The sequence below is a fragment of the Pedobacter fastidiosus genome, assembly GCF_014306625.1.
GTDB classification, from domain to species: Bacteria; Bacteroidota; Bacteroidia; order Sphingobacteriales; family Sphingobacteriaceae; genus Pedobacter; species Pedobacter fastidiosus.
The window spans coordinates 60,376-118,046 of the sequence record NZ_JACRYL010000015.1; the positions used below are offsets into that span (position 1 = coordinate 60,376).

The 57,671-nt window shown below is 34.5% G+C and carries 55 protein-coding genes (2 of these 55 only partly in view); 24 read left to right on the forward strand and 31 right to left on the reverse strand.

Features of this window, described 5'->3' with window-relative positions:
• The 8 genes from H7U22_RS16445 to H7U22_RS16480 form a co-directional block, all read left to right on the forward strand.
• Positions 1–70, forward strand: the end of a protein-coding gene (locus H7U22_RS16445) for an IscS subfamily cysteine desulfurase (protein WP_187072434.1). The gene continues 1,142 nt to the left of window position 1, outside the view; 70 of the gene's 1,212 nt are visible here — the last part of the coding sequence; its start codon lies beyond the left edge, outside the window; its stop codon occupies positions 68–70.
• A gap of 148 nt (positions 71–218) precedes the next feature.
• Positions 219–632: a Fe-S cluster assembly scaffold IscU gene (gene iscU / locus H7U22_RS16450; RefSeq protein ID WP_187072435.1), complete on the forward strand. Its 414-nt coding sequence runs from the start codon at positions 219–221 to the stop codon at positions 630–632.
• Between the two features lie 82 nt (positions 633–714).
• Complete coding sequence (locus tag H7U22_RS16455; protein ID WP_131559228.1) at positions 715–1,041, forward strand: HesB/IscA family protein; 327 nt, start codon at positions 715–717, stop codon at positions 1,039–1,041.
• A 322-nt stretch (positions 1,042–1,363) separates the two neighbouring features.
• Positions 1,364–3,280, forward strand: a complete 1,917-nt coding sequence (locus tag H7U22_RS16460) for an AMP-dependent synthetase/ligase (RefSeq protein WP_187072436.1) — start codon at positions 1,364–1,366, stop codon at positions 3,278–3,280.
• Between the two features lie 58 nt (positions 3,281–3,338).
• On the forward strand, positions 3,339–3,632 hold the full coding sequence (locus H7U22_RS23140) for a type II toxin-antitoxin system HigB family toxin (protein ID WP_187072437.1): 294 nt from the start codon (positions 3,339–3,341) through the stop codon (positions 3,630–3,632).
• A gap of 4 nt (positions 3,633–3,636) precedes the next feature.
• Positions 3,637–3,993, forward strand: a complete 357-nt coding sequence (locus tag H7U22_RS16470) for a helix-turn-helix domain-containing protein (RefSeq protein ID WP_187072438.1) — start codon at positions 3,637–3,639, stop codon at positions 3,991–3,993.
• Positions 3,994–4,055: 62 nt separating this feature from the next.
• Positions 4,056–5,765: a lysine--tRNA ligase gene (gene lysS / locus H7U22_RS16475; RefSeq protein ID WP_187072439.1), complete on the forward strand. Its 1,710-nt coding sequence runs from the start codon at positions 4,056–4,058 to the stop codon at positions 5,763–5,765.
• A gap of 129 nt (positions 5,766–5,894) precedes the next feature.
• Positions 5,895–6,107, forward strand: coding sequence for a hypothetical protein (locus H7U22_RS16480; protein ID WP_187072440.1), 213 nt, complete (start codon positions 5,895–5,897; stop codon positions 6,105–6,107).
• Positions 6,108–6,187: 80 nt separating this feature from the next.
• On the opposite strand, the gene H7U22_RS16485 is transcribed toward H7U22_RS16480, so the two are convergent.
• Complete coding sequence (locus H7U22_RS16485) at positions 6,188–6,742, reverse strand: pyridoxamine 5'-phosphate oxidase family protein (RefSeq protein ID WP_187072441.1); 555 nt, start codon at positions 6,740–6,742, stop codon at positions 6,188–6,190.
• Between the two features lie 132 nt (positions 6,743–6,874).
• On the opposite strand from H7U22_RS16485, the gene H7U22_RS16490 reads away from it, so the two are divergent.
• Complete coding sequence (locus tag H7U22_RS16490) at positions 6,875–7,087, forward strand: hypothetical protein (protein WP_187072442.1); 213 nt, start codon at positions 6,875–6,877, stop codon at positions 7,085–7,087.
• A 56-nt stretch (positions 7,088–7,143) separates the two neighbouring features.
• Here the strand turns inward: H7U22_RS16490 and H7U22_RS16495 are convergent, their stop codons facing one another.
• Positions 7,144–7,683 carry a DUF2892 domain-containing protein gene (locus H7U22_RS16495; protein ID WP_187072443.1) on the reverse strand — a complete coding sequence of 180 codons (540 nt, stop codon included), beginning with the start codon at positions 7,681–7,683 and terminating at the stop codon, positions 7,144–7,146.
• Positions 7,684–7,798: 115 nt separating this feature from the next.
• Between H7U22_RS16495 and H7U22_RS16500 the strand changes: the two genes are divergently transcribed.
• The 3 genes from H7U22_RS16500 to H7U22_RS16510 are packed head-to-tail and all read left to right on the forward strand — an operon-like array spanning position 7,799 to position 9,692.
• Positions 7,799–8,317: a TlpA family protein disulfide reductase gene (locus H7U22_RS16500; protein ID WP_187072444.1), complete on the forward strand. Its 519-nt coding sequence runs from the start codon at positions 7,799–7,801 to the stop codon at positions 8,315–8,317.
• Positions 8,318–8,319: 2 nt separating this feature from the next.
• Positions 8,320–9,000: a uracil-DNA glycosylase gene (gene ung, locus H7U22_RS16505; RefSeq protein WP_187072445.1), complete on the forward strand. Its 681-nt coding sequence runs from the start codon at positions 8,320–8,322 to the stop codon at positions 8,998–9,000.
• Complete coding sequence (locus H7U22_RS16510; protein WP_187072446.1) at positions 9,000–9,692, forward strand: alpha/beta fold hydrolase; 693 nt, start codon at positions 9,000–9,002, stop codon at positions 9,690–9,692. Before ung ends, H7U22_RS16510 begins: the two co-directional genes overlap by 1 nt.
• A 34-nt stretch (positions 9,693–9,726) precedes the next feature.
• Here H7U22_RS16510 and H7U22_RS16515 read toward each other — a convergent pair whose 3' ends face one another.
• Positions 9,727–10,197: an Lrp/AsnC family transcriptional regulator gene (locus H7U22_RS16515; protein ID WP_187072447.1), complete on the reverse strand. Its 471-nt coding sequence runs from the start codon at positions 10,195–10,197 to the stop codon at positions 9,727–9,729.
• A 126-nt stretch (positions 10,198–10,323) separates the two neighbouring features.
• On the opposite strand from H7U22_RS16515, the gene H7U22_RS16520 reads away from it, so the two are divergent.
• Positions 10,324–10,986 carry a metal-dependent transcriptional regulator gene (locus tag H7U22_RS16520; RefSeq protein WP_187072448.1) on the forward strand — a complete coding sequence of 221 codons (663 nt, stop codon included), beginning with the start codon at positions 10,324–10,326 and terminating at the stop codon, positions 10,984–10,986.
• Positions 10,973–12,835 (forward strand): Nramp family divalent metal transporter, encoded by a 1,863-nt coding sequence (locus H7U22_RS16525; RefSeq protein ID WP_187072449.1) that lies wholly within the window; start codon positions 10,973–10,975, stop codon positions 12,833–12,835. Before H7U22_RS16520 ends, H7U22_RS16525 begins: the two co-directional genes overlap by 14 nt.
• Before the next feature lie 159 nt (positions 12,836–12,994).
• Here the strand turns inward: H7U22_RS16525 and H7U22_RS16530 are convergent, their stop codons facing one another.
• On the reverse strand, positions 12,995–13,474 hold the full coding sequence (locus tag H7U22_RS16530; protein ID WP_187072450.1) for a TlpA family protein disulfide reductase: 480 nt from the start codon (positions 13,472–13,474) through the stop codon (positions 12,995–12,997).
• A 221-nt stretch (positions 13,475–13,695) separates the two neighbouring features.
• Between H7U22_RS16530 and smpB the strand changes: the two genes are divergently transcribed.
• A complete protein-coding gene (gene smpB / locus H7U22_RS16535) occupies positions 13,696–14,145 on the forward strand; it encodes an SsrA-binding protein SmpB (protein WP_187072451.1) in 450 nt (149 codons plus the stop codon).
• A 61-nt stretch (positions 14,146–14,206) separates the two neighbouring features.
• Here smpB and H7U22_RS16540 read toward each other — a convergent pair whose 3' ends face one another.
• Positions 14,207–14,863 carry a protein-L-isoaspartate(D-aspartate) O-methyltransferase gene (locus H7U22_RS16540; RefSeq protein ID WP_187072452.1) on the reverse strand — a complete coding sequence of 219 codons (657 nt, stop codon included), beginning with the start codon at positions 14,861–14,863 and terminating at the stop codon, positions 14,207–14,209.
• A gap of 188 nt (positions 14,864–15,051) precedes the next feature.
• On the opposite strand from H7U22_RS16540, the gene H7U22_RS16545 reads away from it, so the two are divergent.
• The gene (locus H7U22_RS16545) at positions 15,052–15,729 is read left to right on the forward strand and encodes a hypothetical protein (RefSeq protein WP_187072453.1); all 678 of its coding nucleotides are present in this window, start codon (positions 15,052–15,054) and stop codon (positions 15,727–15,729) included.
• On the opposite strand, the gene priA is transcribed toward H7U22_RS16545, so the two are convergent.
• Together priA and H7U22_RS16555 are read right to left on the reverse strand one after the other, a co-directional pair.
• Positions 15,726–18,206, reverse strand: coding sequence for a replication restart helicase PriA (gene priA / locus H7U22_RS16550; RefSeq protein WP_187072454.1), 2,481 nt, complete (start codon positions 18,204–18,206; stop codon positions 15,726–15,728). The two genes, H7U22_RS16545 and priA, sit on opposite strands and share 4 nt — an antisense overlap.
• Entirely contained in the window at positions 18,206–18,592 is a 387-nt protein-coding gene (locus H7U22_RS16555) for a DUF423 domain-containing protein (RefSeq protein ID WP_187072455.1), read from the reverse strand. Before H7U22_RS16555 ends, priA begins: the two co-directional genes overlap by 1 nt.
• A 91-nt stretch (positions 18,593–18,683) precedes the next feature.
• Between H7U22_RS16555 and H7U22_RS16560 the strand changes: the two genes are divergently transcribed.
• Both H7U22_RS16560 and H7U22_RS16565 read left to right on the forward strand, forming a co-directional pair.
• Complete coding sequence (locus tag H7U22_RS16560) at positions 18,684–20,252, forward strand: hypothetical protein (RefSeq protein ID WP_187072456.1); 1,569 nt, start codon at positions 18,684–18,686, stop codon at positions 20,250–20,252.
• A 29-nt stretch (positions 20,253–20,281) separates the two neighbouring features.
• Complete coding sequence (locus tag H7U22_RS16565; RefSeq protein ID WP_187072457.1) at positions 20,282–21,688, forward strand: DUF5723 family protein; 1,407 nt, start codon at positions 20,282–20,284, stop codon at positions 21,686–21,688.
• A gap of 13 nt (positions 21,689–21,701) precedes the next feature.
• Here the strand turns inward: H7U22_RS16565 and tsaB are convergent, their stop codons facing one another.
• From tsaB to H7U22_RS16605, 8 genes are all read right to left on the reverse strand, one after another.
• Complete coding sequence (gene tsaB / locus H7U22_RS16570; protein WP_187072458.1) at positions 21,702–22,391, reverse strand: tRNA (adenosine(37)-N6)-threonylcarbamoyltransferase complex dimerization subunit type 1 TsaB; 690 nt, start codon at positions 22,389–22,391, stop codon at positions 21,702–21,704.
• Positions 22,392–22,450: 59 nt separating this feature from the next.
• Positions 22,451–22,681, reverse strand: coding sequence for a membrane protein insertion efficiency factor YidD (yidD, locus tag H7U22_RS16575; protein WP_187072459.1), 231 nt, complete (start codon positions 22,679–22,681; stop codon positions 22,451–22,453).
• Entirely contained in the window at positions 22,665–23,063 is a 399-nt protein-coding gene (locus H7U22_RS16580; protein WP_187072460.1) for a ribonuclease P protein component, read from the reverse strand. Before H7U22_RS16580 ends, yidD begins: the two co-directional genes overlap by 17 nt.
• Positions 23,064–23,130: 67 nt before the next feature.
• Positions 23,131–23,289: a 50S ribosomal protein L34 gene (gene rpmH, locus H7U22_RS16585; RefSeq protein ID WP_010601723.1), complete on the reverse strand. Its 159-nt coding sequence runs from the start codon at positions 23,287–23,289 to the stop codon at positions 23,131–23,133.
• Between the two features lie 1,537 nt (positions 23,290–24,826).
• Positions 24,827–25,561 carry a LytR/AlgR family response regulator transcription factor gene (locus H7U22_RS16590; protein WP_187072461.1) on the reverse strand — a complete coding sequence of 245 codons (735 nt, stop codon included), beginning with the start codon at positions 25,559–25,561 and terminating at the stop codon, positions 24,827–24,829.
• Entirely contained in the window at positions 25,539–26,600 is a 1,062-nt protein-coding gene (locus tag H7U22_RS16595; RefSeq protein WP_222621884.1) for a sensor histidine kinase, read from the reverse strand. The genes H7U22_RS16590 and H7U22_RS16595 overlap by 23 nt, the downstream gene beginning before the upstream one ends.
• Positions 26,601–26,607: 7 nt before the next feature.
• Entirely contained in the window at positions 26,608–26,943 is a 336-nt protein-coding gene (locus tag H7U22_RS16600) for a DUF4288 domain-containing protein (protein WP_187072462.1), read from the reverse strand.
• Between the two features lie 11 nt (positions 26,944–26,954).
• Positions 26,955–27,719, reverse strand: a complete 765-nt coding sequence (locus H7U22_RS16605) for a LiaF transmembrane domain-containing protein (protein ID WP_187072463.1) — start codon at positions 27,717–27,719, stop codon at positions 26,955–26,957.
• Positions 27,720–27,849: 130 nt separating this feature from the next.
• On the opposite strand from H7U22_RS16605, the gene H7U22_RS16610 reads away from it, so the two are divergent.
• On the forward strand, positions 27,850–28,719 hold the full coding sequence (locus H7U22_RS16610; protein ID WP_187072464.1) for a ChaN family lipoprotein: 870 nt from the start codon (positions 27,850–27,852) through the stop codon (positions 28,717–28,719).
• 130 nt (positions 28,720–28,849) lie between these two features.
• On the opposite strand, the gene mscL is transcribed toward H7U22_RS16610, so the two are convergent.
• A complete protein-coding gene (mscL, locus tag H7U22_RS16615) occupies positions 28,850–29,239 on the reverse strand; it encodes a large-conductance mechanosensitive channel protein MscL (RefSeq protein ID WP_187072465.1) in 390 nt (129 codons plus the stop codon).
• 165 nt (positions 29,240–29,404) lie between these two features.
• Between mscL and rpoN the strand changes: the two genes are divergently transcribed.
• The gene (rpoN, locus tag H7U22_RS16620; RefSeq protein WP_187072466.1) at positions 29,405–30,877 is read left to right on the forward strand and encodes an RNA polymerase factor sigma-54; all 1,473 of its coding nucleotides are present in this window, start codon (positions 29,405–29,407) and stop codon (positions 30,875–30,877) included.
• 291 nt (positions 30,878–31,168) lie between these two features.
• On the opposite strand, the gene H7U22_RS16625 is transcribed toward rpoN, so the two are convergent.
• From H7U22_RS16625 to H7U22_RS16645, 5 genes are all read right to left on the reverse strand, one after another.
• On the reverse strand, positions 31,169–32,182 hold the full coding sequence (locus H7U22_RS16625) for a PorP/SprF family type IX secretion system membrane protein (RefSeq protein WP_187072467.1): 1,014 nt from the start codon (positions 32,180–32,182) through the stop codon (positions 31,169–31,171).
• A gap of 2 nt (positions 32,183–32,184) precedes the next feature.
• Complete coding sequence (locus H7U22_RS16630; protein ID WP_187072468.1) at positions 32,185–35,679, reverse strand: PKD domain-containing protein; 3,495 nt, start codon at positions 35,677–35,679, stop codon at positions 32,185–32,187.
• Between the two features lie 263 nt (positions 35,680–35,942).
• The gene (locus H7U22_RS16635; RefSeq protein ID WP_222621885.1) at positions 35,943–36,197 is read right to left on the reverse strand and encodes a hypothetical protein; all 255 of its coding nucleotides are present in this window, start codon (positions 36,195–36,197) and stop codon (positions 35,943–35,945) included.
• Between the two features lie 6 nt (positions 36,198–36,203).
• The gene (locus H7U22_RS16640; protein ID WP_187072469.1) at positions 36,204–36,344 is read right to left on the reverse strand and encodes a twin-arginine translocase TatA/TatE family subunit; all 141 of its coding nucleotides are present in this window, start codon (positions 36,342–36,344) and stop codon (positions 36,204–36,206) included.
• A gap of 54 nt (positions 36,345–36,398) precedes the next feature.
• Complete coding sequence (locus H7U22_RS16645) at positions 36,399–37,253, reverse strand: HD domain-containing protein (protein WP_187072470.1); 855 nt, start codon at positions 37,251–37,253, stop codon at positions 36,399–36,401.
• 221 nt (positions 37,254–37,474) lie between these two features.
• Between H7U22_RS16645 and H7U22_RS16650 the strand changes: the two genes are divergently transcribed.
• A complete protein-coding gene (locus H7U22_RS16650; protein ID WP_187072471.1) occupies positions 37,475–38,128 on the forward strand; it encodes a TetR family transcriptional regulator C-terminal domain-containing protein in 654 nt (217 codons plus the stop codon).
• Positions 38,129–38,134: 6 nt separating this feature from the next.
• Entirely contained in the window at positions 38,135–39,445 is a 1,311-nt protein-coding gene (locus H7U22_RS16655; protein WP_187072472.1) for an ABC1 kinase family protein, read from the forward strand.
• Here the strand turns inward: H7U22_RS16655 and H7U22_RS16660 are convergent.
• Positions 39,442–39,798: a response regulator gene (locus tag H7U22_RS16660; RefSeq protein ID WP_187072473.1), complete on the reverse strand. Its 357-nt coding sequence runs from the start codon at positions 39,796–39,798 to the stop codon at positions 39,442–39,444. The genes H7U22_RS16655 and H7U22_RS16660 overlap by 4 nt on opposite strands.
• Positions 39,799–40,036: 238 nt before the next feature.
• Between H7U22_RS16660 and H7U22_RS16665 the strand changes: the two genes are divergently transcribed.
• On the forward strand, positions 40,037–40,639 hold the full coding sequence (locus H7U22_RS16665) for a GIN domain-containing protein (protein WP_187072474.1): 603 nt from the start codon (positions 40,037–40,039) through the stop codon (positions 40,637–40,639).
• Between the two features lie 70 nt (positions 40,640–40,709).
• Here the strand turns inward: H7U22_RS16665 and H7U22_RS16670 are convergent, their stop codons facing one another.
• The 8 genes from H7U22_RS16670 to H7U22_RS16705 form a co-directional block, all read right to left on the reverse strand.
• On the reverse strand, positions 40,710–42,245 hold the full coding sequence (locus H7U22_RS16670; RefSeq protein WP_187072475.1) for an aspartyl protease family protein: 1,536 nt from the start codon (positions 42,243–42,245) through the stop codon (positions 40,710–40,712).
• 5 nt (positions 42,246–42,250) lie between these two features.
• Entirely contained in the window at positions 42,251–43,876 is a 1,626-nt protein-coding gene (locus tag H7U22_RS16675) for a S8 family serine peptidase (protein ID WP_187072476.1), read from the reverse strand.
• Between the two features lie 33 nt (positions 43,877–43,909).
• Positions 43,910–45,334, reverse strand: coding sequence for a TlpA family protein disulfide reductase (locus H7U22_RS16680; RefSeq protein ID WP_187072477.1), 1,425 nt, complete (start codon positions 45,332–45,334; stop codon positions 43,910–43,912).
• Positions 45,335–45,336: 2 nt separating this feature from the next.
• Positions 45,337–46,200 carry a putative zinc-binding metallopeptidase gene (locus H7U22_RS16685; RefSeq protein ID WP_187072478.1) on the reverse strand — a complete coding sequence of 288 codons (864 nt, stop codon included), beginning with the start codon at positions 46,198–46,200 and terminating at the stop codon, positions 45,337–45,339.
• 11 nt (positions 46,201–46,211) lie between these two features.
• Positions 46,212–47,681, reverse strand: a complete 1,470-nt coding sequence (locus H7U22_RS16690; protein WP_187072479.1) for a RagB/SusD family nutrient uptake outer membrane protein — start codon at positions 47,679–47,681, stop codon at positions 46,212–46,214.
• Positions 47,682–47,691: 10 nt separating this feature from the next.
• Complete coding sequence (locus H7U22_RS16695; protein ID WP_187072480.1) at positions 47,692–51,321, reverse strand: SusC/RagA family TonB-linked outer membrane protein; 3,630 nt, start codon at positions 51,319–51,321, stop codon at positions 47,692–47,694.
• Between the two features lie 58 nt (positions 51,322–51,379).
• Positions 51,380–52,540 carry a FecR family protein gene (locus H7U22_RS16700; RefSeq protein ID WP_187072481.1) on the reverse strand — a complete coding sequence of 387 codons (1,161 nt, stop codon included), beginning with the start codon at positions 52,538–52,540 and terminating at the stop codon, positions 51,380–51,382.
• Between the two features lie 108 nt (positions 52,541–52,648).
• On the reverse strand, positions 52,649–53,212 hold the full coding sequence (locus tag H7U22_RS16705) for a sigma-70 family RNA polymerase sigma factor (RefSeq protein WP_187072482.1): 564 nt from the start codon (positions 53,210–53,212) through the stop codon (positions 52,649–52,651).
• Positions 53,213–53,426: 214 nt separating this feature from the next.
• Between H7U22_RS16705 and H7U22_RS16710 the strand changes: the two genes are divergently transcribed.
• Positions 53,427–55,373, forward strand: a complete 1,947-nt coding sequence (locus H7U22_RS16710) for an LTA synthase family protein (protein WP_187072483.1) — start codon at positions 53,427–53,429, stop codon at positions 55,371–55,373.
• A 60-nt stretch (positions 55,374–55,433) separates the two neighbouring features.
• On the opposite strand, the gene H7U22_RS16715 is transcribed toward H7U22_RS16710, so the two are convergent.
• Positions 55,434–57,671 carry the 3' portion of a GAF domain-containing protein gene (locus H7U22_RS16715; RefSeq protein ID WP_187072484.1) on the reverse strand. 171 nt of this gene lie beyond the right edge of the window, so 2,238 of the gene's 2,409 nt are visible here — the last part of the coding sequence; its start codon lies beyond the right edge, outside the window — the gene reads right to left on this strand; the stop codon is at positions 55,434–55,436.

The following is a 57,671-nucleotide window of genomic DNA, read 5'->3' on the forward strand; positions in this document are numbered from 1 at the left end:
ACTTTCTCCACTTTGGGAAATGTTTAAAGAAGGTATTGACTTGAGTAAAATTGAGTGGGCAGAGCACTAAGTTGAATTACGATTGTAGATTGGCGTCCCGATAACTATCCGGATACGATTTAAGACCTACAGTTTAAAAAAATAAAATTAACATTGAGCTTTTACAGCTCCCTCCCTTCCGGGGAGGGTTGGGGTGGGGCTTTAAAATCTAAAATATCATGGCATATTCAGAAAAAGTAATTGACCATTACAATAACCCACGTAACGTAGGTACATTAAATAAAGACAGCAAGTTTGTAGGAACAGGATTAGTTGGTGCACCTGAGTGTGGCGACGTAATGCGTTTGCAAATTGAAGTTGGAGCAGATAACGTAATCACTGATGCTAAATTCAAAACATTTGGTTGTGGTTCGGCAATTGCATCTTCTTCTTTAGCTACAGAATGGTTAAAAGGAAAAACAATTGATGAGGCTTTAACTATCGACAATATGGATATTGTTGAAGAATTGGCTTTACCTCCAGTAAAAATTCACTGCTCGGTGCTAGCAGAAGATGCAATTAAATCTGCCATTAACGATTATCGCGTTAAAAATGGTTTAGAGGCAATTGTTTTAGAAAAATCGCACCACTAAACAGAATTTAGATTTTAGATTGACGAATTACGATTGCTATTCGTTTAAATCTAAAATCGTAAATCTAAAATCGTAAATCAATATGATTACTATAACTGATAAGGCAAAAGACAAAATAGATCACTTAATGCAGGATTCCGAAATGGGTTCAGATTACTTTTTACGGGTTTCTGTAAAAGGTGGTGGTTGTTCAGGTTTATCTTATAACTTGGATTTTGATAACGAATCTAAAACTGGAGACCAATTCTTTGAAGATAGAGGAATTAAAATCGCTTTGGATATGAAATCTTTCCTTTACTTAGCTGGTACTGAATTAGATTTTACAGATGGGTTAAACGGGAAAGGTTTTAACTTTGTAAACCCTAACGCGAGCCGTACTTGCGGTTGTGGCGAAAGTTTCTCTGTTTAAATTCCAATAAAATTATTTTAAAAGGCTCCATTTTATGGGGTCTTTTTTGCGTTTTACAGAAAATTTTAGGAAATATTTTTCCGCAGATTTAGGCAGATTTTAAACATAACATATGCTTCTCCACATATAGAAGGATTTTAGCTGAAGAACTCGAAAATTTTATCCTTGTAAATCTTCGTTCTTTTTCACCTTAAATCTGCGGGAAAATCTAAAATATTTTATTGACCTATATTCCCCTAAGCTCTAGAATAAACTCGATTTGCATTTTTAAACCAAAAAGCATTATTATTGTTAACTATAACAAACACACCAAATAACGAGCATGCCATTAATTAACGAATTTTCAACTGTCCCTACCCTGTTGAGAAATGTTGTAAAAAACATTCATAAAGCAGAAGAAACCTTCTTAATTCATAAACAAGGTGCCGAATGGATTGAAATTTCATATGAGGATACCTTGAAAAGAGCAGATGCGGTTTCTGCATTTTTTCTAGATATGGGGATAAAGAAGGGTGACAGATTGGGGTTAATGATCGAAAATTCGCCTGAATATGTTTACTACGATCAAGGAATTCAACAGATTGGTGTAATTAATGTATCAATCTATCCTACCCTTTCTGAGCAGGAAGTAGCCTATATCATTAATGATTCTGGAATAAAAGCCATTCTTGTTGGAAATAATTTCCTTTATCGGAAAATACTTAAAGTTGCATCAAACTGCAAAGAACTTAAATACATTATCCCAGCATTTAAAGATTTTGAAAAAGTTACCATCCCCGAAGATCTTAATATCGAAGTAATTGCATTTTCAGATATCCTTGCATTAAAACATCAGATTACCGCAGCCGAAAAAGCAGATATAGAGCAATGCAGAAGTTCCATATTGCCAAGTGATGTATCGTCTTTAATTTATACTTCAGGCACAACCGGTACACCAAAAGGTGTAATGCTTACACACAGCAACTTTGTTGAGAATGTTAAAGTGTGTTTACAGCAAATTCCAGTAATCGATCAAACGGAAACTTTTTTATCTTTCTTACCATTATCTCATGTATTTGAGCGCACAGCAACCTACCATGTATGTTGCGCACAAGGCTGTAAAATTGCATTCGCTCAAAGTTTAGAATTACTAGCAAAAAATATGGGCGAGGTTCGTCCTACCGTGATGAGCTGTGTGCCTAGATTATTAGAACGCATTCATGACAAGGCTATAAAATCGGGCACATCTGGCGGTGGAACAAAAGCCAAAATATTTACTTGGGCACTGGAGACAGGAAATAAATATCGCGTTGCAAAAGAAGCAGGGAAAAATCCGGGTTTAATTTTATCGGCAAAAAAAGGAATTGCCGAGAAATTGGTTTTCAGCAAAATTAAGGAAAAAACCGGTGGAAGATTAAAATTCATGATTTCAGGAGGTGCTGCATTACCTAAAAATGTTGGTGAGTTTTTTGGAGATTTAGGCATCAAAATATTAGAAGGATTCGGTTTAACAGAAACTTCGCCAGTAATGTCTGTTACAGAATACCACAGACAAGTTTACGGAACGGTAGGTCGGGTTATCCCAGGCATTGAAATCGGAATTCAGGACGTAGAAAGTAAACAAATTATAAACATTCAAACTCATGAAACATTTAACGAAGAATTTGAATGCACAGAAGGAGAAGTAATTGTTCGTGGTCATTGTGTTATGAAAGGCTATTTTAACAAACCTGCAGAAACTGCCGAAGCCATTGATAAAGACATGTGGTTTCATACAGGAGATATTGGTCGTTTTTACAAGGGGAATCTACAAATTACCGATCGCTTAAAAAACATGATTGTAAATGCTTATGGCAAGAATGTATATCCTACGCCTGTAGAAAACATCTATTTGAAAAGCCCTAAAATTGATCAGTTATTTTTAATCGGAGATAAACGAGAGTTTATTACAGCGATCATTATTCCTAATAGAGAAACTTTAGAAGAGACCTTTAAACTTAAACCATCGTTCTTCGAAGAGGAAGATCCTTTTATCCGCAATCAGGAAATCATAGATTGGATTGAAGCCGACATCAAAAAAATATCTAACGAACTGGCCAAGTTTGAGCGGATTAAAAACTTTAAAATAAAGCGTAACCCTTTCAGTATCGATGAGGGCGAAATTACGCCAACAATGAAAATTAAACGCAGAATTGTAGAGAAAAAATACGATGATGTGATTAATGAGATGTACGAAGAAGGTGTAGAGGCAGAATCCTAATTCAAATTAAAATTTCCCATTTAGGGAACTTTTCTTATCTTTGTTATTATAGTATTGAGTGAGGATAATTGCTAAAAAAGTACTTCGTGATTTTTGGGAAAAACATTCCGATTGTGAGGAACAATTAAAATCATGGTTTCAGGAAACCAGTAATTCCAGTTGGAAAAATCTAAATGAGGTAAAAGCTGATTATCCAAGTGCTAGCATCTTAGCTGAAAACAGAATTGTATTTAATATTAAGGGCAACAATTACCGCCTAATCATTAAGATCAATTTAGAACATCAAATGATTTGGGTACGATTTATTGGCACTCACGCCGAATATGATAAAATAGATGCCACAAAAATCTAATAACATGAATATAAAACCTATAAAAAACCAAGTTGATTACGACCAAGCACTGGAAAGGCTTGAAATTATTTTCGATTCGAAGAAAGGTTCAAAAGATGGCGATGAGTTAGAAATTTTGGCAATCTTGATAGAGAATTATGAAAATGAACATTTTCCAATTGGCTTTCCAGATCCAATAGAAGCTATTAAATTTAGAATGGAACAAATGGGCTATAAGCAAAGCGACCTGGCTAAAGTTGTCGGTTTAAAAAGTAGAGCAAGCGAGATTCTTAATCGAAAGCGTAAATTATCACTTGACATGATTAGGCAATTACACGAAAGTTTCAAAATACCAACCGATGTGCTTATTCAAGCCTATTAAAATTATACATTAACACAAAATAAAACCCTGCAAAATAATTACTTTTGCAAAAAATACCCGAAATGAGTATAGGATTATCAGAACAAGAAATATTACGACGCGAGTCGTTAAAACAACTACGCGAACTGGACATTGAGCCCTACCCTGCAGAATCTTATGAGATTAATGTTAGTGCAGCAGATATTCTAGCCAACTACGAAAAAGATAAGACAGCCTATAAGACCGTTAGTTTAGCGGGGCGTATTATGGGGCGTAATATTATGGGTGCAGCTTCTTTTGCCGAAATTCAAGATTCTACAGGTCGCATTCAGGTATATTTAAAAAGAGATGAACTTTGCCCTACCGAGGACAAAACACTATACAATACAGTTTTTAAAAAGCTTTTAGATATTGGAGATTTCATTGGCGTTAAAGGTTATGTTTTTACAACCCAAACCGGAGAAATTTCTATTCACGTAACAGAATTTAAAGTTCTTGCTAAATCAATCCGCCCTTTACCAATCGTAAAACGCGATGATGAAGGCAATGTTTATGATGGATTTACAAATCCTGAGTTGCGTTACAGAATGCGCTATGTAGATTTAACAGTAAATCCAGATTACAAACAAATTTTCATCAAACGAAGCAAGGTAATTAATACCATGCGTAATTATTTTGATGAGCAAGGTTGGATGGAAGTAGAAACACCAATTTTACAGCCAATCCATGGTGGCGCAGCAGCTCGTCCTTTTGCAACACACCACAACACTTTAGATATGCCACTTTATTTGCGTATTGCAAATGAGCTTTATCTAAAAAGATTAATTGTTGCAGGTTTCGATGGCGTTTATGAGTTCGGTAAAATGTTCCGTAACGAAGGTATGGATCGTACTCACAACCCGGAATACACTTCAATGGAAATTTATGTAGCCTATAAAGATTATATCTGGATGATGGCTATGGTTGAAGAATGTTTAGAGAAAGTAGCTATTGCAACAAATGGTTCTGCCGTGGTTAAAGTTGGCGAAAACGAAATTAATTTTGAAGGACCATACGAAAAACTAACCATGTATGAATCTATCCAGAAATATACAGGAATTGATGTTTCTGCAATGACGGAAGATGAACTTCTTCAAACTTGCGCAACATTAGGTATCGAAACGGACTCTACCATGGGTCGTGGTAAATTAGTTGACGAGATTTTCAGCGATAAAGTAGAAGCGAATTTAATTCAACCTACATTTATTACCGATTATCCAATCGAAATGACTCCGTTGGCAAAAAAACACCGTTCAGCAGAAGGATTAGTAGAGCGTTTTGAAATATTTGTTAATGGCAAGGAAATAGGAAATGCTTATTCAGAATTAAACGATCCAATTGACCAAAAAGAGCGTTTCGTAGATCAATTAAAGCTTGCAGATCGTGGCGATGCTGAAGCCATGGCGATGGATGATGATTTTATTCGTGCATTAGAATATGGTATGCCCCCAACCTCTGGCTTAGGTTTCGGGATTGATAGGATTGTGATGCTTATGACCAATCAGAGTACTATTCAAGAAGTTTTGTTCTTCCCGCAAATGCGTCCTGAGAAAAAGAAAATTGAGTTAACCCCTGAAGAAACTGAACTTTATGCATTGGTATCAGAAGGAGAACAATATCTTTTAACAGATATTAAAGCGAAACTTGCAGATTGGAGCAACAAAAAATGGGATACCACGCTAAAAGCTTTAACTGGTAAAAACATTTTAAAAGTTGCAAAAACTGATGATGGTTTATTTCTGTCGCAGAAGTAACTCAATCATTTCCGTAGAAGAAATTTGATTTTAACAAAAAGATAACATAAACTTAAAAGGCTTGCTAGCAATTGTTTAGCAAGCCTTTTCTATATTTACAGCAATCGATAATTTAAAATGATTTGCCCTATGAATATTTCAAGCCTAGAAATTAACGAAAGAGAATACTGCATCAAGCTAAGCAAAGATGCTTTTGATTTGTCTCTTGTTCACCAATTAATAAAAAGAATCCAAGCAGAGGCTTTTTTCTTCAAAAGAGCAGAAGCTCAAGAAGATGATCTTTTAAGCAAACGCTCAAGTAGAGAAGAACTAGAAGGTTTTGATTACTTGGGAGATAAATAATAACATGATTCGTCACCCTGAATTTATTTCAGGGTCTCAATAAGTAAGATGCTGAAATAAATATCATCATGACAAATCAATTAATCTACATCCAAAGTTCCTTCTACAGAATCATCCATCGTTTTCCCTGTAATTACAGAGGCTGCCATTTTTAAAAATGCCACTGCTGTTCCGTGTTTCGTATCCCAATAATACCCCTCTGATGGAATTACTTTAATCAAAGTAATATTCGGATCTTCTTTTCCTCCTTGAAACCAAGTTTTAATAAAAGGGCTCCACAGTTCATCAATTTTTGCTTGATCCCTGCTGATTTCTGAAATACCATAAATGTTTACGAAACCCGAATGTGCGCCAGCTTGAAACAGCAAATGCGTAAATGGATCAGTTGCAATCTCATCATTCTTATGACTATCCTTCATGCTCATAAACCAAATATTCCCTTCGTCATCAACCTGCTGAATGGCCATTGGTCTTACAGATAAAGGTATTCCAGTTTTAATGTTAGTGCAAAAGAAACAGCTTTCTGCTTTTTCAGCTAGTTCTCTTAGTTTTTCAACCGCTTCTTTACCGCCTAAATCCTTAATGTTGTTTTCTTCTTGAGTATTGTTCGTACTTCCTTCTTGTGATGTTGCCATAGGTATAAGATTTTCTATAGACTACAATCCTAAAATCGATTTGGTTTTAAACATTTTGAAAAGCAAATTCCTGCGAAGAATAAATGTTAGTCCTGCTCTCGTTACTATCTTTTTGTAAAAGTTTTTTTTGATATGATATTAAATGCTCCAAAAAGGATAATCACTCCATCAGGTTTAGAAACTCAGGTTTGTGCTATAAACTCAAAAATTATTACGCCTACAATCTGGGCGAGTTACATTAATATTAAACCCGATGGGAATGGCATCCTTTTGTTTTTCACAAAAGATAGAATGTACAGCGGGGCAACAGATCCAATGAAACACTTACCGTTCATTTCCAAATAAAAAAAGCCATTTCAATTAAGAAATGGCTCGTAATATGCACTGAATGGCTTAAAATTTTATCTATAACGAACTTGTTGTTGTTTGTCCATCATGCCCATTTGATCTTTCATTTGCTTAATCTGATCAGCAAGTAATTTATTTTTATCTGCCTTTTTAGCTTCAGCAAGATACATTGTCGCTTCGCGTTTATTACGCTTAGCCATTGCAATACCAGCTAAACTCAACTTAGCCAAGGCAACATTATGATCCATTTGCATACCCAAAGCCAACGATTTTTTAAAATATTTTTCGCTTTGCATTGGTGCCGTTCTACTTTCTATCAATCCAACCAATAAGTTATAATAACCGTGCTGAAGTTTGATCAACTGTGTTTCATAATTGGTAATTCTATTTAAAAACAGCTTTGCCTTAGGCATGTTGTCCTTTCTTAAAAACCATTGTGCTAAAAGCATGTTCTCATTAAAGAAATAGGTTACAATAATAATTATACCTAAAAGAACCGCAATAATGCCCCAAGGCCAAAATCCGAAAATAAATAAAGCTACTGCGCCACCCAGTAAAGCAAACCCCGCAATTAATCTGATAATATTTGGCATAAATTTTAATCTAAATTATTTTTTTTGCAAATATCGTGTTTAAATGGCAGAAATTAGATTTTAAAACAATAATTTCATTAAAAATTTACAACTCATATAAAATTATCATTTAACTATGAAAATCCTATTCTCCATAACCCTAATCGTACTTGCTATGAATGTTTCTGCACAAGAAATCAACAAAAAAATCCATGATCAATCTCACAATAAAGACATTTTAATAAATGCCTGTACACGTGAAGGCATCATGAATTTTCCTGAGTTTAAGGAAATGTACGACCCAATTTATGCAGCTTACATTCCAGATGCTGCAACCATGATCGAGTTGGAAAAATTAATTAAAAAAGAAAAAATCAAAATCGTTTTCGGTACCTGGTGCGGTGATAGTAAGGTGAATGTGCCCAACTTTTTTAAAGTACTTGATGCTTTACACTTCAAAGAAAAAAATGTTGATATTATTGCTGTAGACGGCACAAAAAAAGCTGAAAACGGAATTATTGATGGTTTAAATATTCAAAGGGTTCCTACTTTTATTATCTACGATAAAAAAGGCATAGAACTTGGAAGAATTGTTGAAGGCCCCAAAACAACTTTAGAAGGAGACTTGTTAGCTATATTGAAAAAGAAAGCATAGATATGTCAGCAGCATTAGAACCCGGTTGGTTAGCCGTTTTAGATCAAGAGTTTGAAAAAGACTACATGAAAAATTTGAAGTCTTTTTTACAGGAAGAGAAACAGAGCGGTAATACTGTTTACCCAAAAGGGGCGGATATTTTTAACGCATTAAATACGACTCCATTTGATGCAGTAAAAGTGGTGATTTTGGGTCAAGATCCTTATCATGGCATTGGGCAGGCACACGGTTTGTCTTTCTCCGTACAAAAAGGCGTTGCTACTCCGCCTTCGCTAAAAAATATTTATAAAGAATTAGAAACCGATATAGACGGTTTCAAAACGCCCAATCATGGTAATTTGATCCATTGGGCAGAACAAGGTGTATTATTATTAAACGCAACCTTAACCGTTCGGGCATCTGAAGCTGGTTCTCATCAAAACCGTGGATGGGAAATTTTTACTGATGAAATTATAAAAGCACTTTCCGCAAAACGCAAGCACATTGTATTTCTACTTTGGGGCAAGTATGCGCAACAAAAAGCAACACTTATTGATGAGCAGAAGCATTATGTACTCACCGCGGCACATCCTTCTCCATTTTCTGCTTATAATGGTTTCTTTGGCTCAAAACATTTTTCGAAAGCAAACCAGTTACTGGTGCAAAATAACCTTACACCTATCGACTGGAATTTACTAGGATAATGAACGCTTATTTTATAAGCGGCTTAGGTGCCGATAAAAGAATATTTTCGAGGTTACGACTTAATGAAAGCATCAATATTATTCACATCAATTGGATAACTCCACTTAAGAATGAATCGCTTAAGGATTACGCCGACAGACTGAGTCAAGTTATTGACGTGAATTTACCTTTTGCATTAGTCGGCGTATCTTTTGGAGGAATGATTGCTATAGAAATTTCAAAAATTCTAAATCCAGTTTCTACCATTATTATTTCTAGTGCTGTTTTTAGCAGTGATTTACCTTTACTTTATCGCCTAGCTGGTAAACTCAATTTAGTTAAATTTATTCCCGCTTGGTTATTAAAATCCTCCAATAAACTTACACAAAACTTTTTTTTCGGTACTAAAAGTGAAAGTGAAAAAATGCTTTTGGGCAGAATTATTAGCGACACCGATCCCACTTTTTTGAAATGGGCAATTGGAAGTATTCTCAGCTGGCGCAACGAAATCAAACCTAAAAACCTGATTCACATCCACGGCACTGCAGACAGAATATTGTACTCAAAAAGTGCTCAACCAGATTTTATGATTGAGAACGGAACACACTTTATGGTTTATCAGCAAGCCGATGAAATATCAAAAGTTATTGACAATGTAGTTTTGAGCGAAAGAGATTGCCACATTCCGTTGATAAATCGGAATTCGCAATGATGATAGCAGGGAAAGCCCCTTTAGGGGTTTGGGGTTAATACTCCAAAGGCACAATAGGCTCTTTCTTTGTTGTAGACATTATCATCATCGTTTGGAAAGTTTTCACAACAGAAATTTTACTTATTTTATCCATTATTAAACGCTCGTAAGCTTTAATATCCTTCACATAAACTTTAAGAAGAAAATCTGCTTGACCCGTTACATGGTGACACTCGGTAATTTCTTTGATTTGATTTACTTCATCCAAAAAGATTTGAATCGTATTATTTTTATGGAAATCAAGTTGAATTTGAATAAACGTTTTAATTCCAAGTCCAAGTTTTTCCTCATCTACAAGGGCATGATAACTTTTAATAAATCCTGCCATTTCAAGTTTACGAACCCGCTCTAATGTTGGAGCCGGAGATAATCCGATTTCTTGAGACAATAAAAGGTTGGTAATCCGTCCGTTTTCTTGTAAAATTCTTAAAATTTTAAAATCAATTTTATCTAATTCTGATGCCATATAAGTTCAAAGGTATTGAGAACACAAACATAACCAAATTATATTCTAAATTTTAACATAATTTATCATATATATTTTAAATAAAAATTTTTAGATTTACCTAAAAATAAAATTAGATAAACATAAATGCAAAGTTTTACAGAGGAAAATTATCTCAAGGTTATTTATCACTTGGCAGAAAAAACAGAAACTGTTCAAACCAATGCAATTGCAGAGCAAATTCAAACTAAACCTGCCTCTGTTACTGATATGATTAAGAAACTGGCTGATAAAGGACTGGTTGATTATATCAAATATCAAGGCGTTAGTTTAACAGATAAAGGTAGGTCTGCTGCAATTGATATTGTTCGTAAGCACCGCCTTTGGGAAGTTTTTTTGGTTGATAAACTTAATTTTAAGTGGGATGAAGTGCATGACGTGGCTGAGGAACTAGAACATATTAAATCCGTCGATTTAATTGAACGGCTAGATGAATTTCTGGGTTTTCCAAAATCAGATCCTCATGGCGATCCTATCCCAGATAAACATGGAAGATTTGCCAAAACACAGTTTATAAAACTTATAGATTTAAAAGTCGGAGATTCTGGAACAATTACAGGCGTTAGTCAGCACAGCTCTGCATTTTTAAAACATTTAGAGAAATTAGGTTTAACCCTTGGCAAACAAATTCAAATTACTGATGTTACGGATTTCGATGGTTCAGTAGAAATTCTTTCGAGCGAGAAGCAGATCAATATAAGTAGAGAAGTTGCAAAACATATTTTAATAAGCAGTAATGGCAAAATCTGAATCGTTAAGTGAAGTACATCAAAGCGTAGCCACGGATAAGAGAAAAGGTTGGAGACGAATACTATCTTTTATTGGCCCCGCATATTTAATTAGCGTAGGCTACATGGACCCGGGAAATTGGGCCACTGATTTAGCTGGGGGAAGTAAATTCGGTTATCAACTCATCTGGGTTTTATTAATGTCTAATTTAATTGCCCTTTTACTTCAATCGTTAAGTGCAAGATTAGGTATTGTTAGAGGCTTAGATTTGGCTCAGGCATCAAAACACGCTTACCCACGATGGGCAAATATCCCATTATTTGGACTCGCACAAACCGCAATTATAGCTTGTGATTTAGCCGAAATTATTGGTATGGCCATTGGTTTACAACTTCTTTTTGGGTTACCATTAATCTGGGGAATTTCAATCACCATTTTCGATACAATACTCCTTTTATTTCTTCTAAATAAAGGAATGAGGGCAATGGAAGGCTTTATTGTCTCTATGGTTTTTATTGTGGGGATTTCCTTTTTGGTTGAAATGTTTATTGTAGAACCATCTTTAAAAGAAGTAGCAAAAGGTTTTGAACCTTCATTATTAAGTGGCGATGCCTTATATATTGCCATTGGTATAATTGGCGCAACGGTAATGCCACACAATCTCTATTTGCACTCTTCATTGGTACAAACCAGAAAAATAGAACGCACAAATAAAGGGATTAAAGAAGCCATAAAATTCAACTTAATAGATACCACCGTTGCACTCAACCTAGCTTTTTTTGTCAACGCAGCCATCCTGATTTTAGCAGCAGCTGCCTTTTATAAAAATGGACTGCATGAAGTAGCCGAAATTCAAGATGCACATAAACTTTTATCGAACATTTTCGGCAAGGTAGCACCTGCCCTATTCGCTATTGCCTTGATTGCTGCTGGCCAAAGTTCTACTGTTACAGGTACACTTGCTGGTCAGATCATTATGGAGGGCCATATAAACCTAAGAATTCAACCTTGGTTAAGAAGATTAATTACTCGTTTATTGGCAATTATCCCTGCGTTTTTCACCATTCTTCATTATGGCGATGATGCACTCGGAGGCCTCTTGGTACTGAGTCAGGTAGTATTGAGTTTGCAACTGGGTTTCGCAATTATTCCCTTAATCCATTTTACATCAGATAAAAAATTGATGAAAGATTTTGCCATCAAATTATGGGTAAAGATCTTAGCTTGGGCAAGTGCATTTGGAATTATCGCACTAAATGTTAAGCTGGTTATTGAAGAAATTTCGGGCTGGACAAAAGAAGCAAATAGCTGGTGGATTTATGTGATCATTTTCCCTGCAGTAATCTTAATCGTGCTCCTATTGCTTTATGTTTTCTTTCATCCCCTTATCGATAAAAGAAATATGCACAGGCAGATGGTGCCACACGGAAATGCACTAGACATTGGCAAAATAGAAAAAGTAACCTACGAGCGAATTGGCATTGCAGTTGATTTCTCTAAAAATGACAGAAACACGATTAGGCATGCATTAATTCAAGGCGGAAAAGATGCGCATTATTATCTAATTCATGTGGTAGAAACCGCTGCTGCAAGATATCACGGAGATGTAGTTATGGATCATGAGACACAAAGCGACGGCGAAAATCTCGAAAAATACAGAATCAATCTGGCAGATTTAGGTTATGATTCTACCGCTTTTATTGGCTTCGGAGCAACGGCGAAAGCAATTGCAAAAATTAGCAATACCAATCAACTTGAATTGTTAGTTATGGGCGCTCATGGACATAAGGGCTTGAAAGACCTTATTTTTGGCACAACGGTAGATTCAGTTAGGCATAAAGTAGATATGCCAGTTTTGATTATCCGATAAATGTAGATTCAAGTTTTTAATAACCTGTGCGTTTTAACACGCTGTTCGCTGTATATTTTTGGCAGAAAAAAGCCAAAAAGTATGCCGCTTCCATCGTTAACGCTAGCAAATCTCTTAAAACAATAGATAAATAAACTTATTAACCGACTCAGGCAATTGTTATTTTTTAAGCAATTTCATTATTTTTTGAATGCCACCATCACCACTTTGATAAAGTAAAAGTTTGTTGGCATTGGAGTAAAGATACATTGCCGGATATTTTGAAGGCAGAAATGCAGGAATAAAAGTTTTGTTTTTATCCTGAAGAACGGTAACGTTTGGCTTTGAATTTAAGCCTGGCGCATAAGAAGTAAAAAACTGAGGAATGATGTAAACTTCATCAAGCGTAATCATGTAAATATTAACATCCTTAAATTTTGCATAATTGGTATTTAGAAGTTTTGCTTCCCTTTGGCAATGCTCGCAAGTACAATCGAAAAGTATAAATAAACTCTTTTTTCCTTGTTTTATATCCTTGTTGGAAAAAGGTTTTCCATCAAGTTTAAAAAAAGTAAATTGAGGCAATAATGTTGGTTGCTGTGCCTTTGCTTGTACAGCGATGAAAAAAACTAGGGCTAAAAGGATGTTTTTTAATTTCATTTCGATGTTTTGAATATTCCAAACTTAAGTCAATAAATGATTAAGTACCAAATAAAATTGAGGTTTTACAAACAGATGAGCAAACATGGTGTTAAATATTTCGGGTTGATTTAATTTAAAAATGATTATCACACCAATTTTTAAGATATTTGCAATCCAGCTAAATAGCGGTTATTAAAAAGAGCAGAACTTATTTTGATCTGCACATAGGAACATAAATTTTGAAGAACGACATTAACATAAAAAATAAAAGAGCTTATTTCGACTATAATTTAATTGATAAATATATAGCGGGAATTGCCCTTTTGGGAACAGAAATAAAAGCAATTAGACAAGGTAAAGCAAACATGACGGATGCTTTCTGTATGTTTATTGGAGGCAACTTATACGTTAGAAATCTCCACATTTCAGAGTACAGTCATAGTTCTTTTTATCATCACGATATTAAAAGAGATAGAGCTTTACTACTTCAGAAAAAAGAAATTAGAAAACTGAAACTTAAAGGAGAAGAAAAAGGATACACAATTGTTCCTTTGCGAATTTTTATTAACGAACGTGGGTTTGCAAAAATAGAAATTTCACTTGCACAAGGTAAAAAGGAATTCGATAAACGCGACAGCTTGAAAGACAAAGACGTTAAACGTGAAATGGATAGAGCTATGAAAAGATAGTTCTTTGGCATCATTAGTTTTAATCATGCTAACAAATGAACTAATGACTAATGAACCTATTTTACCAAGCCTGATCGCCGACTAACGGAACAAATCTAAAAGTGTCTAAAACAATTTTATCATAATCAGTCTCGCTTACACGAATCACTGTAACCATTTTTTGAGTTTTTTCATCTCCTACTGGAATTACTAAAATTCCACCTATTTTTAATTGTTTCAGCAAAATTTCTGGAACCAATGGCGCACCAGCAGTTACGATAATTTTATCATAAGGCGCATGTTCAGAAATACCTTTAGAACCATCACCACAATAAAATGTGGGTCTGTAACCCATTCCAGGTAGAACTTGGATGGTACGATTAAAGATATTTTCTTGTCTTTCTATGGTAAATACATTTGCGCCAAGCTCCATTAAAACACAGGTTTGATAACCAGATCCTGTTCCAATTTCCAATACTTTATCTCCTTTTTTAATGTGAAGTAATTCGCTTTGATAAGCTACAGTATAAGGCTGAGAAATGGTTTGTCCATCGCCAATTGGGAATGCAATATCCTTGTAAGATTGGTTCCAGAAAGTTTCGTCAAAAAAGAAATGACGTGGAACTTTACCGATCGCTTTCAACACATTCTCATCTTCAATTCCGCGACTGCTTAATAGCTCAACAAGCTTCTTTCTCGCACCACGTTCTCGGTAATTATCAACAAATTTATAGGCCATGAAGTCTCAAAATTAGCGTTTTTAAGTGGTGAAACAAGCTTAAAATTTCGTTTCGCTTGTAAGTAACAGTAAATCAAAACTAAAAACATTCTCATTTGATTTATTGTTACAAATATATTTTGCAAGTTAGTAAGGAATTATTTCTACTTTTGAAATTCAATAAAATTTATATAAAACATCATTAACACATGAAGAAAATATTACTTAGCCTTATTGTTTTGTGTACTTCTTTAACATTATTTGCTCAATCTAGCGCAGATTATAATTATACGATTGGTTTACGTGGTTTTACTTTAATGCAATTGCCTAAAGTAATGAATCAAACCAATACACAAGATTACGTAAAAGCATACGGAAATGGGTTAATGTTTAAATTCAACGATAATCAAATCAGTTATAGAATTAGTGGAAACTATTACAGAAGCGATGAAGAATTTGATAATACTTGTGCTTCATGCGAAATTGCTAGAGGAAAAGTAACTGATTACTCTTTCAAAATTGGTTTCGAAAAAAACTTTAATTACTCTAGAATTCAACCCTACTTCGGCTTTGATTTAGGTTATCGCTCAAATCGCTTTACTGGAACAATATCTCCAAAAAGCGCATTAGTAGGAAGTACAGACCAAACCGTTGACGCAAGTAAAAATGGTTTAGTGTTGACTCCAGTATTGGGATTAAAAGTTAACATCATTCCGCAACTAAATGTATTTGCAGAAAGTAATTTAGATTTTTATTATTCTTACGAAAAACAAGATCTTACTCTGCCAAATGGTGTAGCTAGAACAGTAACTACCTACAGAAAATGGGAATATCTTTTAAATCCGGTATCTATTGGAGTTCAATTTAGCTTAAACGGAAAAAATTAATAAGGATCAACATCAATCTGGATCATTACGCTTTTGAATTCTTTAACAGCATTAAACTCTGTTAAAGTTTCCCTCAGGGCGTTTTTTACTTTTTGTATAGCTGTGTGCTTATCCGCTTTAATGATAATTTGTTTGATATAAAGGTTTCTTACTCTGCTTACTAATGGCTGTTCTGGACCAAGAACACGTTTTCCAAACTTTGCTTTAAGTGTATTTGCAAGTGAAGCAGCGGCATAATCTAAAACGTGAGAATCTTTATGCTTAACTGATAAAAAGATCATTTTGGTGAACGGAGGATAGAGAAATTTTTCCCTTTCTGCGATCTCATCATTATACATCCCGATGTAGTCGTTATTTACAACCTGCTTAATTATTCGGTTTTCCGCATCGTAAGTTTGAATACACACACTTCCCTGATCAGCACGTCGCCCTGCCCTACCAGCTACCTGCGCTAAAAGCTGAAAACTTCTTTCATAGGCTCTAAAATCTGGATAGCCCAATAAAGTGTCTGCATTAATTACGCCGATTAGGTTTAGATTTTCAAAATCCAAACCTTTGGCAACCATCTGCGTACCAATTAAAATATCAGTTTTCTTATCTTGAAAGTCGGTTAAAATTTGCTGTAATCCGTTTCTTGTTCTGGTTGTATCCATATCCAATCTGGCAATGGTAACCTCTGGATAAAGCAATTTAAGTTCTTCCTCGATTCGCTCCGTTCCAAAACCTTTCTGTTCTACGTGGACAGATCCGCAAGCAGGACAAATATTAACACTACTCTGTTGATAGCCACAATAATGGCAATGCAGTTTTCCGCTACTTTTGTGATAGGTTAGGCTTACATCGCAATTAATACATTTTGGAGTGTATCCACAGGTTGCACAAATTAAAATTGTAGCGTAGCCTCTTCTATTTTGGAAAAGTACAATCTGCTCCTTTTTAGAAAGTGCCAAATCAATATCCTTAATCAAAACGCTGGAGAAGTACGAAACCATTGTTTTCTTCTTCGTTTCTTCTGAGATACTTACTACCTGCTGATTCGGCAATTGAACACCACCAAAGCGTTCCTTCATTTCTACTAATCCGTATTTGCCCTGAAGCGCATTATAATAACTTTCTAAAGATGGCGTAGCAGAACCAAGAATAACCTTTGCTTGATGTAAATGAGCTAAATAAATGGCAGCATCTCGAGCTTGATAACGAGGTGCTGGATCATATTGTTTGTATGAAGGTTCGTGTTCTTCATCTATCACAATAAGTTTTAAATGCTGAAATGGTAGAAATACGGCTGAGCGAGCGCCAAGAATAACTTTATAAGCGCCGTTTCTAACTTTATTCCAAATTTCTACCCGTTCACTATTGTTAAATTTAGAGTGATAAACGCCAATTGCATTGCCGAAGTAGAGTTTTATCCGTTCAACAATTTGTGTTGTTAAAGCAATTTCTGGCAAAAGGAACAAAACCTGTCCGTCAGTTTTATTAATAATCTCTTCTATTAACTTAATGTAAACCTGTGTTTTACCAGAAGCCGTAACACCATGAAGAAGCGTGACCTCCTTTTCAGTAAATAGACTATTTATTTTATTGTAAGCCTTTTGTTGCTCATCGTTTAATACAAAATTTACGCTAAAATCATCATCATGACTAGCCAAACGGCTCACCGGCCGTTTCATAATCACAAAAATATCTTTGTCTGTTAAAGCCTTTAAGGCAGCGGGGCCACAGTTACTTTCCTCTAAAAGTTGCTCTTTGGAAATCGGCAATCCGGCTTTTTGAAGTTTTAAATATGCAAGTAAAGCATCAAGCTGTTTCGGTGCCCGATCTAGGATATTAAATAATTGCTTTAAGTTTTCTTCCTCACTATAAAACTCATTCAATAAAATAAATGATTTTAATAGCGGTTTATATTTCTGTACAACCTCTTCCGCCACCAAAACCAACTCTTTATCCAATAAATGATTAATTATTGGATAAACTGTTTTTTGCCCAAGCAGTTTGGAAACATCATTAACGGTAAGTTTTTGCTGCTTTTTAAGTGCGGAGATTATAATCTCTTCTTTATCGGTAAGTTCAGCATCTTCGTTAAAATCATCACGAAGAATAAGAATGGTTTCGCTAGCTAGCTTTAAACTTGCGGGCAAAGCAGCTGCCATTACATCGCCCTCATTGCACATATAATACTGCGTCATCCATTCCCAAAACCTCAATTGAGTTGGCGTTATAACAGGCTCGTTATCAATAACATCAATAACATATTTCGCCTCGTAAACTGTTGGCGGAAGTTTGGTTATCGCTTTTATTAGTGCTGTATAAATTTTATGTTTACCAAATTGAACAACAACTCGTTTTCCAATTTCAATTTGATTATTAAGATCAAAAGGCACGCGATAAGTATAGTTTTTAGCCAAGGATAAAGGCAAAACAACTTCTACAAAAAGTGTTTCTCTTTCTGTAAACATATCATTTTCGAATGCGTTCATTATTTATCTTTTATGGCTGCAAAAAATAACATAATCCATCCAAGTACAAACAAAAGTCCGCCAATTGGTGTAACTGGACCTATAAATTCGGTAAAGCCGATGTTTAAAATACTACGGGTTGCGAGTAAATATAAAGAACCTGAAAACAGGATTATTCCGAAGGTAAAACAGAAATAAGCAATATTAATAAGTTTGTTTCTATACCGGGCAAAGGTTGAAAGATAAAGCAGTGCAAAGGTATGATAGAACTGATAATCAACACCTTTTTGCCATATTTCTAATGAGGGGCCATCAATTAAACTTTTTAAACCATGAGCGCCAAAAGCACCAAGTAAAACAGCAACAGCACCAAAAAAAGAAGCAGTAAGGATAATACGTTTATTCATAATTTTTTGCTTATAGCAATCGCTAAATTAATAAATTGGCAAAGAACTTCTTACTAATCGATGTAATAAATTAAATTTGTTGCACAGACACATGAAAAGAATAATAATTTTATTAACTGGGTTGGTTATAGGCGTGGCAGCAATGGCCTATGTTTATTTTTCTAAATTAAATAATGAGAACAATGCGAAAGATCTTGCACTACAATCGGCAACAAATAATGCTGCCTTGCTCTTCTCTTTCCAAAATGACAAAAGCTTTTATCAGATAATTGAAGGACAAAGTTTAATTCAGCAGGTACTTGGCGCTGAAAAAACTAATCTTTTAAAACAACTAAAAGAGTTTATTATAAATGACAACACGCTGAACTCGTTTATTAAAGATCAAGAGGTTTACATCAGTGTTCTCCCTGATTCTAATAAAAACTTAAACTTTTTACTAACGCTTCAAATTCAGCAAGACAAATCGGTTGAAGACTTTTATGGCCATATCAAAAGCAAATCTATTGCAGTTAAAAATATGGAAGATGTCTATTCAGTAAAATTAAGCGATAGTTTATCTGTTTTTGTCGGAATTAAAGGTCAAGTTGTAACGGCATCAACTTCGCTGAAATTGGTAAAGGATGCTTCCATTAGATTAGAAGAAAATCCATTTACCGAGTACATTAAAGAAAACAACGTACTTGCTAAAAACGTATTGGCGCATATTTACATCAACTTTAATCAAGCACCATTATTACTTAAAAATATTATTGCAGGAAATATAAATGGCGAAATTTCATTGTTCAACAAACAAAACAGTTTTGCAGCGCTAAATTATAACTTCAGTAAGGAGAAAATTTTATTCAATGGCTATACTGAGCTAAAAGCTGAAGATAATTACTTAAAGATTTTTGAAAACACTCCTGCACAGAGTATAGCGATTAACAACATACTTCCAGACAATACCGCAAATTACGTTTTATATGCCTTTGATGATTATAAAAATTGGCTCAAAAAATTGAATGTTTGGCAAGAGAAAAGGAAAGAAGATCAAAACGTAAAGAAAACTATCGATAATGTTAAAAGCAATTATAGGGTAGATTTAAACAATATTTTCCCTGTTTATTCCAAAAATCAATTTATTGTTTTCCAGTTAAGTACAACAGAAAAACTTGCTGGAATTGCTCTGAGTAATGGCGAGAAAGTAAAACAGCTTTTGCTAGATGTAAGTGCAGATTACAGTGAAGACATCCGTTTATTTAAATCCTCCAACATCTTATATAGTTACTATGGAGAACCGCTTAAGAAGTTCGAAAGGCCATATTATACTATTGTAGACAACAACCTAATTGTAGCCAATAATGCAAGTACGATACAATCTTTCTTGAATGATTACAAGAATAATAGACTTTTAATTCAAAGCCCTGCTTATCAGGATGCTCTGAATCAAATTTCGAGCACATCAAATGTGAGCTATTACATTGGCACTAAGAATTCTACGGATATTTTCAGAAACAATATTTTATCGACTTACTACAAACATTTGAGGGCTGATAGCGGTTTAAAAAGTTTCGATACCTTTTATTACCAAATGAGTGCGGATAAGGGAAAATTCATCACTAACTTGCTTTTAAACAAATATTTAAAACCAGAAATACCAGATTCGTTAAGCAATCGTTAAATAGGCAATAAGCCAGAAAACAATTTTATATGAAGAAACTTTTACTCGCCATTGTGGCGGTAATCAGCTTTACGGCTGTTAACGCCCAACAGTATGCTTTATTCGGAACAAAAACAATGTTCGATGCTTTTGAAAATCCTTCTCAAAAGTCTTTCACACTGGATTCATCCAGAAAATTTTCGTCTAATTTTTTCTTGCCAAATTTTGGGTTTAACGCCGCTAACAAGGGAAGTGCAGAATATATCATTAGAAAACTAACTCAAGAAGGAAAAAATGATACAAGAACCCTTCCAATAGGAACTGGCGATATTAACCATTTTTATGAAAACAGCAATATTTACGTTGCTACTTTTCGCCTTTTTAAATCCTACAAATATCAAAAGGAAATGGGTTTTGCTTGGCAAATCAGATCCGATTCTCAGATAGATTATACCAACGAAACGCTGGCAATTTTTGATTCCTACACTCGTTTTCCTCAATTTACGCAACTTAACGATATTTTGAATACAAAAGGATACCAGCAAACTTATCATCAGTTTAGCTTTACTTATAGAGAGAATTACAATAAAAGATTAGCTTTTGGTGTTAAAGCCAGCTTACTAAGTGGGATTCTTTACAATAAATTAGATATTTCAGATTCCTATTTATACATCAATCCAGAAACCAATTCATTGGATATCGGACTTGCTGGTGTTTACTCGGCAAATTATACGGATACAAAAGAAATCGATAAAAAAACATTCTTTCCCAACTTTAAAAACCCCGGACTTTCACTAAGTTTTGGAACGAATTACACCACTAAAAAAGGACTATTTTTAATGGCCAATGTAAAAGACCTTGGATTTATTTGGTGGAGAAGTAATACAACAAAAACTACGGCAAACGCTTTTAAAACTATTAACAATATTGCTTTCAACCAAGGAAATACCAATCAAGAAATTAAGGATATTTTTCTCATATCAGAAGAGGGAAGTAAATTTTTAGCGCCTACAAATGCAAAAATAGATGTTTACATGTCTAAAGCTTATGGTTTTTATAAACCTGCTCTAGCCGTATCTAAAAGTCTTTTTTACAAAGGTGGAGATATTGCTTTTATAAATACGTTTAAATACAACGATTTTTCTGGCAGTGTTACTCCTCTTTACAACCTCAACAATATATTTATGGTTGGTTTACAGGCAAAGTACCAAACACCAAACTTCGAGATGTTTTTAGGCACCGATAATCTATTATCTACGGCAAGCCAGGTTAGTGGAGTAATCAAAAATGATGCAACTATTGGAAGTGGGCCCAACGGAGGCTCATTTTATATGGGAATTGGGATAAAATTTGGCGATGTAGTTAACCATCCTCAGTTTAGCGATGTAATGCCGGGTATAAATGATAACGAAGGAAGTTTCTTTAAAAACCTTTTTTCTATTTTTAAGAGAAAATAATTTTTAACTTATTTTAAGCCTTTTGTTTCTTTGGTTGAGTAACTACAAAATCTTTTAAATAGAAAGGTTCAAAGTAAGCTACATCTTCAAAAGCTCCATTTGTAAAAGCATTTTCTGCGAGGAAAGACATATAACTTGCCGAGTTAAAATTATCATCACAGAAGAAGGCATTTGAGTTATTTAAAGCTTCCTTACACTTTGACGAACCATCACCAATAAATGTTATTTTCTGATTTGCCAGATGTTCTGCAAAACTGCCTTCATCAATAATTTTTGCTGATGTTGGCTCTAAAACTTTTAAATCAGCACCAAATATTTCTGTATAAACTTCCATTCTCCGAGCGTCGATCATTGGGCAAATTAAGTCTTTATAATCAGGAGTTTTAATTAGAAAACCAGCAGCCATCATTTCCAGTGTTTCTATCGCTATTAATGGAATATCTAGCGCATAACACAATCCTTTTGCTGTTGAAACACCAATTCGTAAGCCAGTATAAGATCCAGGGCCTTTACTTACGGCAATTGCATCTAGATCTTTAAATGTTAACCCAGCTTTTTTTATGGCTTCCTCAATAAAAAGAGTAAGATTACTTGCATGCAAATTCTGCCCGACTTCTTCTTTAACCGTAATCGTTTTTCCATCAATTGATACCGCTACAGAACATACGGAAGTTGCTGTTTCTATTTGAAGTATTTTAGCCATAGGGCAAAGATAAAAAAGGTAGAGGGTTTTTAGGGTAGAAGGTTACAGGTTTTTATTTTCTAAGGCACAGGATCGTGCCCATGACTTCCCCAAGGGTGACAACGGCCGATACGTTTTAAAGCCATCCAACCGCCTTTAAAGGGGCCATATTTCCTTATTGCTTCAACTCCGTATTGCGAGCAAGTTGGTGTAAATCTGCAATTTGCACCGAGCATTGGCGAAATTGCGTATTGATAAATTCGAATCAAACCCAAAAAGAACCAGCCGAAAATTCTATTGATTAGCCTCATTTGGTTGAATTAAGTTTTGAAAACGCTTAAATGTGGCAATCAGCTTTTTTTGAATAAATTCAAACTCATATTTATCTTTCCCCACAAACTGAATGGAAAATAATAGCAAGCCTTTATCTGTTGGTAATTTTGTGTAGAAATTTTCTTGCTTGTTTAAACGATAAGCTTCGCGAATGCGACGTTTGAGTAGATTACGGTCTACAGCTCTTTTATATCTCTTTTTTGGAACATTGATCACTACTTGAGCCTGAACTTCAGCCGGTTCATCAACGAAGAGATAAGACACCCGAAATGGGTATAATAAAAAAGAAGAACCATTTTTAAACAGCAGATCTAAATATTTTCTGCTGCATAATCGTTCTTCTTTCTTGAATGTATACATATATTTTTGATTGATAAATGCAGAATTTGATCTGCCGATTCCGATTGCTCGGAAAAGCAATCAAAAATTATGCTTTATGCTTGCGTTCGTCAGAAACTGTTAATCTTTTTCTTCCTTTAGCACGACGTGATGCTAATACTCGTCTGCCGTTAGCTGTTGCCATTCTTTCGCGGAAGCCGTGTTTGTTTCTTCTCTTTCTTTGCGAAGGTTGGTATGTTCTTTTCATGACTGTATATTATCTATTATAATTTCAAAATTAAGAGGTGCAAATATAAAGCGATTTCTCTACATATGCAAGAGTGTTTTGTTTTATTTTTTCTAATTGTAGAGTTCCTAACGGATGCCGTTGTCACAAATGTAATAATTCTTTTGGAAATTTGGCCCCGTGGCCTAATCTGCCGTAGAAAAGCCAGCATCTCTCTATGGCTTGGTTGGCATTAATTTCGATATTGGTGTATAATTGCCTCTCAAATGCAATTCGTATTTTAATCAAACGTTCTTACGGAACGAAAATAATTATTAAATATTTTTTTTCTACCCAGCAGCCGTCTCGATGGGACGGGGTAAATTAAAAATTATTGATTTATGAATTTTGTTAAAGGGCTCTATAATTCTTTATTGATGAAGTCGCGGAGATAAATTCAGCATGAAATGGTTAGACACAACGTCTAAAGCTTTTATTTATTAGCGAAACATATTTAACCTTCTAAATCCACAACAAGCCAAACCTCGTCCTGTAGGGACAGGATAAATTAAAAATTATGATTTTATTAAAAAAACATATTTTAACCTTATAAATCCGCAACAAGCCAAACCTCGTTCCGTAGGACGACTGCTGGGTAAAAAACAATAGCTTTTTGTTTTTACGTTCCGTAAGAACGTTTGACTTTTATGGTTTGGTTGGTGTTAATATGGATATATAATTACTATCAAACGTTCCTACGGAACGAAAATAATATCAACTATTTTTTTTCTACCCAGCAACCGTCCCGATGGGACGAGATAAGGTAAAAATTATGATTTTATTAATAGAACATATTTTGAACTCATAAATCCGCAACAATCCAAACCTCGTCCTGTAGGCACGACTGCTGGGTAAAAAAACAAAAGCTTTTTGCTTTTACGTTCCGTAGGAACGTTTGATTTGTATGGTTTGGTTGGTATTAATATTATATATAATTGAGATGCAAACGCAATTCCTATATCGATCAAACGTTCCTACGGAACGAAAATAATATCAACTATTTCTTTCTACCCAACAACCGTCCCGATGGGACGAGATAAAGTAAAAATTATTGGCTCAAATGCTTGGTAAAAGAAAGAAATGCTGAAGTAAATTCAGCATGAACTGATTAGGCACAGCGTATAAAGCTCTTATTTTATTAGCGGAATATATTTTAACCCTCTAATCCCCAACAAGCTAAACCTCGTCCTATAGGGACGACTGCTGGGTAAAAAACAATAGCATTTTGTTTTTACGTTCCGTAGGAACGTTTGATATTACATCATCCCCGATTGCTGCTCGAGAGATTAGCGAAGTATATCTCTAAATTAGGAAATTCGGATTTGTAACCAGAGTCAATTGAACAATTTTGATTGCACCTTTGCAGGAGCAGGCTCTAGTTCTCTGCAGCAATTTTGTAAAATAAACCTGATGGAAATGACAGCCCCCGATTTTCTCGGGGCTATAATGCACAGCAGGAGGTAACATAAACCTTAGCTGTAACTTGCTTTTCAAAAAGAATTTAATTAATAAAAGATCTTTATAATCCCAAGGCGGCCTTTAACTTTACATAACCGGTTTTACTAACGGGCAACCAAATGTCTGATTTTAGAAGAACAACATAACTATCTTTTTCCTTAAGCTCTATTTTGGTAACCTGGGCGAGATTGATAATGTAGGAACGATGAATGCGAATAAACTGTCCGGCATCTAAAGTCTGTTCGAAATAAGCCATGGTTTTATTTTTGTAGAAAGCGCCATCAATTGTGCTAAGCTTAACATAATCATCATCTGCTTCAAGGTAATTTATATCAGCTACGGGGATAATTTTAATTACACCATCTTTTTTAACTACGACTCTATTATTTTGAGCAGGCGTTAACGCAGCCGCATTTAATACGGCCTCGGTATTTTCCTTTTGATTAAGTTTTGCTGGAAGCTTTTTAATGGCCGCATCAAAACGGCTCTTATCTATCGGCTTAAGGAGATAATCAACAGCATTTACTTCAAAAGCTTTAATGGCATATTCATCAAAAGCGGTTGTGAAAATAACTGCCGGTTTATCATCTACCAGCTCAAGCATTTCAAAACCGCTTATTTTAGGCATTTGGATATCCAGAAAAATTAAATCGGGTTTGTGCAAGGTAATCGCCTTTAAGCCTTCAAAACCATCGCAACATTCGGCAACAATTTCAATTTCTGCATGATCTGAAAGGTAGTATTTTACAATATCTCTGGCTAAAGGCTCATCATCAATTAGTATGGTCCTGATCATTTTTTTGTGGAATTTTTAGAGTGGTAATATATAAATTATTTGCCTCAATTTCGGTCTGCAATAAATGTGGATTGGCAAATAAAAGATATAATCGACGTTTAATAGCCGTTAAACCAAAGCCCGTTCCTCCGGTTGCTTTCATTTCCGGATCGAATGGATTTTCGACACGTAGTTTCAAAAGATTCTCGTCTACAGTTACATCTACCTTAATTGTGATTTTAGATGAAGTATTATAGAGACCAAACTTGATGGCATTTTCTACTATTGGTTGCAATAATGTTCCGGGCAAACATAAATTCAAAGTATCATCTGCTATATTAACTTCGATGTTTAAACGGTGACTAAACCTAACCTTTTCAATATCCAAATAGAGCTGAATATATTCCATTTCCTCTTCTACAGATACCCATAATTCATCATCGCGTTTTAAAGTTCCACGTAAAAATGAAGCCAGTTTGGTAATCATTACCCCAGCCTCTTTTGGGTTTACCATGGTGAGTGCGAATACAGAATTTAAGCTGTTAAATAGAAAATGGGGCTGTAATTGATGTCTCAGTTTGTTTAGCTCAGCCTCTTTAGCTAGACTTTTAGCAGCTGAAAGCCTTTCTTGTGTTTCTGATTGCTCTTCTAATCGATACCATAAAACGTTAGCTAAAGCACACCAGCCAAGACACATAAAGGAGATTAAGCCTCTAAATGGGAAAGAAAAGTTATAAAAATCGAGGTAATCTTTATAATCGATAAAAACATATTGCAGGGAGTATTTAGCGATGTAAATTATAACGAAGGTGAGTGCCAACGTTACAATTAACACATATAAAATCCGTTCGTTTTTGGGTTGATAATACCCCAACATATTGCTTATGCTTATACATGCTATTGCAAGAAGAAAGTTGTTAATAAAACTATCGGCAAAAGAAATATACCAAGAAAAGTTTACAAAATAGTGTAAACCAATGGCGCACAAAATAACCCAGGAGATTGCAAAAGCAAGCGAGGTTTTCTGTATTTGTGGAATAGTTAATGGTCTAGTAATCAAAGTTTGTTTAGTTAGATTCTGTGAGCAATCTTATTCTGTGTTTTAATTTTTTGAGATAATTTTCTGCTGATTTCGGTTCTAAAATCTTCGAAGCAACTTCTACCCCATCTTTAATTTCGTTAATTTCGGTTAGGCTCGCAATCCCCAAAAATTTCCACACCACTTTTTCGCCTACACAATTTTTGAAAGGCACATTATACTGGGTTGCATGTTGATTTACTTTCTCAACTGCCTCCAATCTATCAGTTGCTTGAAGCAATCTTATTTGCTCATTAAATTGTGGCGAGTGTTTTCCCTCGCCACAAATAACCTGATAGATACAATTTATTGCAAACCATTTCATAATAAAGGGTTTTAAAAACTTCTAATTTCTATCCCTCCAAACATGGCCGTACCATCTAAAATTAAGGTTTTTTGAATTTCTCCATTTGGCATAATGTGAGATCTTTTATCTTCTACACTTCCAAACAATGCAGTCACGTTTGATTTTATTGCCCAGTTTTGCGGAACAACTAATTTTATCCCACCAAAAACGGCAGTAACATCCAGCGAAACCGTATCAGCAAAATCTGATTGCGTCATGTTTATATCCGCTCCACCAAAAACAGCGGTAATATCTCCACCCCTAAAGTTTTTCGAGTAAACAATTTGGTGACTTCCGCCAAAAACAGCCGTTACATCAATAATATCGTTATCAAATGAGCCCTTATCTTTTGCTTTAAAATCAGCAGAATCATCATTCCCCCCAAATTCATTGTTGAAATTGGCTTTAAATTTCTTTTTGTCGAATGTAGATTTTGGCCTAAAAATTAAGAATCCACCAACAATTACCAATCCGAAGCCGAGTGCATATTTGGAAATATCCAGATCAAGCTGTGGTATTCTCTGTAAAGTATTATAAGCTCCTATTAAAACCAGAACCAACCAACCAATACCTTTAAAATTACTTCTTAAGCCAATAAATAACCCCAACACAATTAAAAACGTGTGCCAGCTAATTACCCATCTTGGGATATCCAGCCCAATGTTATTTAATAAAAATGCTAGTCCGATGATGACGATTATTGCCCCGCTCCAAACCCGACCAGAGTTTTTGTTTATATTATTTAGATTTTCCATGTGTGTTCGTATTAATAACCAAAAGTATTTATAAATATTAACCTGCTAAATGAAGAATCCTTAAAAAATGGCTAAATCACGGTAAGTGCCGCTATTTCATCGGTGAAAAATATTTCACTATTTTGAGGCCATGAAAATTCTTCTCTTAATAATTGCCATAACTCTTCCTTTTGGGATTTTTGCACAGAATATAAATCCTACTTATAAGGTTTACGACGTAAAAAAACAAAAATTAATTTCGCTTGATGATATCGTTTCAGACATGAGTAAAGCTGATGTTCTATTTTTGGGAGAAGAACACAATGATTCTATTGGGCACTTTCTGGAGGCCGAACTATTTAAAAAACTGAATGAAAAATATCCTCAACATATAGCATTAAGTTTAGAAATGTTCCATACCGATGTTCAACCAATTGTTAATGAATACTTAGCTGGAGTTATTTCAGAAAAAAATTTTATTAAAGAAAGCAGAGCTTGGGGAAATTATAAAGATTATCGACCTGCCATTGAATATGCAAAACAGAATAAATTGAGTGTAATTGCTGCAAATGCCGCAGCCCGATATAGTAATGCCGTTACAATGGGCGGATTAGATGTTTTGAAAGGTTTTCCAGAATCATCCAAAGCATTTTTACCTCCAATTCCTGTCGATACTGCTACCGGCAGATACAATGAAAAATTCACTGAAACTTTGGGCGGACACAATATGGGTTCGATGAAAATTTATCAAACGCAAAATTTTTGGGATGCAACTATGGCTTGGTCTATGGCAAAATTTGCGAAAGCCAACAAAGGAATCAAGATTTTTCAGCTCAACGGGCGCTTCCACAGTGATGAAAAACTAGGCACATTGGCCAAACTCCAAAAGTATGCGCCAAAGCTAAAAATTTTAAATATCTCATCATTCTCTGATGAAAGCTTTGACAAGCCAGATTGGGGAAAATTTAAAACCCTAGGTGATTATATTATCATCACCGATCCCAAAATTAAAAGAAGTTAATAAAGGCTGTATCATAAATGCAATTGACACCCTGAGCTTGTAGAAGGATTAATAAAAATGCATTTAAAGCATTTCGAAAAGGCTCAACGAGACAAAATCTATTAAAAAATGATTTATGATACAGCTTCTTTTATGCTTTTGATTTTAGCAAATCTCTTATTTCTGTTAAAAGAACTTCTTCCTTTGTAGGCGCTGGTGGCGCAGATGGTGCTACTTCTTCTTTCTTTTTAATATTATTTACCGTTTTGATAATTATGAATAACACCAACGCAACAATAATAAATGAGATTACTTGAGAAAGAAAATTACCGTATTTAATTGCAGTACCAGCAATGGTAAGTTTGCTTAAATCTTCTAAACCTGCAGCTTTAAGTGCTGGACCTAATACTGCCGGAGTGATAATATCTTCGACCAATGAGCTAACAATTTTACCAAATGCTGCTCCAATAATTACACCGACTGCTAAATCGATAACGTTGCCCTTCACGGCAAAATCCTTAAATTCTTTTACAAATCCCATTTTACAAAGTTTTAGAATGATTTATTTACTAAAGTAGCAAAGATTAAATTTAATCCAAATGTTTAGGCAAAAATTTAAAAGCGAACATATAAACAGCATTTATTGTATTCTAGAAAATATCTGAGATGATTTGTTTATTTTTGCCCCTATTCTTTTATACATAATATGCTAAAGCAACATTTACAACAAAAATTATTACAGAAGTTATCACCTCAACAAATCCAATTTATTAAGTTGTTGCAGGTGCCAACCGTTGCTTTAGATACCCGTGTAAAAGAAGAATTAGAAGATAATCCTGCGCTTGAAGATCCAAGTTTAATGACTGCAGAGGAGCCGAAAAGCGAATATGATGATTTAAACGACGGACCGGATGATTATGAAAAATCATCAGAAGACACCAGCATGGATGAGTTTAATGTAGATGATTATCTGCAGGATGACAATACCAACGATTACAGCACCAATTATAATAATGGTGATGATGACGATGAAAAAAAAGAGACTCCAATAGCAATTGAAAGTACTTTTTTCGAAAGTTTGCAAGAGCAACTTGATTTAATTCCCCTCTCCGATCAAGACTTTATTATCGGCAAACAAATTATTGGAAGCTTAGATGATGATGGCTATTTACGCCGTCCGCTGGGTTCAATGATTGATGATTTAGCCTTTTCACAAAATGTGATGGTTGAAGAAGAGGATGTTTTGGAGATGTTGAGATTGATCCAAAGTTTTGATCCTCCAGGAATTGGCGCAAGAGATTTAAAAGAATGTTTATTAATTCAGCTGAAAAGGAAAGATGCCAACAACCCAATCATTGTAAAAGCAATGAACGTTGTAGAAAATTATCTTGATGAATTTACACGTAAGCATTACGATAAATTGGAGAAAAGCTTAGGTCTGGACAGTGAAGAACTTAAAGAAGTTGTTAACGAGATATTACGCCTAAACCCAAAACCGGGCGATGCTAATCAGGTTACCACCAAGCAAATGCAAATTATTCCTGATTTCCACATCAGCAATAACGATGGTATTTTAACACTCACATTAAATTCTAAAAATGCACCGGAATTAAAGGTAAGTCGCTCTTACCAGGAGATGTTTGAGCATTATGACAAAGCATCTTCTAAAGATAAAAAGCTAAAAGAAGCTGTTCAATTTGTTAAGCAAAAACTAGATTCGGCAAAGTGGTTTATCGACGCCATTAAACAAAGACAACAGACTTTACTTAAAACGATGAATGCCATTATGCATTATCAGTATGAGTATTTCTTAACATCGGATGAACGTAAAATGCGCCCAATGATTTTGAAAGATATTGCCGATAAAATCGATATGGATATTTCGACGGTTTCGAGGGTTGCAAATTCCAAATATGTTCAAACCGAGTTCGGTACATTCTTATTAAAATCATTCTTTTCTGAAGCAATTCAAACAGAAAACGGAGAAGAAGTATCTAACAAAGAAGTTAAGAAAATTCTTGAAGATTGCATTGGAAACGAAGATAAACGCAAACCTTTGGCCGATGAAAAACTAACCGATATTTTAAAAGAAAGAGGTTATAATATTGCCAGAAGAACTGTTGCAAAATATCGCGAACAAATGAATATCCCGGTTGCTCGTTTAAGAAAGGAACTTTAAAAGTTACTACTGTTAAAAATTATTCGTATTACGGATGACCATAAAAGAAATAATTGGCAAAAGTTAATGTAACTGTTCTTGTGAATAAAAATGAGTTTAAGAAGGAAAACCAATTGATAAAACTCAATTTTACATAAATAGCTCAGGTTTCTTAAATGGTAATTATATTTCCAGCAATTTATTAAATCCTAAATTTCATTTTTCACCACCTTAGATATCTAGGAACATCTAAGGTGTGTGGGTATTCTTATTTTAGAAACTCTAATTGCTGGTTTGGAATGGAAAACTGATTTACCACATTTTGATGTAAGAAGGTACTTTATAAATATTGTTCAGCAGTAAGCCTAAAACGATCTCATGACTGCCATTGCTTACCTGATTTAAATCTGAAGTTGTAAAGTCGTATGAGTAGGTTAGATTAACCATTTTGCCGATATTAAATCCTGCCATTGCAGAAAAGGAATCATCTTTGCGATAACTTCCACCCAACCAAACCTTATCTTTAAAAGCAAATTTCATATTTAAATCTACCGATACTGGAGCTGGGGATACATATTTTACCATTATTGATGGAATAGCTGCAATCTCATCATCCACGAAAAACTTATAGCCAGCTGTCGCAAAAATATGTGGCACTTCTTTTCCCTGATTATAAGATTCATCACCTGTAAAACTTAACTTTTGCGGTAAAATTTGTTGAGTAGATAAACCCGCAAACATGCGAGCTCCATAAAGCCACAAACCTATGCTAACATCAGGCTTTAGCTGTGTTACCAAAGCTCTTGACAGAATTGGATCGATTGGATTTTCGAATGATAGTGCGTTTACATCCAGTGCAATTCTTGAAATTCCTGCAGCAACGCCTACCGATAAATTAAAACTGTTACTTAATTGTAAATGATAAGCATAAGTTACATTTGCATCCAAACGAGATAAGGGGCCAGTTTTATCTAATACTGCAGTAACACCCATTCCATGGTGTGAAGGGGAAGACATATAATTCTGGGTGTAATTTCGATCCATCGGATTACCCGTTTGCTCTGGAAATGAGGTTAAGGCATTACTCCATAATTGATTATCACCAAGCGCCCAGTTTGCAGATACAAAAGATGTTTGCGGCGCATCGTTAATTCCAGCCCACTGTTTGCGATAACCGGCTTTAAAATCAAGATAATTTTCTATTCCAGACAAAGCAGGGTTAAGCAAATACTGATTAAAAATATATTGCGTGTACTGTGGCTTTTGTTGAGAAAAACCTTCGTATGAAAGAATAGTAAGGGCTAATATTACAATTAACTTTTTCAATTTTATCGAATTATGGTGAGAGGTCCTGATACTGATTTACGTCCGTTTCTTGGATTGATAATATAGTAATAAACTCCGACAGGTAAAGGTACATTTTGAAAGTTACCATCGAAAGGAATTTTATATCCATTGCTAAAAAACACTCTGGTTCCGTTCCTGTTAAAAATTTCGACAGTTGCATTTGGATAAGTATCTAAATACTGAATATTCCAAACATCGTTAACGTTATCTCCGTTTGGAGTGAATGAGTTAGGTGGCGTTAAAACCTGCAAAACTTTAATAATAACTGTTGAAGTTGCTGTACAACCCTCATCAGTTGTAACCAAAAGCGTATATTCTGTATCTTTTTCTGGTGATGCAATTGGATTTAAAACATGATCACTACTTAAACCTAAAGCTGGTGTCCATTTATAGCTTAAGTTATCGCCTTCTGCCGTTGCCGGAATAGTTGTTTCTCCGCCAGACAAGATAAAAATCGGAAATCCAGCATCGGCAGATGGAGATTTATAGACGTTTATGGTTTGGGTAATAAAAGCTGGGCAACCGTTATCAGCTGTAAAAGTATAGGTAATCGTATGGATTCCAATATCAACTTTTTTAGGGTTGAAATTACCAGCTTCATCTATACCATCGCCAGAATATATACCAGTACCAATAATTCCAGAGGTTTCCTTAGCCTGAGTAATTACGACAGAACCATCGTTTTGACAAGCAGCTGCAATTTTAGCAAACTCCAACTGAGGTGCAGGTTTAACCGTAATTTCTGTCTCTTTAAATTTGAAACACGTTTCGCCCGAATAGGCAACTAATCTAATGGTGTATTTTTTATCTGTAAGTCCGCCGAATGATGGATAGGTTAATCTGATGTCATCGTTCGTTGGATATAATATGGTAATAAAATCTTCTGGAGCATTAATAAAATCTTTGTAGATGAAGAGCTTAGTTATCTTACCAAAAAAAGCATTTGACGTATTGTTGATTACAACATCTTGATTGCTACAAAGGCTATTTTCGTTCTGAATTGTAAAGTCTGCTTTCTCTACCGCTCCATTAACCGTAAAATCTTGCGTTTTAATTGAAACACAACCATTGGCATTGGTAATTTCTAGAGTTACCTTGTAAGTACCTGCAACAGTATAATTATGTTTTCCATCTTTTGTGGCAGTTGTATTTGGATTTGAAGGTGTAGAATTTGCAACATCTCCGAAAGTCCATTTGTAGTTAAAAACACCATTTCCACCTGTTGCATCTGTAGATTTATTTGAAAATAATGCGAAAGCATCGCTAAGGCAGATATCAGGCAGAGAAAAATCTGCTGTCGGCAAATCAGTAATTATAATATTAGAAGTAACCACATCACTTACACAATCATGTGCAGAAGTGGTTATTAGTTTAATTGTATAGGTACCTGGGGTTGTATATTGATGAGTAAAAGGTGCAGCAGTTGTTTGGTCAGCAGGGGTACTTCCATCTCCAAAATCCCAATGCCAGTTTTTGATTGTATTAGGTGAGAGTGCACTGCTAATAGTAGACTGATCTGTAAGCAACACATCCGTATTTATGCAACTCGCAGTAGGTGCCGTAAATTTTGAAATTGGTAAAGGATAAATGCTTACAACTGTAATTGGAGTTGGATCAGAATAACAACCTGTACCAGATTTAACAGATAGCGTAACATTGTAATTTCCTTCGGCATCGTATTGATGTTTTGGGTTTTGATCCGTTGAGGTTTTTCCATCACCAAAATCCCAAAGCCAGTTTGTTATTGCAAAATCCGTGGAATTCGAGACACTTTGATCCGTAAAAACGACATCCGACTTTGCACAACTTGTTTGAGCTACACTAAATTTGGCTGTAGGTAAATCGTAAATAGTGAACACGTAATTGGTTATCAAATCTCCACTTACACAGTTAGATGCATTATTGGGGACATGAGCAACAACGCTTAAATGATATTCTCCCGTAGCAGTATAAGTTTTGTTTGCAGGATAGCGATAAACATATACCTTCTGCCCGTTTGTGGTTTTAACTTCTGGAACAGGATTTAGAGTTACAACCTCCGCATCTCCGTCTAAAGTCCAAGATATTTTATCGGGTTGATAAGGAAGGTTAATCTTAAAATCAATTTCTAAGCCTACACAACCGTTGGGATTCTCCTCGTTTTTTACTTCATTAACTACGGTTAGGTAATTGTTCGAAGATAGGTTTGTTCCTGCAGAATAAGAATAAGATTCTGCTTGCCCAAAGCCATAAGCAATTGCATTAAAACCATCATCTGCCGTTAAAGTTAAACTGTTGGATGTTACCGGGATTTGCGCATAGGCATAAGATGGATTTCCAACTAATGGCTTCCAGGTAACTACAGGAGCAGTACCATTAATTTTAAATGTGCTCGTTTTATTTGCACGAATTAGAATATTTAAATATCTAACAGAAATAGCCTGTAAAGTAGAAGAAAATACTGTAACTGCCTTTATATTAAATTCAATGGGATTTAAAATCACCATTTCCGGATCTCCGAGAAGATTTGTGCCATTAACAGAGGAACAACTTTGAGTTAAGGAATACTGCGCAACACTTATTAATTTATCAGCCGTAATAAAAGTAGACTCTGTTAATATAGCACTTTCATAAAAAGCACCTTTGTTCAAAGTGATGGTTTGCCCACCAAGATTTACGATTGTATTATCTTCTTGAGCTAAAATTCTAAGTATGTAACGTCGATCAATAAATGGGACAATTCCATAATTTCTGCCCCAACTTACCGTTGGATAAAGTTGTTGATATAAGGGATCTTGAGAACCAGAACAGGCAATCATAACTACTGAGGAACCAGAAAAGGCTGCAAAACGTTTACAAGAAGATGTAGCAGGATCTGATTCTACATAAACACCTGTTAAATCAGCGTTACCAGAACCAACATATTCATAAACATCACCTGCATTAACAAGCGTAACTGTTTTAACAGTCCCACCTTTTTCATGAATTAGTAGTGTTGTATTTGCTTCTGCAGCAACCAGAGCAAGAAAGTTATTTCCTCCAGCCGATTGCGTATAATTCATAGAATAATAAGTTTGCCCAAGGGTTTCGAAAGGAAGAATTAAAGATGCGGCAGATCTTGCGCCTGCATAAATATGCGTATAGGCAGATACCTTTGGCTTTCCGTCTGTAACCTTTATATGAATTCCCCTATTAATAAGATTTGTATTCGCTTCTGCAAGAGCAACATAAGCCGAATTTCGATCTACATCAAACTGAACTGCCGTATTTGCAGGTATTGTTTTAGTAGAGGTATAGGTACCACAACTTACCGTAACTTCTGTATTGAATTTTGAAGTAACAAAAACTGCAAGATTGGCAAGTGTAGATTGACTATTTGGAACATGGGTAGGAAAAACAGCCCAAAAATCTGTTCCTTCATTAGAAATGTTTTGACCTAATACACGCGAAGTAAAGGATACAAATAAAATTAAAATAAAGAGTACAACCTTATTCATTTCTTACTTGTATTGTTTGGGAGTATGATGCATTTTTATCAAAACAGGAATGCAATATACCATTTATGAAATACAACAAAAAACAAGTTTATAAAAATTAACACTTTTAACAATCAAAAAGCATTAGGTTTGTGTAAAACTCTATAGGGTTGGTGTAAAAAACTATTTAAATTAATCTTTATTAGGTATTTAAAATTAACTTTTAGTGCAGACAAAAGTTAATTCACAAATGAAAAATTGATTACGAAAGACAATGAAATTGATTAAGCCTTTTCATCAGATTGATCTCCACTTCCAAATTTTTTAGAAAAATCCTCAGCATTTTCATCAGCAGAAATGTCATTATGACCTTCTGATTCTAAGTTTTGATCTAAGCGATCATTCCAGTTATCAATTCCCTGATCTGAATTTTCAGATTTAGTATTTGAATATTCTTTATTAGCTAATTCTGGTTTCTTTTGGTTTCCATCGTAATTGATTTTGATTAGAGAACAGACAGCAAATGATAAAGTTTGCAAAGCAGATTACTTAACAGGTGGTTCTTCTTTTCCAGCTTTAAATTCTCGAATACTTTTACCGATGCCTTTCATTAATTCGGGCAATTTTTTACCTTCAAAAATCAATATTATTACAGCTCCAATTAAAATAATTTCTAAAACAGACATAGTTTTCCTTTTTTACAATATACGCCAAATAGTACAATATAAGTTTTTTAATGATTAGGCAACCAATACATTCAGCGTTCGATCTTTTACTTTAGGTACGGCTCCGTGTCTCATAAATTCAGCAAAACCACGGAGTTGCTTTATAGATTTTACGGCTTCATAACCCGCGAAACTACTCCTAATTTTATTCAACAACATGGTATCGGTTTTAAACAAATCGCTTTTTGTTAAAATTCCCTTTTGGATAAAATCTTTAATCAGCTCTGCCATTTTACCATTTGCATATAAATAAAGTGGGAGCTTAAATACTTCGTTATTTAGTTTTTTAAAAGATTTATTGATCCAATCTGCATCATTTTCTGTTAACACTGCTATTTTCCCATTCTTTAATTTAATAGCGCTTAAAAATTCTTTAGCACGCTGTCTGGAAAAAACCCCTGCATAAACTCCATCTCTCAAAGTATAATCCAATCGATCTGCGCAAAGCAAAGGCAAAGGCTGTTCTAGAATATCAAACTTACCTGTAATAATTTGTTCAATGGAATATCCATGATCAATTAAAACCTGTGGGATTTCAGAATTTGAGATGATCTCATCGAAAATTTGCTCATGATAATTCTCATCTGCATTATCAAAAACATAATCCCCTACGTGAGAAAAAGCAGTATGCGAAACATCATGTAACAAACCAGCAATTTGCTCTAGCTCCGAACCTCCAAGTAAACGAATCAGCATCATTACGCCAATTGCATGTTCTAACCTAGAATGACAAATATCTGGATTAACTAAATATATAGCGCCACTTTGATGCACTCCAGCTAAACGTTTTAAAGCATCAGTATTTAATAAATCTTCAAATACTTTGGGCAGTTCCATTTTGCCGTATAAAAAATCGTTTAGTTGAATCATATTAGCTGTTTTAACAAATTAACAATACACAATATTACTAATTATTTTAGTATTTATTAAAATTATGTTTCCACAAATCAGCACTATAAACTAATTTTATTGGTTAAATTATTAACTTTCAAATATTTTGAAAATGATTATTACAATGCAATGATTGAGAAAACTCAATCAAACAAAACCAAGTTTGTAAATTAACCGTTATTAATAAAAAAAGAAATAAAATGGCGACCGCTCAACAAATCAGAAATGCATATCTCGACTATGTTTTAACTAACAACGAAAAACCAAAAACGGTTTACAGCTTTGTTAAGAAATTGAAAATCACCGAAGCTGATTTTTACCAGTTTTTCTCTTCTTTTGAAAGTATTGAGAAGACGATTTGGTTTGAATACACGCACAATACGATAAGCAAGATTAAAGAACAGGAAGTTTGGGATCAATATACTTCGAGAGAAAAAATGCTTTCGTTTTTCTACAGTTATTTAGAAAATTTAAAAACGGAGAGAAGCTTTATTATTTACAGTTTGAAAAATTATAAAGGTAAATTTTCTACTCCAGATGTACTTGCTGGTGTAAAACCAATTTTCGAAAACTTCGCAGAAGACATTATAAATGAAGGATTGGAAAGTGGTGAATTGGCTGAACGTAAGTTTTTAAGCAAGCGCTACAAAGATGCTTTATGGATTCAGTTTGCTTTTATTGTTAATTTTTGGGTAAATGATGATAGTGAAGGTTTTGAAAAAAGTGATGAGGCGATAGAAAAAGGAATGAATGTAACTTTTGATCTTTTCCAACACTCTCCTATTGATAATTTATTGGAGTACGGAAAATTTTTATCTAGAAATGGGAAATTTAAAGAGAAAATGGGGTTTTAAAATTTAATGAAAATACAACAGAGTATTCCAACAACAAAAGTAGAGCGTTCGGCAAAATTTGTTAAAACAGGTTTTCAAATCGGCGGAAATTACATAAAACATTATTCGAAAAAGCTTTTCAATCCAGATTTGGATAGAGAACAGCTTAATGAAGATAATGCAACAGATATTTATAAATCGTTAAGTGAGTTAAAAGGAAGTGCGCTTAAAATTGCTCAAATGTTGAGCATGGATAAAAACATACTCCCAAAATCTTACGTTGATAAATTTACACAGTCACAATATAATGCTCCACCATTATCAGGACCACTTATTGTTAGAACATTTTCTAAAAATTTCGGCAAAACACCCGAGAACATTTACGATAGTTTTAATTTAACATCAAGCAATGCAGCCTCTATTGGTCAGGTTCATCAAGCAACTTTAAATGGAAAGAAATTAGCGGTTAAAATTCAGTATCCTGGTGTTGGCGATAGTATTTCATCAGATTTAAAATTAGTTAAACCCTTTGCATTTCGATTATTGGGCATGTCTGAAAAAGACTTAAATGTTTATATAAAAGAGGTGGAGGAACGCTTATTAGAAGAAACAGATTATGAATTAGAAGTTAGACGATCTATCGAATTTTCTGAAGCCTGTAAAAATCTCGATCATGTTGTTTTTCCAAAATATTACCCCGAACTATCTGGAAAAAGGATTATCACGATGGATTGGATTGAGGGCTTACATTTAAAAGAGTTTTTAAAAACAAATCCTTCTCAAGAGTTAAGAAATAAAATTGGACAGGCGCTTTGGGATTTCTATAATTTTCAGCAACATGAATTAAGAGCTGTACACGCCGATCCACATCCAGGAAATTTTATGATCACACCAGATGAAAATCTTGGCGTTATAGATTTTGGTTGTATTAAAGAAATGCCTGATGATTTTTATTACCCGTTTTTCTCTTTAATTTCTACAGATGTAATTAATGATAAGGCAAAAACTATTGACGCTTTTAGAAAACTGGATATGATTCATAAAGAGGACACTCCGGCGCAAATTGAGTTTTATTACAAGTCATACAAAGAAATGATCGAGCTTTTTGCGAAACCTTACATAAGCAAATCTTTCGATTTTAGTAAGCCAGAATTTTTCGAGCAATTATATGCTTATGGAGAAAAAATTTCGAAGATGCCTGAGTTTAAGCAAGCTCGTGGTGTTAAGCATTTTATCTATGTTAACCGTACCAACTTTGGCTTGTATACAATATTACACGAATTAAATGCTGTAGTAAATACAGATACTTTTAAGCCAACTTTAAATAAGGCATTTTAAGCATTTTTCTTTACAACTTCTACCATATGATCAATATCAAATGGTTTTTCGATGTAATCATCAGCCTTGCAGTCTTCGGCCTGTTGCGGTAATTTATTAGATGTAGAGGTTAATACCGCAGAAATATCTTCAGTTTCAGGATCAGATTTTAATTCGTTAATAATTTCTGATCCTTTTTTTGTGCCTTTAATATGATCATCGATAACAACAATATCCGGATCAATATCATCAATATTCTCTATCGGTTCGGTTGTTAGTGATGCGGTAACATCAAATCCCTCCTCATCCAAAACTTGATCCATGATATCGAGGATGTCTTTATTATCCTGAACAAGAACAACTTTTTTCTTCATAAGATTTTATAGGGCTGTAAATTATTTTTAAAGATAAGAAAAAGTATTATCTCAAAACAAATCTCCAATTATTTTACAAAGCAGATATAATTACAAAGTTTGGTCTTTAATAATCGCCCGTTCGTCGATTAGTTTATAGCGATAGTATAAAAGCGACAACTTGCCTGCAACGTTTTCCAATTGATGGCGTCTTATCTACAAAACCTTAAGAAATTATAAATAGTTAAATCAAAATATTATGAAAACCTCAATCAAAACCCTAATCGCATCATCATTAACAGCTATCGTTTTATCAACAGCTATGTTTACTACAAGTGTATCCGCAGCAGATAAAATTACAAAAACAGTTTCTGCACCAACAAATTTCAAAAGAATTTCTGTTAAAGGAAATGTAGAAGTTGTATTGGTTCAAAGAGGCATAGAAGGTGTTGCTTACGCTGACGAAAATGCCGGCAAAGTAAGCATTACCCAAGAAGGCGATATTCTTCGCATTAACTCAACCGACAAAAACTACACTAAACTTATTGTTTATGTAAACAACATTTTTAGAATCGAAGCTTCGGAAAATGCAGTTGTTAAAACAGAAGGAAAAATTACAACAAAATTTCTTCAGGTATTTTTAAAAGGAAATGCTCATGCTGATTTAAACACAAGTACTGAAGGATTATATACTGTAATTAAAGAGAACGCAGATTTAAAATTAAGTGGATCTACTGATAATCACACATTGGTTATGGGCAAAACTCCAAAATTAACAATGGATAGATTTGCGGCTTTGAAAACCAACATCAGCTCGGTAGAAACCAATGCAGTGGAAAAAGAAGTTGCCGTATTAAACTAATTATATAAAACACAAAAAATGAAAAAGCATCCTGAGGGTTATCAGGATGCTTTTTTAGTTATAAGAAATTTTAAATCGAAATTTTGCTCAATTCAAATTTCAATTTCTGTTGCTTTCTATTTACTTCAACACCAATTTTGTTTTTAGCAAGCACTCTTAATTGTTGCGTAATCTGATCTAAGTTTTCTGGCGTAACATTATTTATAGAAATCAATTCATCGCCACTTCGTAAACCTGCTTTGTAGGCAAGTCCTTTTTCATCTGCATTTCTAACAATAAATTTCGAACCATTTTTTTCAAAACCTATTCCAAGTACATATAATGGAACCAAGGGTACAGTAAAGGTTTTATTTGGACTTATATCGATGTAATTTAGATTATAATTAAAGACGAAATTAAATTTCCCAATTAAAGACATACCCATTAAACCATGCCGATCAAAGCCATAAGCAGGTTGTTCTGTAGGTAAATCGACTGCAACAGTAGGGTTTTGCAGACCTAAACCGGCAATGCTAATATTGTCTATTGTGCCCATTTCTGATTTTGTGATGTTTCCACTCAAATCCATTGATGCCGAAGTATTTTTGTTTTTTATCTTATCAACCAAACCATTGGTGAAAGCATTTAAAAAATAATTCCCATAAATAGAACCACCAGCTCCTGTATCAAACAACAATCTGGTTTTATAATCTATCCCCTTGATTTTTAGATTTACATCAATTTTCGGAATGTTATTGGTTAGGTAAATTGGAACGATATTTTTTGGTAGATTCTCAAAATAACCAAAATTAAAAATGCTCATTTGGTTATCATCTAAATTTAGGGCAACCTGATAATCCTTTAATAAATCGAAACCAATTATTCCATCCATTTGGTGACCTGTAACTTTTTGCAAGTTGCTTAAATTGGCCACCACAACTTGTTTTCCACGAATTTTAACTTCGCCAATGTTGAGGTTCAAAGTATCAATTGTTTTAAATTTTCCACCGTTACCGGCTGTTTTAATATCTATTGCTTGTTGACTAGATTTTAAACCCAAATTAGTTGCGAGAGATTCACTCAAAGTTGTTGCTCCTGCTCCGCTATCGAAAAGGAAGTTGTATTTTCTATTGCTTCCTGCAATTTCCATTTCTATAAATATCATTCCAGATGATCGCTTGATTTCGGTTTTGGTTAGGAGTTTCACAGGCTGAAGTTCTTGACTAACTGGATCAACCCTTCCCATCAGTTTTTCGAAATGACCGATTCTTTCAAAGGCTAAAAAATTGTTCATTCTAACCCAAGAAACCATGTTTGGGCCAGATTTTGGCACAGCGGTTAACTTTGCATAGATTTTATTGTTCCGTTTTGTGATGGAATCAAAATATACAGAATCGAGCACAACAGGGTTAATCAATTGAGGAAGAACGTTTGTTAAATCACGATCTCTATATTCTGCGATATGAAAAGTTTCATCTAAAACAGAAGCTATATTTTTAACATCATGCTTCTTTAAATTCTGTGCAAAAAATTGGAGTGCATACTTAACTTGAGCATCGCTTGGCGCCTGCTGTGCAAAACCAAACTTTGTAATAAATAATAATCCTATAAATAATATCTTTTTCATCTCGATTATTTTGTTGGTTTAGATTTTTGATCTGCTAATTTTAAGGCCTGATATGCATTTACAATTCCACCAGAAACTGAAATATTCTGTAGTTTTTGCTTACCCTGCCAATCTTCCGGTACAATTGTTACGGTTTGCATTAAGAGATCTTTAACTTCAGATGCTGAAAATTTTGGATAATAAGAACGAATCAACGCAGCTACACCACATACTACTGGCGATGCCATACTTGTACCGTGCATGCCTGAATATTTATTATCCAATGCGGTTGAATACACATTGAAACCTGGAGCAAAAAGATCTACAGATTTTTTACCGTAGTTAGAAAAACCCATAATCTCGCCGAAAGGACTTGTTGCGCCAACCGTAATTACATTGCTTGCTTTTTTGCCGTTATTGTAAAACTGAGAAGGGTAAAAAACAAATTCATCGGTATTTTCTGTAAAGTTTCCTCCGCCACGAACAATTAATACATCTTTCTTTTCGGCATACTGAATGGCTTCATCAACCAGCTGTTTTTTTGGTGAAACGCGTTTACCAAAGCTCATATTTATTAATTGAGCTCCATTATCTACCGCATAACGAATTGCTTTAGCTACATCTTCATCGTATTCATCACCCTGCGGAACAACCACTCTTATTGGCATAATTTCTACTTGATCTGCAATACCATCTATCCCTAAATTATTTCCACGAACGGCTCCTATTGCACCAGCAACGTGTGTTCCATGATCAGAATTTTTAAAGCTTAACTGATTGTTACCCCAATTTTGACCAGGTTTTAAACCGGCCATAACCATTGCTCTTCCATCTTTTGATGCGGAAACAAATTGTTGCTGAAGATTACTTTCCGAATTGCTGATCATAAAAGGACCAAGCTTGTATAAAATATTTACAGGAAGATCATTGCTGTACTTGCTCCCTTGAGCCCTCATTTTTAAAAGTTCATAGGTCAAAATCATTTCCTTATCACCAGAAAATTCTGGTTTGGTATCGTAAAGCGTTTGAATGGTTATGGCTTGGTTTGGATACGTCTTCTTAAGAAACCGATCTATTGAATCTATTTTAGAAGCCAGATTTTTTGTCGCTATTACTGATCTTTTAGATTGTGCTAGTGAAGATTTTCGCTGTACTAAATTGAAGTATTTTTTATCTGTTGCACTAAGTTTGCTCGTGTCTCTATTTTCGTAGAGCTTAGTTAATCTCACATATTCACGATCATCTTCGCTGGTGGCAAATTCGATGTTATTTTTTCCATCTGCACTGCCCAAAAAATTCCAACCATGAATATCATCGATATAACCATTATGGTCATCATCAATTCCATTATTAGGTATTTCATTTTTATTGGTCCAGATTACCGATTTTAAATCTTCGTGATTGATGTCTACACCAGCATCAATTACAGCAACAATAACTTTTTTAGCTGTTTTTCCTTTAAGTAATTCTGCATAGGCCTTATTTACTTCTATACCATAAACGCTGTCTTTATCAAAAGAAAGCAAATGCCAGTTTTGTGGATGATGGGTAAATAAGTCCTTTTTCTTTGCATCTGTTAAGCCAGTCTTTTGTTGCGCATTTAAGCATAGCGGGAGCAATAAGACCAAGAATAGTCTGCTAATTTTTTTCATTTTCTGTTTAATTTTGGTTCTTTTCTCTAACCGTTATTTAGCTTGGAGAGCGGTTTGTATTAGCGATTCAAATTCTGGTTCTGAGGCTTGTGGCGCATGATCTTCGATGATTTTACCAGTTTTATCTATCAGTATATATCGTGGAATTCCGGTAATGTTGTATGCCTTTTCAAAAGCAGAGGCATTTTTATCTCCTGCATGAAGATCAACACTGTTCATGTTTTTTTCTTTTAGAAAATCAAGCCATTTGGTTTTCGAATTTGCATTATCTGTAGAGATAGACATAAAAACAACATTCGCGTTATCCTTATATTTATCACGAAGTTTTAAGAAATATGGAAGTGAATGCATGCAAGGAATGCACCAAGTTGCCCAAACATCTATCGCTACTACTTTGCCTTTAAAATCGCTCAGCTTAACCATTTTACCGGCAGCATCTGGAATAGAAAACTCTGGAGCCACTGAATTTTTAGATACCTTGCTGTACTTTTCTCTTAAATCGATAAGGTTTTTCTTTGCTGAAGCATCCGTAGTTTTCTCTACGGCGGCAACCATTATTTTATCCAATTCGGGGTTCCAGCCTTTTATCGATAGATGATAAATAATACTCTGATTAAGCTCTTCATTAATTACCCTTTCATTGCTTACATTTTTTAATAGATATTCCATTTTGCCAATCGATCCATTGTCAGATAAATCATCATCAGTAATTTTTGCGTCTTGGCTCAATCTTAAAAAAGCATAATAATTGGTAACCAATGCTCTTAATCCAATAGATTTTAATGAAGTAACCGCAGGATTATTAAGTGATATTTTGTTAAGCAATTCGAAAAAGCTTTTACTTTGCTGATCATTTGAGTTAGCCCTCACATATTGTAATTTAGCTTCTAGATAACGCATATCGTTATAAAAATTCGCAAAGTTGTTTAAATCGACATCTTTGGAAATTGAAATAATTTTTATGCCATTTGCATATTGTTTATTTATTTCATCGGTGGTTTGCAAACCTTTTTTATCCTTATTAAAATTAGCCCATGCAGTATTAACATCATTTATCAATAAGTTATTGCTAGTTGAACTACCAAGCAACTGAACCTTACTCGTGCCTTTTTCTGCAGGTGTAGAAACTGTCTGTTGTTGATTATCCCCACCAATTACAAAGATTCCATTCTTTTTTTCGGGAAGAATAATTTGCAAATCATCATTAGGCTTAACAAAAACGGGGTAATTATCAATCCAATAAACCAAAGGTTCTGCTGAAATGAAATCGATTTCAAATTTACCTTGTTCATCAAGCTTGATCGATTTATATAAAACCCGACCTGTTGAGGAAAATGCCTCCACAAAAAAACCTGCTGATTTCCCGTTCGCTCCAACCCTACTTCCCCTAACTTTTGCAGCATAAGCTGGCAGTGTAAATATTACAACTGCCAGCAAGCTTAAAACTTTTAATTTCATAATTAATTAACTACGCCAGCGTTTCCGATGGCTTGTAAATCGATATTATATTTTGTTTTGTAATAGTTGATGATGATATCGTACTTCTTTTTGATTAAACCACCAGTATCTGTTGTAGATTTTAGTACAGTTGCATCCAATTCCGTCTTCGTTTTAGAAGTAATTAAAGCGATATAAGAAAGAAAATCTTTAATCATTTTGTTTTCTGTAGCAAATGCGTTGGTAATTGAAAGGTAACCTTGCGCATAATATGCTGTAGCAGAACCTGCAATTGTGTAGTTCGTTACCGTACTGAATTCTGCCGGAATATCTAATTTCCCTCTATTATAAATGAAATTGAAAAACTCCGTGTGCAAATTGGCAACATAAGTTTTCTTTTGCGCATCGTTCATTGAATCGAATGATGCTGAAAAATTATTCAATGTAATGTGGTTGTAGCTAGATAAGATGGTGTAAGTGGTTGTAGCTGAAGTTTTGCTTCTTAAATTCTGTCCCAACAAAACTTTAAAAGGTAAATTATTTTTTAAGAATGCATCAGGATAATAATTAAGCCAATTCTTTTTAACAAAGTTTAATACTTTGCCAACATAAGCCTCATCAGCAACATCAACAGTGTATAGATCACCAAAGTTTGAAGTTGAATAGACTGGCGTAGCGCTAAAGTCTAAACCACTAAACTTATATAAAAAAAATGTTCCGTATCTGTTGTAGAAATCTACTATTGTGGGATCGTAATCGTGATTGCCCTGTGGAAGTTGATATTGTACAGCAATATCTGATGGTTCTAAAACAGCTTCCTTTTTTGAGCAGCCACCAATTAAAATGGCTCCAGTTAAGAAAATTGATAAATATTTTAAGGTTTTCATTGCTAAAGAGATTATGGATTTTGAATCAAATTTGGATTACGGTTTAGTGCTTCTGTCGGGATGCCCAAAGTATAGCGATTATCGTTTTGTTGCAAAGTTTCTATAGTTGGAGCACCAGCAGTTAACTGAAGTGAGTGTTGAATAGATGGCATTCCCCATCTTCTTAAATCGAACCAACGATGGCCTTCTGCACAAAGTTCTCTTCTACGCTCTGCCTTGTAAAAAGTGTATAAAGCCTGCGGATCGGTAATGGTAATTGGCGCATAACTTGCCGTTGCTATTCGGAAAGACCTCAGGTAATTAATATCTTCCAATGCTTTCGTAACAGCACTTTGATCACCAGCAATAGCTTTCTGAATATAAGCTTCTGCACGATTTAAATATGCTTCTGCAGTACGAAAAGCCATGCTATTGCTTGCGCTCGTGTTTACAAATTTACCCGATCGCCCTTTGTAGGTAACTAATGAAGATCCATTGATGTAAGCAATATTTAATAAAGTAAATTTCAAACGCAGATCGGAACTTTCAAAACTGCTCGATAAATTATCAGAGAACGAATAGGATGCCCTAGTAACCGATTGTGCACCAAAAGGCATGTTGCCCAACTCTGCGTAAAAACCATAACCCCAAATTACTTCGGGCGATGTAATAGCAGATGAAACTGGATAGGTTAATACCGAAGATAATACTTCGTTATATTGTTTTAATGTCGATTTCTTTTGCAAAACCTCTGTTGCATTTTTAATGGTCGCATCCCAATTCCCCATATAAAGATTTATTCTCGAAAGCAACAATCTTGCTGCTGTGCCATTAAGTTTATAAATGCTATTTCCTGCACCATTTGTATCCAACAAAGGAATTGCTGTATTTAAATCATTTACAATTTGAGTATAAACTTCTTTAACTGTTGATCTTTTTATCGGTGCATCAGTTACTTCTGCAGTTAAAATTAATGGAACACCCAAATCTGTTTCAGGGCTCACGGTAGTACCTAGGTATGGTTTTCCGAACAAGTTTACCATCATAAAGTAGTAAAAAGAACGCAAAGCCAAAGCTTGCCCACGAAGATTTTGTTTTTCACTTTCATTACCTGAAACCTGGCCTACGTAATCTAAAACAACATTACAGCCCTTAATTTTTGCGTAGTAATTATACCATGCATTCGGTGTAGATGCTGCATTCTCAATTAACCTATCAAGCATGTCTTTTCTCCAGGTAAATACAGAAGAATATTTATTTAAACCAGCTACTACGATCGCGTTAGAATTATAATCTGATTGAACATCATCAGAAAGCAATTCGATATAATCGTGCATGGTAGAGCTAAGCTGATAAGCTTCTCCAGTCATTAATTGATTTAAAGCCGCCGTGGTTGTTGGCCTCACTAAATCTTGACTACTTTCTTCTAAAAAACCTTTTTTACAAGATGTTACACTTATTGTTAAGCAAATAAGGGCAATGTATTTAAAATATTTTTTCATGATTTGCTTGTTATATACCAATGTTAAGTGATAAAGAATAGGTACGTGGAATAGGCAAACTGTTGCCATTAACCTCCGGATCTTGCCCATTTAAGCGTTTATCGGCTATGTAGAACAAATTGCTTACACTACCCTGAATTTGACAAGATTTCAAACCTATACTTTTAAGTTTAGCATTCGGAACGATGTAGCCAACGGAAAGATTTCTCAATCTTACAAAACTTGCATCCACTACTCTTGCGGTAGAATAATCGTAAAGTTGACGCGGATAAACACCAGCTGAAGAACCAGGTACGGTAACCGTTGTAGTTGCTACGGAACCAGCAGATGGTAAGGATGGAATAGTTGTAAATGCCTCATCACCGGGTTGGCGCCAGCGATTATTTAATTCTGCTGATAAATTTTGGAACGGATAAGGCGCTGAAGAAGCGTCTCTTGCATTTGGGTATAACGGCGCCAATCTTTTCACATTACCTGTACTCATATATAAAAAAGCACTTAGCGTAAAAGATTTATAGCGGAAATTATTACTTAAACCTCCTGTAAACTTCGGATCTAATTGTCCGGAGTAAATCAAGGCTTTTGTAACATCTGTAACTGCTGCTGGATTTGTTGTCGCATTTAAACCGTTGAATAATGGTGTACCCGTATTATGATCTAAACCTGCAAAATCAAACGACCAAATGCCCGATGATGCATAACCTTCTTTGTACAAACCTCCAGAAACAGCAGATTGCCAGCTCGTTAAAGACACAGAACCAGATTGAATTACATCATTGGTTACTTTGGAAGTATTGAAATTAATACTCCAATCGAATGTATTTGTTCTTATCGGAGCAAAATTTAATGCAAGCTCAAAACCTTTATTATTGATGTTACCCGCATTTATCGGCATAGTTAATAAACCGTACTCTAATGGGATAGATTTCTGAACAATTACATCGAAACCTTTTTTAATATAATAATCGAAACTACCAGAAACACGCTTATTAAAAATGGCAAAATCTAAACCTAAGTTAATGGTTTTATTCCTCTCCCATCTCAAATCCTTGTACGCCAAACTTTTAATCAACAAAACCGGATCACCAGAAACAGGATTGACCGATGATGCGCCTGATGGAATTTGAGCAATTAAATCTGGACTAAAATTTTCGGCTACATTACCTTGAAAACCATAACTTACTCTTGCCGATAATTGATTTAACCAAGCAAAATCATTAAACCAATTTTCCTCAGCCACGTTCCATTTTCCTCCAATAGACCAAATTGGCAAAAACCTGTGGTTAGAGTACTGACCAAAACGATTAGATGCATCAGTACGGATATTACCGTTAATTACATATTTTTGGTTGAAATTGTAAGTAGCAGTACCAAAATAGGAAAGGTAATTGGATAGTTTATCTGTTAAAACTGGTAAGGTATTCGAGTATAAATCATTTGAAACCACACCTGTAGTTGGCGTGTAGGTTAATGGAATTTGAACAAAACTTTGTCCTCTATCGGGCATGTAACCATAGCTTGTTTGTGCCAATCCATCGTATTTAGAACTTCTAATTTCTTGGCCTACTAATACATTTAATCCATCTTTACCATCTCTTAATCTTTTATTGTATGCAAAAGAGTTTCTAAAGGTTACCGATTGGTTATCCATATTATAACCGTTGTAAATACCGCCAACAGGAATTCTTGATCCTAAATAATTAATCGTTCCAGGTAAAGCTGCACCATATTCATAACCCCTTAATTGGGTAATCATATTCGATGTTTCTGTTGCATAAGTAGAGGCTTTTGTTTGATTATAACCAAAGCCTACAAGAGATTGAAAGGTGAAATCTTTTAAAAATTTATAATCAACATTAGCAGCAAGGTTAATACTTGATAAGTTATTTGTATTGCCTGTTTGCGAAAGCTCGTTTAAAACATTGTATCTGAAAGCTCCAGATGTACTTACGTTTGGTGCTGTGTAAAGGAACAACGAACCATCATTATTGAAAGCCGGTATTGCCCTACTTGCATTGTATGCGTAATTAAATGGATCTACACCATAAAAACCATCAGTTTTACTTTTAGAACCACTTAGTTTTATACCAACTTTTAAATTATTTGTTAAACTACTATTTATGTTTACTGAAGCAGTATATCTATCCTGCTGGTTTCCTTTTGTATTTCCACGGTCGTTCATATAACCCACAGAACCATAATAAGTTGTACGATCTGAACCACCAGAAATACTCAAGCTGTGTGTTTGACTTATTGGCGCTTGAAAAAGTAAATCGAACCAATCTGTATTGTTGGTTTCTAACTTGTTTACGCCAGCTACAAATTGTTCTTGGGTTATTTTTTTATCGAATAAATCTGTCGATAAACCTTCGTAAGAAACTCCATCTGGTGTTACGCCAAATTGTAAACCACGAGCATAAATTTCTCTCGAAACATCAACCCTTTCCTTAGAATTCATCAATTTGAATTGATTGTATGCTGGCTTTGCCGATGTTGTAAAATTTGTAGAATAATTGATGGATGTTTTACCCACTTTACCTTTTTTGGTGGTAATCACAATTACACCATTCGCTGCTTTAACACCGTAAATAGCTGTAGATGCCGCATCTTTTAGCACGGTAATTTCATCGATATCATCCACATTTAAGAAAGCAACCGTACTACCGACTAAATTTTTAATGGCATCATTTGATGTTTGTGCAGATAAGGAGTTTAACTGCTGGTAATCGAAAGGAACAGGATCTTCCTGAATTATTCCATCAACCACCCAAACTGGCTCTTGGCTTCCTAACAATGTTGATGTACCACGAACCCTAACCTTTGGCTTAGAACCAACTAAACCAGATGTATTGCTCACGGCAACTCCTGGCAATTGTCCTTGCAATAATTTATCGATTTGGTTTGTACCTGCCACTCTAATATCTTCCATCTTCACACTCGAAATGGATCCCACAAAATCTCTCTTGGCTATGTTTTGGTAACCTGTAACTACAACATCATCAAGACCCTGAGAAGATTCTTGAAGTTTCATATTCATTACAAAAACCTCTGTTCCATTAGCTAAATTGATATTTTTAACTTGTGCTTTGTAACCGATATATTGAAAACGGACGGCGCTATTATCATTCACCAACAAAACATAATTACCATTTTCATCGGATGAAGTTGCATTTTGCTGTCCAATTTCTTGGATCGAAACCCCTGGAAGGGTTTTATTTTGATCATCAGTTATCTTTCCTGTTAACCTAATTTTTTTCTGCGATATAGATGGCGTTCCTGATGTAGAAATTGTTTTGGCTTTAAAAATTACTACATCCTTATCTATAACATAAGTAATGTCTGTCCCTCTTAAAAGTGTATTTAACACCAAATCTAAAGTCTTGTTTTTTAACGACAGGGTAACTTTAGCATTTTTATCCAGTTGATCTGCATTGTAAAAAAATTGCATTTTAGCTTGTCTGCTCACAGCTTTAACCGCATCAGATAGTTTGGCATTTTTTACATTGATGCTGATATTGCCAGCATTTTGCGCCTTTAAGTTTAAGCTTGTTAAAATTATAATCGCACAGATTGCACCACTAATAATCCTTTTCAAAACGCGTAACTGAGGCGAAAAATAATTTTGTAAATATTTTTTCATTTAGTTTTTAAATAGTTGGTTGATTTTTTTTGATTTTGGTTTGGTTAGATGTTTCGTTTTAACGCTGATCTACATATATCCTCCTGTTTTTAATGCTGAATTTTACACCGCCTGTTTGTTCTATAATATTTAATATTGTTTTTATGTCTTTATATCGCTCAATTTCTCCAGAAAAATGGATTGCTTTAATCTTATCCGATTTAAATTCTACGTCGTAATCATACCACAGACTTAAAGTCTGCATCACCTCATCAAGCGTCGATTCTTCATAAATAATTTTACCGTTTGCCCAGGCAACAAAAGGCGCAACATCAACATCTGCTTTGGTTAAGGCATTGGTTTGTTGGTTAAATATGGCTTGTTCGTTCGGACTTAAAATTACTTTTTGGTTATTTGCATTCTGGGCTTCAACTCGGCCCTCAACCAAAGTTGTGCGAATGGTTTTTGTATAAGTATTAACGTTGAAGGTTGTTCCCAATACTCTTACATCCATTCCATTGGCATGAACAATAAATGGTTTGTTTGGATTTTTCGCTACCTTAAAGTAAGCTTCACCTTGCTCCAAGTAAACATTACGGCTATTAGTTGCATTAATGTTAACCGGAAAACGAAGTACAGAGGCCGAATTTATCATTACAACCGTTCCGTCTGCCAAAGCCAATTTATATTCTGCACCGCGTGGAATAATCAGTTTATTAAAAATCTGTTCTGTTGCGTTTGCATTACCATCTTGCTGATAGCTCAACAATTCTTTATTTTTATTGGTAATGCTTGTACCAGCAATTTCAGAAAGCTTTTGATTTTCATTTTTGGAAAGTTCCACCGAGCGTCCATCAGATAGCACAAGCGTAGCTCTATTATGATCTGTTGGTTCTAGTTTTGCCAAACTAAGTTCTACAGGTTGATTGCTTTTGATGTAATAAAAAATACCTCCGCCCAATAATAAAATCGGCAATAAAAGAATGGCGGCATATCGTAAAAGTTGTGGCAAGAAACGCACAGTTTTAATTGGTAGTTTTGGTTTTACCTCATTCCATGCATCATTCTCATTCATTTTTTGAATGAAATTGCTTGCGCTGTTCAGCATCTTATCATCCTCCAAAGCCTGAATAAGTTCTCGCTCTTCAGTACTAAGCTTGGCCATTAACTGCTGATCAGGCTTTTCGTTATTATTTAACTGTTGGATAACTTTAATCCAGATGTGTTCTGTTGTATTCATTTTTATAAGCGCTACATTATATAGTATCACTTACGCCAATTTAGGGTGACAGATTTATCAATAAATTATAAAATAATCTACAACAAACTGAAAAACAAATGATTAAAACTAAATTTTTCCTTTACCTAAAAGGATTGCAATGAAAATTACCGATAGCGGATCTTCAGATGCCTTGGCTTTTAGAAAAGCATAGGCCCGTTTCATCTGAGTTTTAACGGTATTAATGGAGATGTTGTTTACTCTTGCGATATCTGCATAACTCAAACCATCCACAACATATTGGAGAAAAACTTTTTTGCGTTCTTCTGGTAGAAGATTTACCAAACTCAGCACCTTTTCATCAGTACTTTCCTTTAACTGAATAGCCTCTTCCTCTTCTAAATAATCGGTTTGAAAATTTTCAAGCGGGGTTTGTTCATTTAGCTCTACGGAAAGCGGTTGTTTTTTAATATGAGTTAAAGAAAGATTCTTGACTGCTCGAGTTGCAAAAGATTGGAAAGAAGTCTGAATTACAACCTCATTTCTCCGATTCCAAAAATTTATAAAGAAATCCTGAACTAAATCTTCTGATGCCCCTTCATCTTTTGTTAGTTGGAAAGCAACAAGCACTAAAAACTTGTAATGTTTCTTAAACAACATTTCAAAGGAGGCTATATCAGAGTATTCTGCCAATTTATTTAAAAATAAGTTTAGATTTTAAGGAGTATCAACTGTAAAAATAAATTAAAACTAACCAAAACTGAAATATTAGAGATAAATCGTTTACATATTGTAAGTATTTAAAACATCTACATTTCAAATTTGAATTCAGACATAAATTATATTGTTGAGCAACTTCAGCATTTCTTCAGATTCAGTGCGTACATTGTGCAAATTCAAATCATTAATGAACCAAATATTTAAAAGCAGGTATTCAATTTTATTGAGTTTTGTTGCTTATTTCATTATCCTCTCTTTTATCATAAGAAGTATTTTATTCATTTCTGCCGCTCAAAAAGTAGAATTTACGTTTTTCGAAGTCTTAAGATTTTATTTTATAGGATTACTTTACGATTTGGGAACAGGATTAATTCTGACGGCTTTTTACTCCTTATATCTATTAATTATTCCAAATCGATTCTATCAAAAAAAATGGAATAGAATCGTATCTCTTGCTATATTTTTCATATTTCTGATCATTACACTCTTCTCTTTCTTTGCAGAATTAACTTTCTGGCAGGAATTTGAAAGCCGATTTAATTTTATTGCGGTAGATTATCTCATTTACACTTACGAGGTTATTCACAACATTAACGAATCTTATCCATTGCCACTATTAATCGGCGGAATGCTTTTAATCGCCATTGGGGTTACTTACATTTTTCATAAGTTCAAGATATTCAACACAAGTTTCACTAGCCAAACTCGCTTTAAAACAAGACTAGTATTTTCTTCATTATTTATTATTCCGGCCATACTTTTTGCATTAATTGTAAAAAATAGCTGGGCAGAGCAAGGAAACAACAGGTATGTAAATGAGTTAAGCAAATCGGGCATTTATTCTTTCTTTGCAGCATTTAAAAACAATGAACTTAACTATCATGATTTTTATAGTTTAATCGGCAATAAAGATGCTTTTGCATTGGTTAAAAATGAGCTCACCGAAAGCAATACAACTTTTAAAAATGATAGCCTTTCTATATTAAGAAACCTAAAAGGAACAGATTCTGCTTATAAGCCCAATGTAATTATGATTACTGTTGAGAGCTTGAGTGCCGATTTCCTTGCTCATTACGGCAATATGCAAAACATTACCCCGAGGCTAGATTCTTTTGCCAATAACAGCGTATTTTTTAGCAATATGTATGCAACTGGTACGCGTACGGTTAGAGGAATGGAAGCCTTAACATTGGGCATTCCACCTACCCCGGGAAGTAGTATTGTGAGGCGAATGGACAATGAGCATCTTTTTACGGTTGGCCATGTTTTTAAAGATAAAGGTTACATTAACACTTTCTTTTACGGTGGCGATGGCTATTTCGATAACATGAACCACTTTTTTGGCAATAACAGTTACAACATTGTTGATAGAGGAAGAAAACTTTTAAATGAAACTTACGATGGTACAAGAACTCTCATTCCTGATAACGACGTAACTTTTGAAAATGCCTGGGGAATTTGTGATGGAGATATTTTTAATGTAGTGATTAAAGATGCCGATCAGAAATATAAAAAAGGTCAGTTGTTCAATAATTTCATCATGACAACTTCCAACCACAGGCCTTATACTTTTCCTAACAACAAAATAGATCTTGCTTCTGGAAGTAGAGAAGGCGCTGTTAAATATACTGATTACGCTATCGGACAGTTTATTGATCAGATTAAAACTAAACCTTGGTTTAAAAATACGGTGATTATCATCGTAGCCGATCATTGTGCGAGCAGTGCTGGTAAAAACGAAATCGATATTTCTAAATATCAAATTCCCTGTATGATTCTGAATTTGAAGCATACAGAGAAAATGAAAATCTCTAAAATGACTTCTCAAATTGATTTGTTTCCAACTTTATGGAGCTTATTGGGCTGGGATTACACTAGCGAATTTTATGGCAAAAACGTATTGGATAAAAAATATAAGCCCCGTGTTTTCTTAGGAACCTATCAAAAACTGGTTTACATGAAAGGCGATAGTTTGGTTATTTTAAGTCCGCAAAGAAAAGTTGACACTTACTTATACAACAAGGGAAAAAATGAGCAGAAACCTTTTTCACTGCCAAAAACTATTGTTAATCAAGGTATTGCGAACTATCAAACTGCATTTGATCTTTTTAAGGACGGAAAACTGAGGTACTAAAATTTAAAAACCTCGCAAGTTTTAAATCTGCGAGGTTTTAATATTAAGACTAACTAAGAACTATAACTGTTTTTCGAGTTCCTTTTCTATAGTTTTTAAATTGATTGGTTTTACTTCTTTGGCTTTCTTCTCATTTAGGTATTTAACCCCTACTCTTAAAGCTTTCAAGCCCGAAACGCCTTGTAATTCATCCAATTCTAATAGTTCTAAATCATCGTTTAACAAACCTTGATCTTGCATATATTTGATGTATTCCATGTATTCTTTCGCTTCTTCTGCATTAAAATAAACCATAGAAATTTTATGCGGTTGTGTTAAGCGTTCATTTTTGTTTTTGATCAGTACTTTATCAATACGTTTTTTAACAATTTCGTAACGGATATTGTAAGCGCCCTCTACATCAAATCTTCGTTCATCATTCCTAAAGCTAATATCAATGGCATTAGAATGGATAAAAATTAACTGAGTTGTTTCTAATGGTCGTGGCATTTCGCCAATTAAACCTTTAGATAAACGAGCAATTTCTACCATTGATGTTAATTGCCATAATCGGATATTTTTTAAATACAATAAATCAAAAGGTTTTTCAGGAGCAATTTCCTGTCCGATGTAAATATCATATTCAACGCCATCCGTTCTAAACTTTGCAAAATAACAAGGATAGGAAGTTTGAAGATTTTGTTGTGCAGTTTCTAAATATTGACTCACCTCTGTGTTAATCAATTGCATAGAAACCTCAAGCTGTCTCCTATTTTTAAAAGCATCGCCAGTTTCTGGAATAATTACTTCAAAATACTTTTCTATAATCTCTGCAGTTTGAGGGTAATTACCTTTAATAATGGATAAGAAAGGATAAACTTCAGATTCTAAAAACTCGTTAAGTAAATTTTCTTCGTTTGATGATGCAAAATCACCAATGCGTTTAATCCAATCTTTACAGTTGAATAATAATTTATCAGTAAGTTCTAAATAAACATGCTTACGAATGGTTTTCAAGGTGCTGATTAGCGTATTCAACTGAATTCCCATATCATCCTTTAATGCCTTGTTTCGTTCAATAGTAGAATTACGAATATCAATTGCACCAAATAAGGGGTACATATGTTTAAACGTAACGGTTTCTATCTCCTTAAGTTTATGATAGCTTTTATTTTTATTCTGTTGAAGAAAATGCCAAATCGCTTCATTAAATTTCCATTGTACAGAGGGTTGCAAGGCTGTAAATTTATCCATTAGCACTTCATCCATTTTAGCATCAAATTCTTCAATACTGTATTGGAAAAGCTGACCGATTAAAGGCATTGCAGGGCGCAATCTTGATAAAAGTTTATCATCTACCTGCACTTCTTTGCTCGAATAAACTTCTAAAACACCAGCAAGCTGCGTATTGTAATAAATTGGCAAAACAGAATATGAAGAAACTCCAGCAGCCTTTAAAACTCTTAAAAATGGATCTTTATCAATCTTATCATCATTTATAGAACTTACAAAAATCGCCCTTGGGTTTTCTTTATATTTATCTACGAGAGAATAAAAAACCTCTTCTTCTAAGTTGGAAGCTTTAGCCGAATTAATCAGCATACTTTGAGAGAATTCCTTATTATCAAAAACAAGCTTTTTATTAACCGTTAAAAATGGCATTAAACCAAATTCGAGATTTCCATTTCCGCCAAGCGTTTTCAAAGCCTGAATAACATGCGTATAAGCTTCTGTTTGATAATTGTGATTAACCAAAGCATCTCTAATGCCATCAATTGCATGTTGAAGCGTAACATCAGTGATGGAGATTACGCTGAAACCTTCAAAAAGAAAATCCTTTAATGGTAAAACACTATTAAGATATTCTAATTCAGAATTATCTTGAAAATGCTGACCAAGTTCTTCGAAATTAATTTCAGGTAGATCGCCTTTATGCAAAATCTCAACAAATTTGGTATCTGTTTGAATATTGTAATAAGAGGTTAGCTTGGTATCTGGATCTATATGAGCATAAATAATCTCATTTTTTAATACTGAACTGAAATTATAGAAACGGCCTAAAATTAAATTGTAAATAAATTTTAACTGTTTTTTCTCAACAGGGTCGTTATCCTTAGTTACTTTATTTTTCGGATCGTGATCCTTAAAAAATTTGTAAAATGCATTTGTACTGAAGAAAATCTGATCTGGAATTGGCGTACTTAACGCCCAAAAAAGATCATCTTCGTTTGCCATTAAAGGCGTTAGAATTGTAAAAATCAATTCTAATGTATCTTTATATTTCGATAGTTCTTCAGCTTTAATGTTGCCTAAAAGGGC

What these genes read in the sequence shown, in the direction of transcription:
- iscU (WP_187072435.1), top strand. Translation starts at nt 219, where the DNA reads ATGGCATATTCAGAAAAAGTAATTGACCATTACAATAACCCACGTAAC.
- H7U22_RS16455 (WP_131559228.1), top strand. Translation starts at nt 715, where the DNA reads ATGATTACTATAACTGATAAGGCAAAAGACAAAATAGATCACTTAATG.
- H7U22_RS16460 (WP_187072436.1), top strand. Translation starts at nt 1,364, where the DNA reads ATGCCATTAATTAACGAATTTTCAACTGTCCCTACCCTGTTGAGAAAT.
- H7U22_RS16470 (WP_187072438.1), top strand. Translation starts at nt 3,637, where the DNA reads ATGAATATAAAACCTATAAAAAACCAAGTTGATTACGACCAAGCACTG.
- lysS (WP_187072439.1), top strand. Translation starts at nt 4,056, where the DNA reads ATGAGTATAGGATTATCAGAACAAGAAATATTACGACGCGAGTCGTTA.
- H7U22_RS16480 (WP_187072440.1), top strand. Translation starts at nt 5,895, where the DNA reads ATGAATATTTCAAGCCTAGAAATTAACGAAAGAGAATACTGCATCAAG.
- H7U22_RS16485 (WP_187072441.1), bottom strand. Translation starts at nt 6,742, where the DNA reads ATGGCAACATCACAAGAAGGAAGTACGAACAATACTCAAGAAGAAAAC.
- H7U22_RS16490 (WP_187072442.1), top strand. Translation starts at nt 6,875, where the DNA reads ATGATATTAAATGCTCCAAAAAGGATAATCACTCCATCAGGTTTAGAA.
- H7U22_RS16495 (WP_187072443.1), bottom strand. Translation starts at nt 7,683, where the DNA reads ATGCCAAATATTATCAGATTAATTGCGGGGTTTGCTTTACTGGGTGGC.
- H7U22_RS16500 (WP_187072444.1), top strand. Translation starts at nt 7,799, where the DNA reads ATGAAAATCCTATTCTCCATAACCCTAATCGTACTTGCTATGAATGTT.
- ung (WP_187072445.1), top strand. Translation starts at nt 8,320, where the DNA reads ATGTCAGCAGCATTAGAACCCGGTTGGTTAGCCGTTTTAGATCAAGAG.
- H7U22_RS16510 (WP_187072446.1), top strand. Translation starts at nt 9,000, where the DNA reads ATGAACGCTTATTTTATAAGCGGCTTAGGTGCCGATAAAAGAATATTT.
- H7U22_RS16515 (WP_187072447.1), bottom strand. Translation starts at nt 10,197, where the DNA reads ATGGCATCAGAATTAGATAAAATTGATTTTAAAATTTTAAGAATTTTA.
- H7U22_RS16520 (WP_187072448.1), top strand. Translation starts at nt 10,324, where the DNA reads ATGCAAAGTTTTACAGAGGAAAATTATCTCAAGGTTATTTATCACTTG.
- H7U22_RS16525 (WP_187072449.1), top strand. Translation starts at nt 10,973, where the DNA reads ATGGCAAAATCTGAATCGTTAAGTGAAGTACATCAAAGCGTAGCCACG.
- H7U22_RS16530 (WP_187072450.1), bottom strand. Translation starts at nt 13,474, where the DNA reads ATGAAATTAAAAAACATCCTTTTAGCCCTAGTTTTTTTCATCGCTGTA.
- H7U22_RS16540 (WP_187072452.1), bottom strand. Translation starts at nt 14,863, where the DNA reads ATGGCCTATAAATTTGTTGATAATTACCGAGAACGTGGTGCGAGAAAG.
- H7U22_RS16545 (WP_187072453.1), top strand. Translation starts at nt 15,052, where the DNA reads ATGAAGAAAATATTACTTAGCCTTATTGTTTTGTGTACTTCTTTAACA.
- priA (WP_187072454.1), bottom strand. Translation starts at nt 18,206, where the DNA reads ATGAACGCATTCGAAAATGATATGTTTACAGAAAGAGAAACACTTTTT.
- H7U22_RS16555 (WP_187072455.1), bottom strand. Translation starts at nt 18,592, where the DNA reads ATGAATAAACGTATTATCCTTACTGCTTCTTTTTTTGGTGCTGTTGCT.
- H7U22_RS16560 (WP_187072456.1), top strand. Translation starts at nt 18,684, where the DNA reads ATGAAAAGAATAATAATTTTATTAACTGGGTTGGTTATAGGCGTGGCA.
- H7U22_RS16565 (WP_187072457.1), top strand. Translation starts at nt 20,282, where the DNA reads ATGAAGAAACTTTTACTCGCCATTGTGGCGGTAATCAGCTTTACGGCT.
- tsaB (WP_187072458.1), bottom strand. Translation starts at nt 22,391, where the DNA reads ATGGCTAAAATACTTCAAATAGAAACAGCAACTTCCGTATGTTCTGTA.
- yidD (WP_187072459.1), bottom strand. Translation starts at nt 22,681, where the DNA reads ATGAGGCTAATCAATAGAATTTTCGGCTGGTTCTTTTTGGGTTTGATT.
- H7U22_RS16580 (WP_187072460.1), bottom strand. Translation starts at nt 23,063, where the DNA reads ATGTATACATTCAAGAAAGAAGAACGATTATGCAGCAGAAAATATTTA.
- rpmH (WP_010601723.1), bottom strand. Translation starts at nt 23,289, where the DNA reads ATGAAAAGAACATACCAACCTTCGCAAAGAAAGAGAAGAAACAAACAC.
- H7U22_RS16590 (WP_187072461.1), bottom strand. Translation starts at nt 25,561, where the DNA reads ATGATCAGGACCATACTAATTGATGATGAGCCTTTAGCCAGAGATATT.
- H7U22_RS16600 (WP_187072462.1), bottom strand. Translation starts at nt 26,943, where the DNA reads ATGAAATGGTTTGCAATAAATTGTATCTATCAGGTTATTTGTGGCGAG.
- H7U22_RS16605 (WP_187072463.1), bottom strand. Translation starts at nt 27,719, where the DNA reads ATGGAAAATCTAAATAATATAAACAAAAACTCTGGTCGGGTTTGGAGC.
- H7U22_RS16610 (WP_187072464.1), top strand. Translation starts at nt 27,850, where the DNA reads ATGAAAATTCTTCTCTTAATAATTGCCATAACTCTTCCTTTTGGGATT.
- mscL (WP_187072465.1), bottom strand. Translation starts at nt 29,239, where the DNA reads ATGGGATTTGTAAAAGAATTTAAGGATTTTGCCGTGAAGGGCAACGTT.
- rpoN (WP_187072466.1), top strand. Translation starts at nt 29,405, where the DNA reads ATGCTAAAGCAACATTTACAACAAAAATTATTACAGAAGTTATCACCT.
- H7U22_RS16630 (WP_187072468.1), bottom strand. Translation starts at nt 35,679, where the DNA reads ATGAATAAGGTTGTACTCTTTATTTTAATTTTATTTGTATCCTTTACT.
- H7U22_RS16640 (WP_187072469.1), bottom strand. Translation starts at nt 36,344, where the DNA reads ATGTCTGTTTTAGAAATTATTTTAATTGGAGCTGTAATAATATTGATT.
- H7U22_RS16645 (WP_187072470.1), bottom strand. Translation starts at nt 37,253, where the DNA reads ATGATTCAACTAAACGATTTTTTATACGGCAAAATGGAACTGCCCAAA.
- H7U22_RS16650 (WP_187072471.1), top strand. Translation starts at nt 37,475, where the DNA reads ATGGCGACCGCTCAACAAATCAGAAATGCATATCTCGACTATGTTTTA.
- H7U22_RS16655 (WP_187072472.1), top strand. Translation starts at nt 38,135, where the DNA reads ATGAAAATACAACAGAGTATTCCAACAACAAAAGTAGAGCGTTCGGCA.
- H7U22_RS16660 (WP_187072473.1), bottom strand. Translation starts at nt 39,798, where the DNA reads ATGAAGAAAAAAGTTGTTCTTGTTCAGGATAATAAAGACATCCTCGAT.
- H7U22_RS16665 (WP_187072474.1), top strand. Translation starts at nt 40,037, where the DNA reads ATGAAAACCTCAATCAAAACCCTAATCGCATCATCATTAACAGCTATC.
- H7U22_RS16670 (WP_187072475.1), bottom strand. Translation starts at nt 42,245, where the DNA reads ATGAAAAAGATATTATTTATAGGATTATTATTTATTACAAAGTTTGGT.
- H7U22_RS16675 (WP_187072476.1), bottom strand. Translation starts at nt 43,876, where the DNA reads ATGAAAAAAATTAGCAGACTATTCTTGGTCTTATTGCTCCCGCTATGC.
- H7U22_RS16680 (WP_187072477.1), bottom strand. Translation starts at nt 45,334, where the DNA reads ATGAAATTAAAAGTTTTAAGCTTGCTGGCAGTTGTAATATTTACACTG.
- H7U22_RS16685 (WP_187072478.1), bottom strand. Translation starts at nt 46,200, where the DNA reads ATGAAAACCTTAAAATATTTATCAATTTTCTTAACTGGAGCCATTTTA.
- H7U22_RS16690 (WP_187072479.1), bottom strand. Translation starts at nt 47,681, where the DNA reads ATGAAAAAATATTTTAAATACATTGCCCTTATTTGCTTAACAATAAGT.
- H7U22_RS16695 (WP_187072480.1), bottom strand. Translation starts at nt 51,321, where the DNA reads ATGAAAAAATATTTACAAAATTATTTTTCGCCTCAGTTACGCGTTTTG.
- H7U22_RS16700 (WP_187072481.1), bottom strand. Translation starts at nt 52,540, where the DNA reads ATGAATACAACAGAACACATCTGGATTAAAGTTATCCAACAGTTAAAT.
- H7U22_RS16710 (WP_187072483.1), top strand. Translation starts at nt 53,427, where the DNA reads ATGAACCAAATATTTAAAAGCAGGTATTCAATTTTATTGAGTTTTGTT.